General features: G+C 72.4%; 49 protein-coding genes, 1 tRNA gene and 1 pseudogene (1 of these 51 cut by a window edge). 23 read left to right on the top strand and 28 right to left on the bottom strand.

Translation table 11 applies throughout. The annotated features are described in order from the left end of the window. The 5 genes and pseudogenes from I003_RS0129765 to I003_RS33935 all read right to left on the bottom strand — a co-directional run. A protein-coding gene (locus I003_RS0129765) for a family 43 glycosylhydrolase (protein WP_027774761.1) crosses the window boundary here: on the bottom strand, positions 1-816 show its 5' portion. The gene continues 612 nt to the left of window position 1, outside the view; the window shows 816 of its 1,428 coding nt (coding positions 1-816); it begins with the start codon at positions 814-816; the stop codon falls past the left edge of the window. Positions 817-834: 18 nt separating this feature from the next. After that, a pseudogene (locus tag I003_RS33945) lies at positions 835-1,836 on the bottom strand (glycoside hydrolase family 43 protein); the annotation flags it as partial. 343 nt (positions 1,837-2,179) lie between these two features. Further along, complete coding sequence (locus I003_RS33940) at positions 2,180-4,417, bottom strand: rhamnogalacturonan lyase family protein (RefSeq protein ID WP_027774760.1); 2,238 nt, start codon at positions 4,415-4,417, stop codon at positions 2,180-2,182. Between the two features lie 336 nt (positions 4,418-4,753). After that, on the bottom strand, positions 4,754-4,945 hold the full coding sequence (locus I003_RS0129750) for a hypothetical protein (RefSeq protein WP_158689057.1): 192 nt from the start codon (positions 4,943-4,945) through the stop codon (positions 4,754-4,756). A gap of 102 nt (positions 4,946-5,047) precedes the next feature. Continuing rightward, the gene (locus I003_RS33935) at positions 5,048-5,812 is read right to left on the bottom strand and encodes a FadR/GntR family transcriptional regulator (protein ID WP_037722269.1); all 765 of its coding nucleotides are present in this window, start codon (positions 5,810-5,812) and stop codon (positions 5,048-5,050) included. Positions 5,813-6,083: 271 nt separating this feature from the next. On the opposite strand from I003_RS33935, the gene I003_RS0129740 reads away from it, so the two are divergent. From I003_RS0129740 to I003_RS0129705, 8 genes are all read left to right on the top strand, one after another. After that, positions 6,084-7,874, top strand: coding sequence for an L-lactate permease (locus I003_RS0129740; protein WP_027774758.1), 1,791 nt, complete (start codon positions 6,084-6,086; stop codon positions 7,872-7,874). A 251-nt stretch (positions 7,875-8,125) separates the two neighbouring features. Beyond that, positions 8,126-8,941, top strand: a complete 816-nt coding sequence (locus I003_RS0129735; protein ID WP_027774757.1) for a CoA-transferase — start codon at positions 8,126-8,128, stop codon at positions 8,939-8,941. Then, entirely contained in the window at positions 8,938-9,702 is a 765-nt protein-coding gene (locus tag I003_RS0129730) for a CoA-transferase subunit beta (RefSeq protein ID WP_027774756.1), read from the top strand. Before I003_RS0129735 ends, I003_RS0129730 begins: the two co-directional genes overlap by 4 nt. Next, positions 9,699-9,902: a hypothetical protein gene (locus I003_RS0129725; RefSeq protein ID WP_027774755.1), complete on the top strand. Its 204-nt coding sequence runs from the start codon at positions 9,699-9,701 to the stop codon at positions 9,900-9,902. Before I003_RS0129730 ends, I003_RS0129725 begins: the two co-directional genes overlap by 4 nt. Next, entirely contained in the window at positions 9,899-10,669 is a 771-nt protein-coding gene (gene pcaH / locus I003_RS0129720; RefSeq protein WP_027774754.1) for a protocatechuate 3,4-dioxygenase subunit beta, read from the top strand. Before I003_RS0129725 ends, pcaH begins: the two co-directional genes overlap by 4 nt. Further along, complete coding sequence (gene pcaG, locus I003_RS0129715; RefSeq protein ID WP_027774753.1) at positions 10,669-11,220, top strand: protocatechuate 3,4-dioxygenase subunit alpha; 552 nt, start codon at positions 10,669-10,671, stop codon at positions 11,218-11,220. The genes pcaH and pcaG overlap by 1 nt, the downstream gene beginning before the upstream one ends. 143 nt (positions 11,221-11,363) lie before the next feature. Next, positions 11,364-12,665 (top strand): bifunctional 3-oxoadipate enol-lactonase/4-carboxymuconolactone decarboxylase PcaDC, encoded by a 1,302-nt coding sequence (gene pcaDC, locus I003_RS0129710; protein ID WP_027774752.1) that lies wholly within the window; start codon positions 11,364-11,366, stop codon positions 12,663-12,665. Next, the gene (locus I003_RS0129705) at positions 12,665-13,840 is read left to right on the top strand and encodes a 4-hydroxybenzoate 3-monooxygenase (protein WP_027774751.1); all 1,176 of its coding nucleotides are present in this window, start codon (positions 12,665-12,667) and stop codon (positions 13,838-13,840) included. The genes pcaDC and I003_RS0129705 overlap by 1 nt, the downstream gene beginning before the upstream one ends. A 17-nt stretch (positions 13,841-13,857) precedes the next feature. On the opposite strand, the gene I003_RS0129700 is transcribed toward I003_RS0129705, so the two are convergent. Then, a complete protein-coding gene (locus I003_RS0129700) occupies positions 13,858-14,727 on the bottom strand; it encodes a PaaX family transcriptional regulator C-terminal domain-containing protein (RefSeq protein ID WP_199784369.1) in 870 nt (289 codons plus the stop codon). Between the two features lie 227 nt (positions 14,728-14,954). Between I003_RS0129700 and I003_RS0129695 the strand changes: the two genes are divergently transcribed. The 7 genes from I003_RS0129695 to I003_RS0129665 all read left to right on the top strand — a co-directional run bounded on the left by I003_RS0129695 (position 14,955) and on the right by I003_RS0129665 (position 23,093). Beyond that, positions 14,955-16,142, top strand: coding sequence for an ABC transporter substrate-binding protein (locus tag I003_RS0129695; RefSeq protein WP_027774749.1), 1,188 nt, complete (start codon positions 14,955-14,957; stop codon positions 16,140-16,142). Continuing rightward, positions 16,139-16,927, top strand: coding sequence for an ABC transporter ATP-binding protein (locus I003_RS0129690; protein WP_027774748.1), 789 nt, complete (start codon positions 16,139-16,141; stop codon positions 16,925-16,927). Before I003_RS0129695 ends, I003_RS0129690 begins: the two co-directional genes overlap by 4 nt. Next, entirely contained in the window at positions 16,924-17,691 is a 768-nt protein-coding gene (locus I003_RS0129685; protein ID WP_078564577.1) for an ABC transporter ATP-binding protein, read from the top strand. The genes I003_RS0129690 and I003_RS0129685 overlap by 4 nt, the downstream gene beginning before the upstream one ends. Then, the gene (locus I003_RS0129680; protein ID WP_027774746.1) at positions 17,688-18,551 is read left to right on the top strand and encodes a branched-chain amino acid ABC transporter permease; all 864 of its coding nucleotides are present in this window, start codon (positions 17,688-17,690) and stop codon (positions 18,549-18,551) included. Before I003_RS0129685 ends, I003_RS0129680 begins: the two co-directional genes overlap by 4 nt. Next, positions 18,548-19,711 carry a branched-chain amino acid ABC transporter permease gene (locus I003_RS33930; protein WP_078564576.1) on the top strand — a complete coding sequence of 388 codons (1,164 nt, stop codon included), beginning with the start codon at positions 18,548-18,550 and terminating at the stop codon, positions 19,709-19,711. Before I003_RS0129680 ends, I003_RS33930 begins: the two co-directional genes overlap by 4 nt. Positions 19,712-19,802: 91 nt before the next feature. Continuing rightward, positions 19,803-21,491, top strand: a complete 1,689-nt coding sequence (locus tag I003_RS0129670) for an IclR family transcriptional regulator domain-containing protein (RefSeq protein WP_027774745.1) — start codon at positions 19,803-19,805, stop codon at positions 21,489-21,491. A 141-nt stretch (positions 21,492-21,632) separates the two neighbouring features. Next, positions 21,633-23,093, top strand: a complete 1,461-nt coding sequence (locus I003_RS0129665) for an aldehyde dehydrogenase family protein (protein WP_027774744.1) — start codon at positions 21,633-21,635, stop codon at positions 23,091-23,093. Positions 23,094-23,130: 37 nt separating this feature from the next. Here I003_RS0129665 and I003_RS0129660 read toward each other — a convergent pair whose 3' ends face one another. Genes I003_RS0129660 through I003_RS0129645 form a run of 4 tightly spaced genes read right to left on the bottom strand, consistent with a single transcriptional unit; the run spans position 23,131 to position 27,035 of the window. Continuing rightward, the gene (locus I003_RS0129660; RefSeq protein ID WP_027774743.1) at positions 23,131-23,589 is read right to left on the bottom strand and encodes a MaoC family dehydratase; all 459 of its coding nucleotides are present in this window, start codon (positions 23,587-23,589) and stop codon (positions 23,131-23,133) included. A gap of 32 nt (positions 23,590-23,621) precedes the next feature. Further along, positions 23,622-25,181, bottom strand: a complete 1,560-nt coding sequence (gene menE / locus I003_RS0129655) for an o-succinylbenzoate--CoA ligase (RefSeq protein ID WP_027774742.1) — start codon at positions 25,179-25,181, stop codon at positions 23,622-23,624. Between the two features lie 28 nt (positions 25,182-25,209). Continuing rightward, positions 25,210-26,091 (bottom strand): amidohydrolase family protein, encoded by an 882-nt coding sequence (locus I003_RS0129650; RefSeq protein ID WP_199784368.1) that lies wholly within the window; start codon positions 26,089-26,091, stop codon positions 25,210-25,212. A 26-nt stretch (positions 26,092-26,117) separates the two neighbouring features. Then, complete coding sequence (locus tag I003_RS0129645; RefSeq protein WP_027774740.1) at positions 26,118-27,035, bottom strand: SDR family oxidoreductase; 918 nt, start codon at positions 27,033-27,035, stop codon at positions 26,118-26,120. Positions 27,036-27,175: 140 nt separating this feature from the next. Here I003_RS0129645 and I003_RS0129640 point away from each other — a divergent pair, with 140 nt between their 5' ends. Both I003_RS0129640 and I003_RS0129635 read left to right on the top strand, forming a co-directional pair. After that, the gene (locus I003_RS0129640; RefSeq protein WP_078564575.1) at positions 27,176-27,691 is read left to right on the top strand and encodes a MarR family winged helix-turn-helix transcriptional regulator; all 516 of its coding nucleotides are present in this window, start codon (positions 27,176-27,178) and stop codon (positions 27,689-27,691) included. Between the two features lie 12 nt (positions 27,692-27,703). Continuing rightward, positions 27,704-28,525, top strand: coding sequence for an IclR family transcriptional regulator (locus I003_RS0129635; RefSeq protein WP_051368639.1), 822 nt, complete (start codon positions 27,704-27,706; stop codon positions 28,523-28,525). Positions 28,526-28,538: 13 nt separating this feature from the next. On the opposite strand, the gene I003_RS0129630 is transcribed toward I003_RS0129635, so the two are convergent. Beyond that, on the bottom strand, positions 28,539-28,712 hold the full coding sequence (locus tag I003_RS0129630) for a hypothetical protein (protein ID WP_158689056.1): 174 nt from the start codon (positions 28,710-28,712) through the stop codon (positions 28,539-28,541). 256 nt (positions 28,713-28,968) lie between these two features. Here I003_RS0129630 and I003_RS0129625 point away from each other — a divergent pair, with 256 nt between their 5' ends. Genes I003_RS0129625 through I003_RS0129615 form a run of 3 tightly spaced genes read left to right on the top strand, consistent with a single transcriptional unit; the run spans position 28,969 to position 31,156 of the window. Further along, a complete protein-coding gene (locus tag I003_RS0129625; RefSeq protein ID WP_027774736.1) occupies positions 28,969-30,027 on the top strand; it encodes a Rieske 2Fe-2S domain-containing protein in 1,059 nt (352 codons plus the stop codon). Beyond that, complete coding sequence (locus tag I003_RS0129620) at positions 30,024-30,206, top strand: hypothetical protein (protein ID WP_027774735.1); 183 nt, start codon at positions 30,024-30,026, stop codon at positions 30,204-30,206. The genes I003_RS0129625 and I003_RS0129620 overlap by 4 nt, the downstream gene beginning before the upstream one ends. Next, complete coding sequence (locus tag I003_RS0129615; protein WP_027774734.1) at positions 30,203-31,156, top strand: PDR/VanB family oxidoreductase; 954 nt, start codon at positions 30,203-30,205, stop codon at positions 31,154-31,156. The genes I003_RS0129620 and I003_RS0129615 overlap by 4 nt, the downstream gene beginning before the upstream one ends. Before the next feature lie 344 nt (positions 31,157-31,500). On the opposite strand, the gene I003_RS33925 is transcribed toward I003_RS0129615, so the two are convergent. The 6 genes from I003_RS33925 to I003_RS33920 all read right to left on the bottom strand — a co-directional run bounded on the left by I003_RS33925 (position 31,501) and on the right by I003_RS33920 (position 40,015). Next, positions 31,501-32,790: a hypothetical protein gene (locus I003_RS33925; RefSeq protein ID WP_051368636.1), complete on the bottom strand. Its 1,290-nt coding sequence runs from the start codon at positions 32,788-32,790 to the stop codon at positions 31,501-31,503. A 42-nt stretch (positions 32,791-32,832) separates the two neighbouring features. Further along, complete coding sequence (locus tag I003_RS0129600) at positions 32,833-35,571, bottom strand: carbohydrate-binding protein (RefSeq protein ID WP_027774732.1); 2,739 nt, start codon at positions 35,569-35,571, stop codon at positions 32,833-32,835. A gap of 66 nt (positions 35,572-35,637) precedes the next feature. Continuing rightward, positions 35,638-36,471, bottom strand: coding sequence for a carbohydrate ABC transporter permease (locus I003_RS0129595; protein ID WP_027774731.1), 834 nt, complete (start codon positions 36,469-36,471; stop codon positions 35,638-35,640). Next, entirely contained in the window at positions 36,468-37,400 is a 933-nt protein-coding gene (locus I003_RS0129590; RefSeq protein ID WP_051368674.1) for a carbohydrate ABC transporter permease, read from the bottom strand. Before I003_RS0129590 ends, I003_RS0129595 begins: the two co-directional genes overlap by 4 nt. Positions 37,401-37,460: 60 nt before the next feature. After that, positions 37,461-38,783, bottom strand: a complete 1,323-nt coding sequence (locus tag I003_RS0129585) for an ABC transporter substrate-binding protein (RefSeq protein ID WP_027774729.1) — start codon at positions 38,781-38,783, stop codon at positions 37,461-37,463. A gap of 146 nt (positions 38,784-38,929) precedes the next feature. Continuing rightward, the gene (locus tag I003_RS33920; protein ID WP_037722265.1) at positions 38,930-40,015 is read right to left on the bottom strand and encodes a LacI family DNA-binding transcriptional regulator; all 1,086 of its coding nucleotides are present in this window, start codon (positions 40,013-40,015) and stop codon (positions 38,930-38,932) included. 50 nt (positions 40,016-40,065) lie between these two features. Between I003_RS33920 and I003_RS0129575 the strand changes: the two genes are divergently transcribed. The 3 genes from I003_RS0129575 (at position 40,066) to I003_RS0129565 (ending at position 44,210) form a co-directional block, all read left to right on the top strand. Next, on the top strand, positions 40,066-42,177 hold the full coding sequence (locus I003_RS0129575; RefSeq protein ID WP_051368633.1) for an alpha-galactosidase: 2,112 nt from the start codon (positions 40,066-40,068) through the stop codon (positions 42,175-42,177). Between the two features lie 98 nt (positions 42,178-42,275). Next, positions 42,276-42,506, top strand: a complete 231-nt coding sequence (locus I003_RS0129570; RefSeq protein WP_027774727.1) for a hypothetical protein — start codon at positions 42,276-42,278, stop codon at positions 42,504-42,506. Between the two features lie 417 nt (positions 42,507-42,923). After that, complete coding sequence (locus I003_RS0129565) at positions 42,924-44,210, top strand: FG-GAP repeat domain-containing protein (protein ID WP_027774726.1); 1,287 nt, start codon at positions 42,924-42,926, stop codon at positions 44,208-44,210. Between the two features lie 761 nt (positions 44,211-44,971). Here I003_RS0129565 and I003_RS0129560 read toward each other — a convergent pair. From I003_RS0129560 to I003_RS0129510, 11 genes are all read right to left on the bottom strand, one after another. After that, a tRNA-Leu gene (locus tag I003_RS0129560) sits at positions 44,972-45,055 on the bottom strand. A gap of 186 nt (positions 45,056-45,241) precedes the next feature. Continuing rightward, entirely contained in the window at positions 45,242-46,273 is a 1,032-nt protein-coding gene (locus I003_RS0129555) for a sugar phosphate isomerase/epimerase family protein (RefSeq protein ID WP_027774725.1), read from the bottom strand. Between the two features lie 27 nt (positions 46,274-46,300). Next, a complete protein-coding gene (locus I003_RS0129550) occupies positions 46,301-47,680 on the bottom strand; it encodes an alkaline phosphatase family protein (RefSeq protein ID WP_027774724.1) in 1,380 nt (459 codons plus the stop codon). Continuing rightward, positions 47,677-48,855 (bottom strand): metabolite traffic protein EboE, encoded by a 1,179-nt coding sequence (eboE, locus tag I003_RS0129545; RefSeq protein ID WP_027774723.1) that lies wholly within the window; start codon positions 48,853-48,855, stop codon positions 47,677-47,679. The genes I003_RS0129550 and eboE overlap by 4 nt, the downstream gene beginning before the upstream one ends. Before the next feature lie 3 nt (positions 48,856-48,858). Beyond that, positions 48,859-49,716, bottom strand: a complete 858-nt coding sequence (locus I003_RS0129540) for a TatD family hydrolase (RefSeq protein ID WP_027774722.1) — start codon at positions 49,714-49,716, stop codon at positions 48,859-48,861. Then, positions 49,716-50,372, bottom strand: coding sequence for an EboA domain-containing protein (locus I003_RS0129535; RefSeq protein WP_051368631.1), 657 nt, complete (start codon positions 50,370-50,372; stop codon positions 49,716-49,718). The genes I003_RS0129540 and I003_RS0129535 overlap by 1 nt, the downstream gene beginning before the upstream one ends. A gap of 106 nt (positions 50,373-50,478) precedes the next feature. Then, complete coding sequence (locus I003_RS0129530; RefSeq protein WP_027774720.1) at positions 50,479-51,351, bottom strand: sugar phosphate isomerase/epimerase family protein; 873 nt, start codon at positions 51,349-51,351, stop codon at positions 50,479-50,481. Next, the gene (locus I003_RS37210) at positions 51,348-52,943 is read right to left on the bottom strand and encodes an SCO3242 family prenyltransferase (RefSeq protein ID WP_078564569.1); all 1,596 of its coding nucleotides are present in this window, start codon (positions 52,941-52,943) and stop codon (positions 51,348-51,350) included. Before I003_RS37210 ends, I003_RS0129530 begins: the two co-directional genes overlap by 4 nt. Next, positions 52,940-54,091 (bottom strand): inositol-3-phosphate synthase, encoded by a 1,152-nt coding sequence (locus I003_RS0129520; RefSeq protein WP_051368629.1) that lies wholly within the window; start codon positions 54,089-54,091, stop codon positions 52,940-52,942. The genes I003_RS37210 and I003_RS0129520 overlap by 4 nt, the downstream gene beginning before the upstream one ends. Before the next feature lie 83 nt (positions 54,092-54,174). Then, a complete protein-coding gene (locus tag I003_RS0129515) occupies positions 54,175-55,503 on the bottom strand; it encodes a ThuA domain-containing protein (RefSeq protein WP_027774718.1) in 1,329 nt (442 codons plus the stop codon). 69 nt (positions 55,504-55,572) lie between these two features. Then, positions 55,573-57,085 (bottom strand): carbohydrate-binding protein (locus I003_RS0129510; protein WP_027774717.1); only part of this gene is annotated, 1,513 nt, incomplete at its 5' end.

Raw genomic sequence — 57,085 nt, 5'->3', positions numbered from 1 at the left:
GTCGGTACTGAACACCGGTTGCTGCTTCTTGCTCCACGACGCCGGGTTCATCAGGTCGCCTTCCGCCGGTGCGGTCAGCATCCCCAGGCAGTAGTTGCTGTCGGTGGCACTCGCCGAGTAGGTCAGAAAAACCATGCCGTTGCGGATGAGCACCGACGGGCCTTCGTTGACCTTGTACCCGATCGTCTCCCACGGCAGGGTGGGCGCGCTCAGCCGGGCCGGAGTGCCGGCGAGCGTCCACGGGTCGCTCATCGGTGCCAGGTAGAGGCTGCTGTTGTTGTCGATCGCCGGATCCTGCTGGGCCCAGGACAGGTAGCGGGTGCCGTTGTGCGCGAACGTAGTCGCGTCCAGGGAGAAGGTGTCCGCGTGGGTGATGATGCGTCCCTTCTCCACCCACGTACCGGTGAACGGGTCGGCACTGCTGTTCTCCAGCACCCACATCCTGATCCGCCAGATGTCATCGCTGCGGCCCGCGGCGAAGTAGATGTACCACTTCCCGTTGATGAAGTGGATCTCCGGGGCCCAGATGTGCGCACCCATGTCACCCTCGGCGTGCTTGCGCCAGATCACCGACTCGCTCGCGCCGGCCAGCCCTTGCAGCGTGGTCGCCCGGCGCAGGATGATCCGGTCGTACTCCGGCGCCGTCGCGGTGAGGTAGTAGAAGCCGTCGGTGTGCCGGTAGATGTGCGGGTCGGCCCGTTGTGCGATCAGCGAGTTGGTGTACGTCACCGCCGGTGACGCCCACGCCGGGGAGCCGTTCAGCAGAGTTGCCGCCGCGCCCAGGACCGGGACGGCGAGGAAAGTGCGTCTGCGCATCACTCAGCTCCAGCGCTGCAGTAGTCGGTCGTACTCGGCCTGGGTGACCGGCAGAACGGTGCCGTGGCGCGGCCGGCCGGGCATGGTGTAGCCGGAGACGGGTGTCCACTGCCGGGTGTCCAGGTCGGTGGTCGTGAAGGGGACGTACCCCCGCCCGCCGTACTCGTCGATGAACATGTACCACCGCTCGTCGGTGTTTGATGCGAAGACCAGGGGACCCTCGCCATGGCTGATCGCGTTGTCCCCGAGGCAGTCGGCGACGAACGAGTAGTCTCGGTTGAGCATGGTCACCGACTTCTCGGCGAGGATGAACTTGCCGCATGCGGCCTCCGACGGACTCCGCTCGTCCTTCGTGAAGCGGTAGTAAGTGCCGTTGTGGTTGATGACCGTCGAGTCGATCGTCGAATAGCCCTTGTCGACCCAGACCTGTGCGGCACTGAAGGTGCGGAAGTCGGACGTCGTGGCGTACATCATCCGGTTGTAGGTGGCGCCCGTGTGGTCCGGGTCGCCGGCGGAATACAGTTTCGACGCCCAGAACACGACGTACTCGCCGAGCCCTTCGTCGTAGTACGCCTCCGGAGCCCACGTGTTGCCGGCCGTGTCCGGTGAGACGCGTGCCAGCCGCGGCGCGCTCCAGTTCACCAGGTCGGACGACTCCCAGACCACGAGGGACTTGCTGCCCGTCCGCTGGGCCTGGTCCCAGTCCCCGTTGCCGTACATGCGCAGGTCGGTGGCGATCTGATAGAACTTGTCGCCCTGCGGTGAGCGGATGATGAACGGGTCGCGTACACCCTGGGTGCCCACGGTCGAGGTCAGCACGGGCTGCCCGTCGTTGAGCCGGCGCCACCGGGTCGGATCGTTGCCCTCGCTGAGCGCGAAGTGGACCTGCTCGCCCGCGGCGGTGTTCTCGCCGGTGAAGTGGGTGAACAGATAGCCGGCGTACGCCGGGACCGGTTCCGCCCCGTCCCGCGCGTGCTGCCGCCGCGGGCCCGCGGCGCCCGTGCCGGTGTACGGGGAGATCCGCCCGCCGTACGCCGTGGGCTGCTCCGAGACGTCCAGCGCCTTGCCACCGTGGCGCGACACGGTCTGGGTGTACGCCCCCGGATCGGTCGCCTTCGCGGACGGTCCCGCGAACGCCGCGAGGCAGCTCGCGAGCAGTGCGCCGACGACGACGCATGCGGTGCGGCGTCTGAACGGACGTCGCGCTGAGCTCGTTTCGTGCAATGGCTGTGTCATAGGGCCCGTCCCATGTGGTCACGAAGGGATGTCCGCCGCGCCGGGGCACCACCCGCGCGCCCCGGTTGCCGGAGCGGTGCCCCGTGGTGCGGGCCGCGTCCCTGCCGGTCCGCACCACGGGCAGGTGTCAGCGGACGTCGATGCGGGGTTGCGGCGGTGTGCTCATGCCGTTGCCGAGGAAGAAACTCGGGTGTGGCGGCTGGTTGTAGGCGGTGTTCTGCCAGGCGATGGCGACGCGGTACTGGGCGTCGTGCATGAGGGTGTACATCCGCCGGTCGGTCTGGACGGGGGTGGCGTAGATGCGCAGCGCGCCGTCGTCGTCACGCGGGAGGATGATCTCCTCCCGCCAGTCTCCGAACAGGTCTCCTGACAGCGACGGTGTTGCCTTGGTGCCGTTGATGGAGTGTGCTCCGGAAGCGGTGAGCAGGCGGGTGTCGCCGCCCGTGCCGTACTTGTCGACGTGGTTGCCGTCCAGCAGTTCCCGTACCGGATCCGCGTCCCACCAGGCGAGGAAGTTGGAGCTGCCGGGGTTGCGTCCGACGTTGTTGCCGGAGGCGTTGAGCAGGTCGCCCAGGCCGGTGCCCGATCCCCAGAACTCGGCGCCCGCGTTGCCGGCGTAGATGTCGCCTGCCACGCCGCGTGCCGGGCCCTCGCAGCCGCAGGTGTTGTTCCTCTGCATGAGGACCGAGCCGTTGTCGGCGTCGCGCAGCGTCGCCGAGGCACCGGAGTTCTGTTCGTGGATCTGCCAGATCTCCTTGCCGGTCCGGCCGGGCACGAAGTCGCCGACGTGCAGGGCGTCGCCGTGGGCGTAGAAGCCCGTGGTGTACCGGCCGGTGCCGTTGTCGTTGATGGTCATGCCGCCGTAGACGACTTCGTCGGTGCCGTTGCCGTCGACGTCCGCGATGGACAGCGAGTGCGTGCCGCGGCCCGTCCACTGGCTGCCGGCGTCGTCGGAGTCGAACTTCCAGCGCATGATGAGCCGGCCGTCGCGGAAGTCCCAGGCGGCGACCGTGCTCTTCTCGTAGTAACCGCGGCCCATGATGAGGCTGGGCCGCTGCCCGTCCAGATAGGCGGTCCCGGCGAGGAACCGGTCGCCGCGGTTTCCGTAGTCGTCGCCCCAGTCGCCGATGTTTCCGCGTGCGGGCTGGAAGTCGACCGTGTCCATGGCGGCGCCGGTGAGGCCGTCGAACATGGTGAGGTACTCGGGTCCGGTGATGATGTATCCGGAGGAGTTGCGGTGGTCGGCGTTGCCGTTGCCGATCACCTGCCCGGTGCCCGAGACGGTCCCGTCGCCGGTTTTGACCCCGAGTTCCGCCCGTCCGTCACCGTCGTAGTCGTAGACCTGGAACTGCGTGTAGTGCGCCCCGGCCCGGATGTTGCGGCCCAGGTCGATGCGCCACAGCCGCTGGCCGTCGAGCCGGTAGGCGTCGATGTAGACGTTGCTGGTGACTCCGGACTGCGAGTTGTCCTTCTGGTCGCTGGGATCCCATTTGAGGAAGATCTCGTACTGTCCGTCACCGTCGACGTCGCCGACGCTGGCGTCGCCGGCCGTGTAGTTGCTCCCCGGCCGGGAGATCGGCACGTCCAGGTAGTCGCCGCCGGCGAAGCGCAGCGAGGGCTCCGAGGCCGGTTGCTCGGCGCCGTCGACGATCGCGCGGACCGTGTACGACGCGTCTGCCGGCGCTCCGGCGTCGAGGTAGTTGGTGGAGTCGGTGATCGGCGACGCGTTCACCTTCGTCGAACCGCGGTAGACGTTGAACCCGGTCGATGAGGGCTCGGTCCCCAGCAGCCGCCACGAGACCAGGTTGTCCGAGCCGGAACGGACGCTGGTCAGGCCGCGGTTGAGGTCTTCCATCTGCTTGGCGGGAGGCCCGGTAGCACCGACCTCGAAGTCGAGGTAGTCCACGTTGGCCAGGCCCGCGGAGGTGGTGGGGGTGAGCCGGATGGTGTTGCTGCCGGCGCTGACGGACACGGTCAGGGTGCGGGTGGACCAGGCGGTCCAGGCGCCGGTGGCGCCGAAAGTGCTGCCCGGGTGCGCGACCGTGCCGTTGACGGACACGTCGGCGGGGCGGTCCGCGGTGGTGCCGTTGGCGTAACGGATGGAGAGGGTGGCCGTGCCCGCCTCGGCCGCGGTGACGGTGAACTGTGCTCCGGCACTCGCCACGTTGTCCGCGTTGCAGAATCCGCTGCCGGAGTAACCGGCGTGGTTGGACTCGATGAGGCCGTCGCAGATGGCAGGCGCCGTTTCGGCCTCGTAGCGGGTCGGTGCTGCGGACGCCGTCGGGGAGGTGACGGCACCGGCGCCGACTGACGCCAGCGTGATGCCGAGGCAGAGCAGCACGGCTCGCGATCGGGATACGCGCATGGGCGGTTCTCCCACTCGTCTGGTCGGAAGCAGGGGGTCTCGCAGGTCACAGGCGATGTCTCCGGCAGGCCGTCACGCGCCCCGAGCAGGCCGGTGCGGCACGGGCGTGCAATCCGGCGGAATGGCCCTGCGCGGGCCGTGACGCGCCCCGGGTAAGCCGGTGTGGCAAGGGCGTGCGGTCTGCGGGATGGATCCTGGCCCTGCGAGTGCGGGCCGGCGCCGGTAGCGGCGGGAAGACGGCCTGGCCGTCGATCGGACGCGTGGGAGCCGGTTCCGCATTGGTGCTGGCTTGCACTGCACTTTCCAGGCCCCTACGACGCCTAGGTTGCCGTCAGGTCACACACGTGTCAACCACGGCGCGCTGCCCGGCCACCGCGCGCGTCCTGCCCGGGCGCCGGCCGGAACAGCGGCAAAGCCCCGCATGAACACCTTCGAGAACACGACCAGCAGGATCAGCCCCGCGGCCAGCCCGCCGGCGGCGACGGACACCACCGGCTCACCGACACCCCCGGTCACGATCACGGCCACCGTCACGACCGCGAAGACCGGGAAAGCCGGCCCCCGCACCGGCTCCCGTCCCACCACACCGACGTGTGCGTGCGCCGCGACCCGAGGTGCGGTCGGCCCTCTTCAGCGCGCAGGCGGGGTGCCGGGCACGGACCGGTTGAGGGTGTGGGATCCGATGCGGTGGGAGCCGCGGATGTGCCGGTCGACTTCGTCGGCGGCCCGGTCGGCGTCACCTTGCGCGACGGCCTCGTACAGCGAGCGGTGCTGGCGGCGCAGTGCGTTCAGCACGGCGTCCGCATCGGCCAACTGCTCGAAGGCGTGGAGGAGAGTGTGCCGGATCGCCCCGCGGATCGCGGTGGTGAGGGCGGTCAGGAGCCGGTTGTCCGCCGCCTCGGCCAGCGCCATGTGAAAGTCGGTGTCCAGGTCGTTGAACCGGTCCCGCGGCAGGGTCTCGTCATCCATGCGGTCGAGGAGTTCGCGCATGCGGGCGAGATCGCTCTCCGTTGCCTGCGAAGCGGCCAGGGAGACGCTCGCCCGCTCCAGCGCGACGCGGGTCTCCGTGATCTCGTCCAGGTCGAAGTTCGACAGCGCGACGTGGACGCGGAGCAGCCTGGACAGGCCGGTCGTCGGAGTGCCGGCGATGACGCTGCCGGAGTCGCGGCCGGTGCCGACCCGGGGACGGTGCAGAACACCGTGTGCCTCCAGCACACGGAGCGCCTCGCGCACGGCCGCCCTGCTCACCCCGAGCATCGAGGCGAGGTCCCGCTCGGGCGGGAGGCGGTCGCCGATGCGCAGATCGCCGGAGAGGATCTTCTCCTCCACGCGGTCGACGACCTGCTCCCACGCGCGTGAACGGATCACTGGCTGCCAGCCGGTGGCCTCGGGCACTGCCTCCCCCTCCCTCGGAAGAGACCAAAGGCGGCTGTCACCCGCCCTATTGACACCTGATCAAGGCAATCCTACGGTCCCACCGATGCTTGGTCTGACCAAGGTCACTCACGAGCCGCGCGATCGAACCGGGAACGTGAGCGGGAACCGGTCGAACGGCTGTCGCCCCCGCAAGGGAGGTAGCCATGGAGAGCAGTCCCCCGCCCCACAGTTCCGCCCGGTGGATGACCGGCACCTGGATCGCCATCGGCGGCGCCGGAAGGCGCACCCCGTGCTGACCGACAACCTCGCCGTTCTGAGCCTCCTTGCCCTGGCCCCGATCCTGCTCGTGGGGGTACTGCTCGTCGGGCTGCGCTGGCCCGCCACCTATGCCATGCCCGCCGGCTACGCCCTCGTCGTCGTGATCGCCATGGTGGCCTGGGAGGTCGGGGCCACCGAGGTGGTCGCCTCCTCGTTGCAGGGGCTGATCATCGCCCTCACCCTGCTGTACATCGTCTTCGGTGCCCTGTTGCTTCTGGCGACGCTCGACGCCAGCGGGGCCCTGCGGACGATCCGTTCCGCGTTCACCCGGATCAGCCCCGACCGCCGGGTGCAGGCGATCATCGTGGGCTGGCTGTTCGGCAGTTTCATCGAGGGAGCTTCCGGGTTCGGCACCCCCGCGGCGGTGGTGGCCCCGTTGCTGCTTGCCCTGGGTTTCCCCGCAATGGCTGCCGTGATGGTCGGGCTCATCATCCAGAGCACGCCGGTGAGCTTCGGGGCCGTGGGCACGCCCATGCTCGTCGGTGTCAACGACGGGCTGAGCGGTTCCCCGGCCGTTGAGGCCCACCTGGAGCGTGAGGGTACCGTCCTGGCCGATTACGTGCCGGAGGTCGCCGTCCAGGTCGCGCTCCTGCACGCGATCATCGGTACTCTTGTGCCGCTGTTCGTCGTCTGCCTGATGACCCGCTACTTCGGCACCCGCCGCAGCTTCGGGGAGGGCCTGGCGATCGCGCCTTTCGCGCTGTTCGCGGCGCTCGCCATGACCGTTCCCTATGTGGCGGTCGCGGCGCTGTTCGGTCCGGAGTTCCCCTCGCTCCTCGGCGGGCTCGTCGGTCTGTTCATCGTCATGGTCGCGACCCGGCGCGGCTTCCTTCAACCCGCGCGGCCCTGGGACTTCCCCCCGCGGGAGCGCTGGCTGCCCGAGTGGACGGGCACCGTGCAGCCCGACATGCGCGAGGCCACCGCAACGGACATGCCCCTGGCCAGGGCATGGCTGCCCTACCTGGTGGTGGCCTCGCTGCTCGTGCTCACCCGGCTTCCCCAGTTGCCGCTCAAGGACTGGCTGTCGGGGATGTCGATCGAGTGGAACGGCATTCTCGGCACGGGGGTCTCCCAGGCGGTGGAGCCGCTCTTCCTACCGGGGTTCATGTTCCTGGCGACCATCGGGTTCACCTATGTGGTGTTCCGCATGAAGCGCCGGGAGATCGCTGAGTCGTGGCGCGTGGCGGGTCGCCAGATCGTCGCCGCGGGAGTGGCGCTCCTGTTCGCCGTCCCTCTCGTCCGGGTGTTCATCAACTCCGGCCCCGACTTCAACACCACGGGGCTGGACAGCATGCCCCTGACCCTCGCCACCGGAGCGGCGGACCTGGCCGACTCGGCGTGGCCGATGTTCGCGCCCTGGGTCGGCGCGCTCGGCGCATTCGTGGCGGGCAGCAACACGGTCAGCAACCTGATGTTCTCGCTCTTCCAGTTCTCGACGGCGGAGCAGATCGACGTCAGTCCGACGGTTGTTGTGGCCACGCAAGCGGTCGGCGGCGCGGCGGGGAACATGGTCACGGTCCACAACGTCGTCGCCGCGTGTGCCACCGTGGGGCTCATCGGCAAAGAGGGCCACCTCATCCGCAAGACGGTCCTTCCGATGATCTACTACTGCGTCGCCGCGGGCATGCTCTCCTATGTCTTCATCCACGGCCTGGGCCTCAACGCGGGGACTCTCGGCCTCGCCCTGCTGCTCGCCCTTCTCACCGCGCTGGCCGTCTACGCCCGGCGACACGCGACTGCCGACGGACCCGCGGACCTCTGATGCCGATCAGTGGGTGACGCACGCTCAGGAGGCGTTCGCGGAGCCTGAACCGGGAGATCTCACGACGAGCCGGCGTCGTCCAGGTCTTTCCTACCCCACCGCCCCTGGACCGACTCACCGCCTCCGTCCTGGCCGATACCACCGGATCCCGCCTGTTGACCGGGACTCGCGGGCGGGGGCAGACTGACCTTCTGATATTGAAATAAACTTCACTGGACGAACATGATGTGAGTGCGGGGAAGTGAGGGGACATGGCCGAGGTCCGGACGCTGCGGGATGCGGTCGGCGAGTTGATCCACGACGGCGACACCGTCGCGATGGAGGGCTTCACCCACCTCATCCCCTTCGCCGCCGCCCACGAGGTCATCCGGCAGGGCATCACCGACCTCACCCTCGTGCGCATGACCCCGGACGTGATCTATGACCAGCTCATCGGCGCCGGGCTGGTCCGCAAGCTCATGTTTTCCTGGGGAGGCAACCCCGGGGTCGGCTCGCTGCACCGGTTCCGGGACGCGGTCGAGAACGGCTGGCCGCGGCCGCTCGAGCTGGACGAGCACAGCCACGCCGGGATGGCGAACCGCTACGTCGCAGGAGCGTCCGGGCTGCCGTTCGCGGTACTGCGCGGCTACGCGGGGACGGGGCTGCCGGACCGCACCGGGACCGTCTCGACCGTGCGGTGCCCCTTCACCGGCGAGGAGCTGGCGGCCGTCGCCGCCGTCAACCCGGACGTGACCGTGATCCACGCCCAGCAGGCGGATCGAGCCGGCAACGTCCAGATGTGGGGGCTCATCGGGGTGCAGAAGGAGGCGGCGCTGGCCGCACGGTGCGTGCTGGTCACCGTCGAGGAGATCGTCGACAGGCTCGACCCCAGACCCGGTGCCGTGGTGCTGCCGGGCTGGACGGTGACCGCCGTCGCCGAGGTGCCGGACGGCGCCCACCCCTCGTACGCCGCGGGTTACTCGCAGCGCGACAACGACAGCTACCAGGACTGGGACCTCATCGCGCGCGACCGCGACGCCTTCACCGCCTGGCTGGACACGCACGTACGGGAGAGGGCCGTCCGATGAGCGGCTGGACGAGCGACGAGCTGATGACCGTCAACGCCGCGCGCGCCCTCGCGGACGCCAGGACCTGCTTCGTCGGCATCGGCCTGCCGAGCGCCGCGGCGAACCTCGCCCGGCGGACCGCGCGTCCGGACCTGGTGCTCGTCTACGAGTCCGGCACGATCGGATCGAGGCCGACCCGGCTGCCGCTGTCCATCGGCGACGGCGAGCTCGCCGACACCGCCGACGTCGTGGTGCCGGTGCCGGAGATGTTCAACTACTGGCTCCAGGCCGGACGGATCGACGTCGGCTTCCTCGGTGCCGCCCAGCTCGACCGGTACGCGAACATCAACACCACCGTCGTCGACCGCGGCCCGGACCGGCCGCAGCGCCGGCTGCCCGGCGCGGGCGGGGCGCCGGAGATCGCCGCGAGCTGCGGCGAGGTCCTCATCGTGCTGCGGCATTCGCCCCGCAGCTTCGTCGAGCGGCTGGACTTCGTCACCTCCGTGGGCCACGGCTCGGGGCCCGGGGACCGCCGCCGGCTCGGGCTGCGCGGCAAAGGCCCCACCGCCGTCATCACCGACCTGGGCGTGCTGCGCCCCGACCCGGCCACCGCCGAGCTGGTTCTGACCGAGCTGCACCCCGGCGTGACCGCGGAGCAAGTGCGGGCGGCCACCGGGTGGGAGCTGAAAACCGCCGACACCGTCGGCACCACGGTGCCGCCCACGGCGCAGGAGCTGAGCGCGCTGCGGGCCCTCAAGACCGCGGGGAGGACAGCGGCATGAAGACCGACGGCCTCAACGACGTCTCCGTCGCCGACGCCGTCCGCACCCCGGCCGTCACGTACGGCGGCGCCCTGTCCGGCATCCGCCGGGACGACCTCGCCGCCCGCCCGGGCGTCTGCGACGGAACCGGTGCGGGCCGGGCGGGACCTCGGCGACCCAGGGCCTCGCCCCCGTCCTGGAAGGCAGGAGACCGCACATGACGGAACCGTTGACCCAGGCCGACATCGGCGCCGAGATCGCGCAGGCGCACGACGCCTACGCCAAGGCCGTGGCCGACGGCGCCCCCGTCCGGCACCACCCCGACCGCGGCTACGCTCCGTACCGCAGCACCGCCTTGCGGCACCCCCGGCACCCGCTCGTCGGCCTGGACGATCCGGAGGCCGTCGAGCTGTCCGGGCCGGTGTTCGGCGTCACCGACGTCACCGAGCTGGACAGCGACCTGACCCGGCAGCACCAGGGCTCGCCGCTCGGCGAGCGCATCACCGTCACCGGCCGCGTCCTCGACCGGGCGGGCCGTCCCGTACGCCACCAGCTCGTGGAGCTCTGGCAGGCCAACGCCTCCGGCCGCTACGCGCACCAGCGCGACCAGCACCCTGCCCCACTGGACCCGAACTTCACCGGCGTCGGCCGCTGTCTGACCAACGACCGCGGCGAGTACGCGTTCACCACCGTCAGACCCGGCGCCTATCCGTGGCGCAACCACACCAACGCCTGGCGGCCCGCCCACATCCACTTCTCACTGTTCGGAACCGCCTTCACCCAGCGCCTGGTCACCCAGATGTACTTCCCGGGAGATCCGCTCTTCCCGCACGACCCGATCCTGCAGTCCGTCACCGACGCCGCGGCCCGCGAGCGCCTGGTCGCCGCGTACGACCACGAGCTGTCCACGCCGGAGTGGTCCCTCGGCTACCGCTGGGACATCGTCCTGGACGGCCCCGCCGCCACCTGGATCGAGGAAGGCCGCTGATGTCCCTCCCCCCGACCCCGTCGCAGACCGTCGGCCCCTTCCACGGCTACGCCCTCCCCTTCGCGGGCGGCGGCGACCTCGCCCCCGCGGGACACCCCGACGCCATCGCCGTCCACGGCTGCGTTCGCGACGGCGCCGGGGCCCCCGTGCCCGACGCCCTGGTGGAGATCTGGCAGCCCGCACCCGACGGCTCACGGCGCGGGGCGCCGGGGTCGCTGCGCCGGGACCAGGTCACCGGTGCCGTCCTCGGCCGCGACGGCGTGCGCTTCACCGGTTTCGGGCGCATACCGACGGACGCCGACGGGCACTACGCCGCCCGCACGCTGCCGCCGGGCGGAGTCCCGTACCTCTCGGTCGCCGTCTTCGCCCGTGGCCTGCTGCACCACCTCTACACCCGGATGTACCTCGACGACGCGGCCGACCGACTGCTGTCCTCGCTCCCGCCGGACCGACGCGCGACGCTGATCGCGGCCCGGGAGCCGCACCGCACGTACCGCTTCGACATCCACCTGCAGGGCGAAGGGGAGACGGTGTTCCTTGACTTCTTCTGACAACGCGGCGAGACCACCCGGCACCGGCGCGAGCCGCGCCGGCCACGCGGGTGCCACGGTCCAGCGGCGCCCGGCCAGGTCCCCCTGCGACCTGGACCACCCTCGGTAGCGCCGACCCGCGCCCCCCGTCCGGAGGTTCCCCCATGACTCCGCCGCCACCCCGGCTGCTGCACCACCGCGTCGACGGTCATGCCGCCGCTCCCCCGCTTGTCCTCGGGCCCTCCCTGGGCACCTCGCTCGCCGTCTGGGAACCGCAGCTCCCCGCGCTCGCACGCGGCCACCGCGTCGTACGGTGGGACCTGCCGGGCCACGGCATCCGGCCCGACGGCCCGCTGCCCGGGACCGGGCGGGAGGCGGCGGCCCGGGCCGGGACGGGCCCAGCCGCCGGCGCCGGACCGGGCGCAGGCGCCGCGCAGGGCGCGGGCGGCGTCGGTGAGCTCGCCGGTCTGGTGCTCGAACTCGCCGACCACCTGGGCATCGACCGCTTCCGGTACGCCGGGATCTCCCTCGGCGGCGCCGTCGGCGTGTGGCTCGCCGTGCACCACCCCACCCGGGTCGACAGCCTCGCCCTGCTCTGCTCCTCCGCCCGCTTCGGCGACCCCGGCCCGTGGCTCGAACGTGCCGAGCTCGTCCGGGAGAAGGGCACGGAGCCGGTGGCCGGGGCCGCACCCGGCCGGTGGTTCACACCCGCGTTCGCCGGGAAGCCGCCGGCCCGCGCCCTCGTCGGCGACCTGCGCCGCGCGGACCCGTACGCGTACGCCGCCCTCTGCGAGGCGCTGGCCGGCTACGACCTCCGCGCGGACCTGCCGCGGATCACCGCGCCCACCCTCGTGGTCGCCGGCCGCGACGACCCGGCCACCCCGCCCGTGCACGCCCGCGAGCTGGCCGACGGCATCCCGGGCGCGGGCCTGACCGAGGTGGCGCACGCCGCCCACCTCGCGAACGTCGAACGGCCGGGCCCCGTACTGGCCGCGCTGCTCGCCCACTTCACCGGGCAGGGAACGCCCGCAGAGAGCGACACGGAGCGGCGTGCGGCTGGCGCGACCGTCCGGCGCTCCGTCCTCGGCGACGCCCACGTCGACCGGGCCGCCGCCCGCACGAACGGCTTCACCGCCGACTTCCAGGACTTCATCACCCGCTACGCGTGGGGCGAGATCTGGACACGTCCGGGCCTGAGCCGCGCGACCCGCAGTTGCATCACGCTCACCGCGCTGGTGGCCGGCGGCCACCTCGATGAGCTGGCCATGCATGTGCGGGCCGCGCTGCGCAACGGCCTCACACCCGACGAGATCCGGGAAGTCCTGCTCCAGTCGGCGGTCTACTGCGGAGTGCCCGCCGCCAACGCCGCGTTCGCCGTCGCCGACCGCACGCTGGCGCAGCCCGGACAACCCGGCACTTCCGGAGAGACCGAGGAGCCCGATGAGCCCGAAAGGGGGGTCACCTGATGCACACCACCGTCGGCATCGTCGGCGGCGGCCCGGCCGGTCTGCTCCTGGCCCGGCTGCTGCGCAGGGCCGGCGTCGACTGCGTGGTCCTGGAGAGCCGCGACCGCGCGTACGCCGAGCAGCGCCAGCGTGCGGGCATCCTGGAGCAGAGCACCGTGGACGCGCTGCGGTCCTGCGGGGCCGGCGAGCGGCTGGACCGCGAGGGGCTCGTCCACGACGGCATCGAGCTGCGCTTCGACCGCCGCTCGCACCGGATCGACTTCCCGTCGCTGACCGGCGGGCGCCGGGTGTGGGTGTATGCGCAGACCGAGGTGGTCAAGGACCTCATCGCCCTGCAGCTCAAGGACGGGGCGCCGCTGTTCTTCGAGGCCGAGGTGCGGGCGGTCGAGGGCGCGGACACCGACCGGCCGGCGATCCGCTACCTGCACCGCGGCCGGGAGCAGGTCCTGACGTGTGACTACGTGGTCGGCTGCGACGGCTTCCACGGGGTGGCCAGGTCGGCGTTCCCCGACGGGGTGCAGCGTGTGTACGAGCGAACGTACCCGTACTCCTGGCTCGGCATACTGGCGGACGTCGCCCCGTCCTGCGATGAGCTGATCTACGCGCACTCGCCGCGCGGCTTCGCGCTGCACAGCATGCGCTCCCCCGCGGTGAGCCGCCTCTACCTGCAGGTGCCGAACGGCGCGGAGCAAGCCGACTGGCCGGACGAGCGGATCTGGGACGAGCTCGACGCGCGGTTCGCCGTCGACGGCGACTGGCGGCTCGCCCGCGGCCCGGTCACCGCGAAGTCGGTGCTTCCGATGCGCAGCCACGTCCTGGAGCCCATGCGGCACGGCCGGGTGTTCCTCGCGGGCGACGCGGCCCATATCGTGCCGCCGACCGGGGCCAAGGGCCTGAACCTGGCGGCAGCCGACGTCATCGTGCTGGCGCGGGCCTTCGCCCGCCTGCACGAGAGCGGCTCCGCCGACCTGCTCGACGCCTACTCGGACACGTGTCTGCGCCGGGTGTGGCGTGCCGAGCACTTCTCGTATTTCATGACCACGACCCTGCACGCCGACCCGGAGCAGAGCCCTTTCGACACCCGGCTGCAGCTCTCCCAGCTGGACCGCATCGCGACGTCCCCGCATGCGGCCGCCGAACTCGCCGAGAACTACGCGGGGTTGCCGCTGGGATGAGTGCTCCGCGCCGGGTGTCAGCCCAACTCGACGATCTCGCAGGTGCGGTCCGCGATCTCCCGGGCGGGCCCCTCGTAGCGGCTGCGCAGCCGGTGCACGACGTCCTGGGCACGGGCGGCGGGCCAGTCCGCCGGCAGGTGCTGCACCGGCAGCCGCGGATCCACCCGCACCAGGCGCAGCCACTCGGTGAGCAGGCGCAGGTAGCGGGCCAGGTCGTCGGGCGCGTCGGGGAACGGGTCCGGCATGTCCCAGCGCAGCAGGAAGTCGCTGTAGCCGGCGACGAGCCCGTCCAGGTCGAAGGCCTGCCGCACCATCTGCCCGACGTCGGTGGGCGGCTGGGCGGCGCCGGAGAAGACCTTGACCCGGCCCGCCAGCTCCGGGCTGCCGACGATGGGTGTGACGTCCACACCGGACGGGGCGATCCACATGCCGTTCCCGAGGGTGCCGAAGCCGGCCCAGACCAGCCGGGCGCGCAGGTCGTGCCGCTGCCGCTGCCAGGACTCGGGGAGCGAGAAGGCCAGGACGGTCCAGGTGCCGTCCCAGTCGGCGTTGACCGCGCCGCGCTGCCACACCCGCGTCTCCCCGTCGCGCAGGATCTCCGCCGAGCGCTCGGTGAGGCCGAAGTACATCCGGCGGCCCCGGCGGTGCCGGGCGAGCAGGTCGCGGCCGACCATGCGCGTGAGCGTCGAGCGGAGGGCATGCTCGCCCACGCCGAGGCGGGCGAAGACGTCGATGAAGCTGCCCGAGAAGACGGCGATATCGCGTCCGAGCACGTAGCTGCCGAGGAACGTCAGCATCACCGACTGCGGGCGCAGACCCGCGGACGTGCCTGCGCGACTGGTCAGAGGTCCCTCGTCCACACCAGGGTTCACCGATTCTGCTCCCATGCGGTCAGCGTAATGACAGCGTGCGGCGGGACGGCCCGGCGGGCCGCGAACCGCGGCTGCTGATATTGGGCACAATATTGACGGCAGTCAAGTTTGCGCCTATCTTCGCACTGCATTCCCGGCACAGCCGCCGGCGACCTCGTGGGTCCTGCCTGACCGCTCCACTCACCCCGCCGGCCCGGGACACCCGTCAGCGGCCCCGGGCGCGGCAACCTCCGGAGGTTCACATGCGCAGACTCCTGCCCCTGCTCGCCGCGGTCACCCTGCTCGCCACCGCCTGCGGCGACGACGCCGGCTCGGACGGCGAAGGGCCGATCCACATCGGCTTCATCGAATCGCTCACCGGCAACTACGCCCCGCTGGGCACCGAGGCGGCGAAGACGGTGGAGCTGGCGTTCGACCAGATCAACAAGGAGGGCGGGATCGGCGGGCGCAAGATCGAGCTGACCACCCTCGACGACAAGACCGCCCCCGACCAGGCCGTCGTGCACTTCAACAAGCTCAAGGAGGACGGGGTCGACGCCATCATCGGCTCGACCTTCTCCAACTGCGCACTGGCGGTCGAGCCGCTGGCCGAGCGGGAGCAGATCCCGTACATCTCCCTCGCACCCGCCGACGAGCAGGTCGACCCGGTCCAGCCGCACACCTTCGTCGTCCCGGCGACCTCCTCGAAGTACGCCGAGTCGATGCTGCGGTACTTCGAGGCGGAGGGGATCACCAAGATCGCCGTGGCGTACGACACCAAGTCGGCCTACTCGGTGGCCGGGTACGAGGGGATGGACAAGTTCGCGTCCGAGTACGGCGTCGAGCTGGTGCAGACCGAACGGTACGAGACCAACGCCTCCGACTTCAGCTCGGTGTTCACCCACGTCCGCACCTCGGACGCAGAGGCGCTGGCCGTGTGGGCGAGCGGCGCCCCCGGGGTGACGATCACCAAGCAGTACGCCTCCGCCGGGCTCGACATTCCGCTGGTGATGACCGCGTCCCAGGCCAGCAAGCTGTGGCTGGAGCCGGTCGGCGACGCGGCCGAGGACGTGTACGTGCAGAGCGCCGTCGGGGTGGTGGGCGACGAGCTCCCGGACGGCAGGCTCAAGGACGTCATCGACAGGATGGCCGACCCGTTCGAGAAGAAGTACGGCTACGAGCCGCCGCAGTTCGCCATGGACGGGTACGCGGGGGCGCAGCTGATCGCCGCCGCGTTCGAGAAGGCGGGCGGCACGGACAAGGCGGAGGTCCGGGACGCGCTGGAGTCGATGGACCTGGTCACGCCGACGGGCCGGTACACGTACAGCGCCGAGGACCACTCCGGTCTGGATGTCGTCAACATCTCGATGAACCAGGTGCAGGACGGCAAGCTGGTCCCCACCGAGTGGGGCCGCAAGCAACTGGCCGAGGCCGCGGAAGCCGCGGGATGACGGCCGCGGCGATGCTGCGCGTCGAGGGTCTCGGCCGCGCGTTCGGCGGAGTGTACGCCGTGCAGGACGTGAACCTGTCCGTGGCCGAGGGCGAGACCCGCGCGGTGATCGGCCCCAACGGGGCGGGCAAGTCGACCCTGTTCAACCTGGTCAGCGGCCATCTGACGGCGGACCACGGGACCGTGCACTACGGCGCCGGCGGCAGCCTGCGCCGTATCGACCGGCTGTCCGCGCACGCCCGGGCCCGTCAGGGCATCGCGATCGTCTTCCAGGGCGCGCGGCTGTTCCACGGGATGACCGCACTGGAGAACGTCATGGTGGGCGCGCATGCCCGGACCCGGCACGGCTTCGTCTCCGCCGCGCTGCGGCTGCCCCGGCACCACCGCGAGGAGGCGGCCATCAGGGCCGACGCCGAGGCGGCGCTCGACCGGGTGGGCCTGGCGGACTGGGCGGACCGCTCGGCGGACGTGCTGCCGCTGGGGCAGCAGCGCGCCCTGCAGGTGGCCCGGGCCCTGTGCGCGCGACCGCGGCTGCTCCTGCTCGACGAACCGGCCTCGGGTCTGCGCGCCGCCGAGCGCGAGGCGCTGGCCCGGCTGATCGAGAGCCTGCGCGCAGAAAGACTGACGATGATGCTCATCGAACACGACGTGGCGTTCGTGGCCCGGCTGGCGGACCGGGTCACCGTGCTCGACCTCGGCCGGGAGATCGCGGAGGGCACCCCCGGGGAGATCCGCGACGACGACGCGGTCCTCGCGGCCTACCTGGGACAGGAGACCGCCGCATGACGGCCTTCGCACGGGACGTCCTCCCGGACGGCGCCCCTGGCTCCCGCGCCGCCGGAGGGGTGGTGGTCGCAGTCGACGACGTCGTCCTCCGCTACGGCACCGCGACCGCCGTGGACCGGGTCAGCCTGTCCGTCGCCGCCGGCGAGGCGGTCGCCCTGGTCGGGCCGAACGGAGCCGGCAAGTCCTCCCTGGTCAACGCAATCATGGGCCTGATCCGGCCGGCGGCCGGAAGCGTCACGGTCCGCGGGCGGGCGGCGCTGGTGCCGGAGGGCCGCCAGATGTTCCCCGACCTCGACGTCGAGGACAACCTGCGGCTCGGCGCGTGGCCGCTGCGCTCCCGGGGCGCCAAGGCGCGCGACACCTCCCGGGTGTACGAGGTGCTGCCGGACCTGGCGGGCATCCGCCGCCGCAAGGCGGGCACGCTGTCGGGCGGCGAGCAGCAGATGGTCGCCTTCGGCCGGGCGCTGATGGCCGACCCCGAGGTGCTCGTGGTCGACGAGCTCTCCCTCGGCCTCGCGCCGAAGATCACCCGTGCGCTCGCGGACCACCTGCGGGACCTCAACGCCACAAGCGGCCTCGCCGTCCTGCTGATCGAGCAGAACGCCCGGCTGGCCCTGGACCTGTGCACCCGCGCTTACGTCCTGGAGACGGGCCGGATCCGCATCGAGGGCACGTCCGCGGAGCTGGCGGACAGCGCCGAGGTCTCCGCCGCCTACCTCGGCGGCCCGGCGGAGCAGCCGGGGGCGGAAGGAGACCAGGCGTGAGCGAGTTCGTGCAGTACCTCATCTCCGGGCTCGCCGTGGGCTGCGGCTTCGCGCTGCTCGGCAGCGGCCTGGTGACGATCCACCGGGTGACGCGGGTGGTGAACTTCGCTCAGGGCATGTTCGCCGTGATAGCCGGTCTGACCGCCGGATCGCTGCTGTCGGCGGGCCTGCCGCACGGGGTGGCCGAGGCCGTCGCCGTGCTCGCGGCGGGCGGGGCGGGCCTGCTCGTCGGCATCGCCGCCATCGGACGGCGCGGCACCAGCCCGCAGTCGGCACTGATCGTCACCCTCGGCATCGGGTTCCTGGCCTATGCCGTCGAGATCATGATCTGGGGTGAGGACCCGCGTTCGTTCCCCGGGCTCGGCGGAGCGGTGGAGATCGGCGGCGCGTATCTGCAGAAGCAGTACTTCCTGGTGATCGGGGCCGCGGCGGTCGGATTCGCCGCGCTGGGGCTGTTCTTCACCCGCACCCACCTCGGCAAGGCCCTCGGCGCCTGCGCCTCCAACCCGTACGCGGCACGCGCCGTGGGCATCGACGTCACCCGCATGGGACTCGTCGCCTTCGCCCTCGGCGGTGCGCTCGGCGGCGTGGCCGGCGTGCTGATCACGCCGCTGCAGTCCCTCTCGTACGACAGCGACGTCCTGCTGATCACCAACGGGTTCGCTGCCGCGATCCTCGGCGGCCTGATCCGGCTGGGCCCGGCCCTGGCCGGCGGACTGGCCCTCGGGGTCGCAGAGTCGATGGTCGCCGGCTACTACCAGGCCTCCTACCAGAGCGTCGTGGCCCTGGCCCTGATGCTCGCGGTCATGATCTGGCGGGCCTCGCAGCACACCGCTCTGCACGAGGAGGCAGCCCGATGAAGGAGGCGGAGGGGGCGAAGGTGACGCAGCCGGTGCAGGCGGCGAAGGCGACGCAAGCGGCGGGGGTGCGGACGAAGCCCTCGTGGATCGACGCGCCCGGCCTCGCCCGCCGACTGCGGCGGCCCCGTACCCTGGTCGTCCTCGCCGTGTGCGTGACGGCCCTGCTGCTGCCGCAGGTGCTGGCGGGCTCCGACGTCCCGGTCTACGTCACGCTGCTGCTGTCGGCCATCGTGGTCACCGGCCTGTCGATGCTCATGGGCTACGCGGGGCAGGTCTCCCTCGGGCACGCGGCCTTCTATCTCATCGGCGCCTACACGGCCGCCCTGATCGCCACGCACGACCAGCCCACCTGGCTCGGGCTGGCCGCCGCGCCCTTCGCGTCGGCCGTCGTGGCCGCGGTGATCGGTGTCCCGCTGCTGCGCCTGCGCGGCCACCAACTGGCGTTCGCCACGCTGGCGATACAGCTCATCCTGCTCAACGTGGTGGGCCAGCAGGAGTGGACGGGCGGCGACATCGGCCTGCAGGGCGTGCCCCGTCTCACCCTCGCCGGCTACGAGTTCGCGACCGCGGCCTCGTACGCCTATCTGGCACTCGCCGCGCTGGCGGTGGTCGTGGTCATCACCCGCAACGTGGTCGCCTCCCGCCCGGGCCGCGGGCTGCGGGCGCTGGCGACCAGCGAGGTGGCCGCGGAGTCCGCCGGGGTGCCGGTGGCGACCTACAAGCTGGCGGTGTTCAGCCTCTCGGCCGGCTTCGCGGGTCTCGCGGGCGGGATCTACGCCTTCTACACCGGATATGTGGCTCCCGGCTCCTTCCCCGTGCTGCTGTCCTTCGAGTTCGTGGTGATGGCCGTGATCGGTGGCCTGGGCACCATCTGGGGGGCGCTCGCCGGCGCGACCGCGATCACGCTGCTCCTGCAGGAGCTCAACGAGCTCGGCACCGCCGAGGGCATGCCCAGCTCCGCGCCCGCCGTGCTGTCCTACGCCGTGTACGGGCTGCTGCTCGTCCTGGTCGTGCTCTTCCTGCCCCGCGGCCTGGTGCCGAGCGCGACTGCCTGGTGGAAGCGGCGCCGCGCACGCCGGCACACCGGCAAAGACGCCGAGGCCGAGGCCGAGGCCGAGAGCGGGGGCAGGGGCGGGGGCGACGGGGACGGCGGGACCTGAGCGGCCCCGCGGGCGGGTGGTTCGAGGCGGGTTTGTGCGTACGCGGGCCGTGTTCATTACGGTGTCCCCGAGATCCAGCAGGGGAGAGTCCATGCCGCCGACCCGCACCGTGCCGACGCCCGGCACCGGGGTGCCACCCGAGGCCGTCACCCCGCTGATGCGTGGGATCGCCGTCGTGCGCAGGCTCACCGACGCCGGCGGGGCCCTCAGCCTCAGCGACCTCGAACGCGCCACGGGACTGGCCCGCTCCACCGTCGACCGGGTGACGGGCACGCTGGCCCGGATGGGCTACCTCCGGCTGGACGGCCGCGACGCCTCTCTGGCGCCGGGCCTGATGGCCCTGGGCAACGCCTACCTGGCCGCCCTCCGGCTCCCCGAGCTGCTCGGCCGGCACGCCGAGGCGCTGGCCGACGAGCTCGACGAGTCGGTCTCCCTCGCGGTCTCCGACGGCGACGGCATCCGCTTTATCCAGCAGGCGACCCGGCGCCGCACCATGTCCCTGAGCTTCCGCATCGGCGACCTGCTGCCCGCGGAACGCACCGCGCCGGGCGCATTGTTCGCCGCCGGCTGGAGCAGTGCGCAGTGGAAGCGGTGGGCCGCGCACCGGGCCGCCGACCCCGAGGGGCTCGGCTTTCCCGATCTGCCGCCGCGCGACCGGCCGGAGAACGAGCCCCGCGGCCGTGCCGTCGCGGGCTTCGAGGAGCGCGTGGCGCAGGCCCGGGAGCGGGGCTGGTCGGTGGACGACCAACTGATCGAACCCGGGCTGATCGCCCTCGCCGCGCCCGTGCACGACCCGGAGGGCCGGGTGGCCTGCGCGGTCAGCGTGGTGAGTCACACCAGCCGGCACAGCGCCGCGTCCCTGCCCGACGCGCTGCTGCCCCGGCTGCGTACGGCCGTGGAGGCGATGGAGCAGGTCCTGCGCCGGGACTCGCCCGCCCCGGCACCCCTGGGGCCCGCCGGGCTCGCCGTCTGGACCGGTGCCTCCAAGCAGCAACTGGGCCGGGGGTTCGTCGAGTCGCTGGCCCGCGGGCTGACCGTGCTGACGGCGTTCGGCGAGGGGCGCGGGACGCTGACGCTCACCGCCGTCGCCGAGGCCACCGGTCTTGCCCGGGCCACCGCCCGGCGGGCGCTGATCACCCTGGAGCACCTCGGGTACGTCATCTCTGACGCGGGGACCTTCCGGCTCACCCCGCAGGTGCTCGCCCTCGGTTTCCCCCCGCTCTCCCGGACGACGCTCTCCCAGATCGCCGCGCCGCATCTCGCCGCACTCGCGCAGCGGGTGCACGACTCCACGTCGCTGGCCGTACTCGCCGGTGACGACGTCCAGTACACGGCGCGCGTGGCCACGGGCCGCATCATGAGCGTCAACATCACCATCGGCACCCGCTTCCCCGCCTACGCGACCTCCATGGGCCGGGTGCTGCTGGCCGGCCTCCCGCCCGCGGAGCGCGCCGCGCGGCTGGCCCGCACGGAGCTGCGGCCGCTGACTCCGCGCACTCTCACCGGGCGCCCGGAGCTCGCGGCGCTCCTGGACCGCGTCCACCGCGAGGGGTACGCCCTCGTCGACGAGGAGCTGGAGGAGGGCCTGCGCTCGATCGCGGTCCCGGTCCGCGACCGGGGCGGAGTGGTCGTGGCGGCGCTGAACGTCGCGATGCACAGCAGCCGCCGCAGCGTCGGTGAGTGCGTCACCGGTCTCCTGCCGAAGCTGCGCGCCACGGCCGCCGGGATCGAGGCGGACCTGCACGTCGCCGGACGTTTCACCCGCATTCCCGCCGTCTGAGCCGGGCCACCCGGGCCCCTTGACATTCCCCCGGTCCGGGAGCACTCTGACCGCCCACTCATTCGTGAATATCAGTTCACCTGACGAACACACCCGAGAGTGGACTCCGGCATGCGCCCCCTCGGCAAAGGACCCCGCGTCATGGCCATCACCCGCGAACTGCTCATCGACGGCAAGGACTCTCCCGCCGCCTCGGGCCGTACCGCCGAGGACCTCAACCCCTACACCGGCGAGGTGTACGCCACCGTGGCCGCCGCAGGACCCGAGGACGTCGCCCGGGCCGTGGCCGCGGCGGACGCGGCCTTCCCCGGGTGGGCCGCGGTCAGCCCCTTCGCCCGCCGGACACTCTTCCTCAGGGCCGCCGACCTGCTCGACGCCAGGGGCGACCAGATAGCCGAGGTCATGGCACACGAGGCCGGGGGCACCCGCCCGTGGGCGTACTTCAATGTGGCCCTCGCCGCCAGCATGCTGCGCGAGGCCGCCGCCGCGGTCACCGCACCGCGCGGCGAGGTGCTCAGCGCCCAGGAAGAGGGCGCGCTGGGCATGGCGGTACGTGAACCGATGGGCGTGGTCGCCGCCTTCGCGCCCTGGAACGCCCCCGTCATCCTCGGCGTGCGCGCCGTGGCCGCGCCGCTCGCGGCCGGCAACACCGTCGTGGTGAAGCCGAGCGAGAACGCGCCCCTCGCCTGCGGGCTGCTCGTCGCCGACGTCCTGCGCGAGGCCGGGCTGCCCGACGGGGTGCTGAACGTCGTCACCAACGCGCCCGCGGACGCGGCCGGGATCGCCGCGGCACTGATCTCCGACCCCCGGGTCCGCGCCGTCAACTTCACCGGGTCCACCGGTGTGGGCCGCATCATCGGCACCCACGCCGCCACCAGCCTCAAGCCCGCGCTGCTGGAGCTGGGCGGCAAGAACTCGATCATCGTGCTCGACGACGCCGACGTGGGTCACGCGGTCGACGCCGCCTCCTTCGGCGTCTTCATGAACTCCGGCCAGATCTGTATGTCCGGGGACCGCGTCCTGGTCCACGAGAGCCTCGCCGACGAGTTCACCGAGAGGTTCACCGCCAAGGTCGCCACACTGCGGGCGGGCGACCCCCTGCTCCCGGACACGGTGGTCGGCCCTCTGATCAGCGAGGGCTCCGCCCGGCGGGTGGCCGGGCTGGTCCAGGACGCGGTGGCCAAGGGGGCCACGGTGCTCGCGGGCGGCGGGGAGCCGGTGGGCGCGGTGTACCCGCCGACGGTGCTCACCGGCGTCACCGAGGACGCCGCGTTGTATCACGCGGAGTCGTTCGGCCCGGTCTGCGCCGTCGGCACCTTCGCCGACGACGACGCGGCCGTGGCCCTGGCCAACGACACCGAGAACGGCCTGAGCTGCGGTGTCATCACCGAGAACGCCACCCACGGGCTGGCCGTGGCGCGCCGTGTCCGCACCGGCATCGTGCACGTGGGCGACCAGTCCGTCGCCGACGAACCGCAGGCGCCGTTCGGCGGGATCGGCGCCTCGGGCTACGGGCGCTTCGGCGGTCGGTGGGGCATCGAGTCCTTCTCCCACACCCGCTGGGTCACGGTCGCCACCCAGCACCCGCGCTACCCGTTCTGAGCCGGCGTCCGCGCGGCACCCCGGCGGGGCCGGCCGCTCAGGCGTAGAAGCGCAAGATGCTCTGCAGCACACACGCGGGCTTCGCCGCGCCCTCGATCTCCACGGTGCCGTCGACCGTGATCTGCACTCCGCCGCCGGGCACGTCCTCGGCGCCGGCGAGCCGGGCCGCGAGGCGGATGCGCGCGCCGACCGGGACCGGGGCGGGGAAGCGGACCTTGTTCAGGCCGTAGTTGACCTTCGTGGTGACGCCGTCCACCTCCAGCAGTCCGGTGAACAACGGGATGAACAGGGACAGCGTCAGATGGCCGTGGGCGACGGGCCGGCCGAACGGGCCGGCCGCGGCCCGCTCGGGGTCGGTGTGGATCCACTGGTGGTCGTCGGTGGCGTCGGCGAAGGTGTCGATGCGGTCCTGGGTGACCTCGATCCACGAGCTGACGCCCAGGTCGCTGCCGGCCAGCTTCTTCAGCTCGTCCAGGCCGTTGACGGTGATGCTCATCGGGAACTCCCTGCTGCAGAGGTGAGAGCGGGTCAGGGTGTGCCGTACAGGCTGCGCACGCGGGCCTTGAGGAGCTTGCCGGAGGCGGTGCGTGGCAGCTCGGCGGCCGTCACCGCCGACTTCGGGATCTTGTACTTGGCGAGCCGCCCGGAGAGCGATCCGAGCACCTCGTCAGGATCGAGCTCGGCGCCCTCGCGGGCGACGACGACCGCGCGGCCGACCTCGCCCCACGTCTCGTCCGGCACCCCGATGACGGCGCATTCCGCGACGTCGGGGTGGGCGAGCAGGGCGTCCTCGACCTCGGCGGGGTAGATGTTCTCGCCACCCGAGATGATCATGTCCTTGATGCGGTCGACGACGGTGACGTAGCCGTCGGCGTCGACGCGCGCCGCGTCCCCGGAGCGGAACCAGCCGTCGGCGTACGCCGCGGCGCTCTCCTCCGGCAGTCCCCAGTAGCCGGGCATGACGTGCGGCCCGCGCACCAGGATCTCGCCCGCCTCGCCGACGTCCACCGGTGTGAGGTCGGGACGGACGACGCGGACATCGCTGAAGAAGTGCGGCACACCGGCCGAGCCGGCCTTGGCCGTGGCGTGCTCGGCGTCGAGGAAGAGGACGCCGGGGGCCGCCTCGGTCATCCCGTAGCCCTGCAGGAAGGTCAGGCCACGGCTCTGGTAGGTGGCGATCAGCTGGGTGGGGACGGGGGATCCGCCGCAGGTCAGGATGCGCAGCGAGGACAGGTCGGCACCGGCCCACCTGCGGTGCTGGGCGATCCGGTCGAACATGGCCGGCACCCCGAACATGAAGGTGACCCGGTGCCGTTCGATCAGCTCCAGGGTGTCCCCCGGGTCGAAGTCCTCCACGACGAGGCAGGTGCCGCCCTTCAGCAGCACGGGAAGGGCCAGCATGTTGAGCCCGGCGATGTGGAACAGGGGCGCGGACGCGAGGGCGACCTCACCCGCGGTCAGGTCGTGGTCGATCAGCACGTTGACGGCGTTCCAGGTGAGGTTGCCGTGGGTGAGCACGGCGCCCTTCGGGCGGCCGGTCGTCCCCGACGTATACATGATGATCGCGGCGTCGTCGAGGGCGACCGGCTCGTCGACGGGCTCGGTGGCCGCGGCGGCGAGCAGTTCCTCGTACGCGCTGCCGCCGACGGCGACGCGCGCGGGCGCCCCCTGCGCGTCGTCCCCTCCGGCGCCCGTGGCGTCGGTCGCCAGGGCCGTGTACGAGGGGGCGTGCAGCAGCAGCCGGGCCCCCGCGTCGGCGAGCTGGTACGCGATCTCGGGCGCGGCCAGCCGGGTGTTGAGCGGGACGAAGACCGCGCCCAGCAGGCCGGCGGCGAACAGCGCCTCCAGGAAGGAGGGGTGGTTGGGGCCGAGGTAGGCGACCCGGTCGCCGCGCCGGACACCGTGCGCGCGCAGGGCGTGGGCGAGACGGGTGGTGCGTTCGTGGAGCCCGGCGTAGCTGACGGCGGCACCGTCATGGCCGGCCGCATCATCGTGGTGACGCAGACCGGTGTGGTGGAGCAGGGCGGTGCGGTGGGGGGTCTTGCGGGCCCGGCGTGCGGGCCATGATCCCAGTCCCTCGTTGCGCATCCTTGCACCCCTTTGCGGCTCGACGGGGTTACGAGCGGGTGAGCCCGAGAAGCCGGGCTGCGTTCTCCTTCAGAATCGCCGGCCTGACCTCGTCCTTGAGGGGCAGCTCGGCGAAGTCGGCGAGCCACCTGTCGGGGGTGAGGACGGGGTAGTCGGAGCCGAACAGCACCTTGTCCTTCAGCAGGCTGTTGGCGTACTTGACCAGCAGCGGCGGGAAGTACTTCGGCGACCAGCCGGAGAGGTCGATGTGGACCCCGGGCTTGTGGGTGGCGACGGCCAGGGCCTCGTCCTGCCAGGGGAATGACGGGTGCGCCAGGATGATCTTCAGATGCGGGAAGTCGGCCGCCACGTCGTCCACCCGCATCGGGTCGGAGTACTTCAGGCGGATGCCGCCACCGCCGGGGACACCCGCGCCGATGCCGGTCTGCCCGGTGTGGAACAGGGCGATGGCGCCGGTCTCCTCGATCACCTCGTACAGCCCGTAGGCGAGGCGGTCGTCGGGGTAGAACCCCTGGATGCTGGGGTGGAACTTGAAGCCGCGCACCCCGTACTCCTCGACCAGGCGACGGGCCTGCCGCACGCCCGCCCGGCCGCGGAAGGGGTCGATGCTCGCGAAGGGGATGAGCACGTCCGGGTTGGCGGCGGCGGCCTCGGCGACCTCCTCGTTGGGGACAGGCGCGGTGCCGGTGGCCGACTCGGCGTCGACGGTGAAGACGACCGCGGCCATGTTCCGCTCGCGGTAGTACGCGGCGGTCTCCTCCAGGGTGGGTTTGCGCTTGCCCCGAACCTTGAAATAGGCGCTGGAGGCCTCGTGCAGGCCCTCGTCGAGGGAGGCGTGCCCCTTCGAGGACACCTCGGCGTGGGTGTGGACGTCGATCGCCGCGAGACCGTCGACGTCGATGGCTGTCATGCCGGAGACCCCGGCCCTCTCTGTCATCACGCCTCCGGGAAGGCCGGGGCGGGGATGCCCACCGACTGCGGCTCGCGGCCGACCGAGGTGTGCCAGGCGGCGGCGATGGCCTCCGGCGTCCAGCCCCCGTCGGCGTACGCGACGGCTGTCTCCCGCGGGTGCGACCACAGGGCGAGCCGGTCGCCCCCGATGCCGATGCACTGCCCGGTGAGGTCGCGGGCGGCGTCGGAGGCGAGGAACGGCAGGAGCGCCGCGCAGTCCTCCGGGGTGCCGAAGCCCTCGCCCTTGCGCAGGAATCCGGGCAGCGGCTCGCCGCGGTGCATCGCCTCGACGTAGGGGGCGAAGGCCGGGATGCTCTCGGTCATCGCGGTGGCGGCGACCGGGACGATCGCGTTCACGGTGATGCGCGAGCGGGCCAGCTCCATGGACCAGGTGCGGGCCATGGCGGCGATGCCGGCCTTGACGGCGGCGTAGTTGGTCTGCCCGAAGTTGCCACGCTGGCCCGCCGGGGAGCCGACGAGCACCAGACTGCCGCCCTCGCCCTGCTCGCGCATGCGCACCACGGCGGCGCGGGCACAGGTGAAGGTGCCCCGCAGGTGGGTGCTGACGACGGCGTCGAAGTCGTCGTCGGTCATCTTCCACAGCACTCTGTCGCGCAGGATGCCGGCGTTGGTGACCATGACGTCGAGCCGCCCGAACTCCGTCACGGCGCGGCCGACCAGGCGCTCGGCGGCCTCCGCGGTGCCGACGGCGACGGCCTCGGCGACGGCTCTGCCCCCGGACGCCCGCAGGGCCTTCGCGGCCTCCTCGGCGACGCCGGTGTCGATGTCGTTGACGACGACGGACGCCCCGGCCCGGGCCAGCGCGGCGGCGTAGGCCAGCCCGAGACCGCGGCCGCTGCCGGTCACGACCGCGACCCTGCCGGTCAGGTCCAGGCCGGTCAGTTCCGGACCGGCGGGTTCCGGGCGGGCTGGTTCTGGAGCGGTGGCAGAGGGCTCAGTCACAAGAGCGGATCCCTTCTCGTAACAGACAGCGAAGTTAAGTCCAATAATTGTTCTCGTCAATAGTTGTCGAAACCCAGCAAATGTTCCATGCTGGGACGGTCCCGCCCGACGTCCCGGCGCACACGGACCCGAACCCGGAGCACGACATCGCTGACGAAGACGCGCCCTGGATGCGCGGCCTGCACACCGACACCGGCTACCTCCTCTACCGGCTCGGGCTGCGCTCCGGCCGCCTGTTCAACGCCACCCTGGAGGAGTCCGGGCTGCGGCTGCGGCACTACGCGCTGCTGCGCTACCTGGCCTCGGCCGAGGGCGCCCTGCAGCGGGAGCTGAGCGAGCGCCTCGGCTACGACCCGAGCGCGATCGTCACCCTCGTGGACGATCTGGAGCGGCTGGGCCTCGCCGTCCGCAGGCCGTCGCCGGACGACCGCCGCAGCCGCACCGTCGTCCTCACCGACCGCGGCCGGGACACGCTGCGCGACACCGACAAGGGCGGGCGCCGGGTCACCGACGAGCTGCTCGCCCCGCTGCACCCCGACGAGCGGGCCGCCCTGCACGCACTGCTGCTGCGTATCGCGGAACCCGGACCGGACTGACGGACCCCGCCGATGCCGGCCCCCGCAGGACAGCCGCCGCCGGGACGCGGCCCCGGCACCGCGCGCACGCCCGCCCGGTCCTCCCGGTCGGCGGCGGACCGGCTGCTCGCCGTCCTGGGCGCGTTCGACCACGCCCATCCGGCGCTGTCCCTCACGGAGATCGCACAGCGCGCCGACCTCTCGCTGGCCACCGCCCACCGGTTGGTGGGGACCCTGGCCGCGTGGGGCGCGCTGGAACGGGACGAGAGGGGCAGCTACCACATCGGGCTGCGGCTGTGGGAGCTCGCGGCGCTGGCCCCGCGCGGCCCGGTGCTGCGCGAAGCCGCGCTGCCCTACCTGGAGGACCTCTACGAGTCGACCCACGAGAACGTGCATCTCGCCGTCCGCGACGGCCTGGACGTCGTGTACCTGGAGCGGATCTCCGGGCGCGCCGCCGTCGGCGTACGCAGCCGGATCGGGGCGCGCTGGCCGCTGCACGCGACGGGCGTGGGCCTCGTCCTCCTCGCGCACAGCCCCGCGGCCGTCCAGGAGCAGGTCTGCGCGCGCCCGCTGGCGGCCTTCACGCCGTACACCCTGTCCGACCCCCACAGCCTGCGCCGCGCCCTGGCCGAGGTGCGGCGCACCGGCTGCGCCGTGAGCGACCGTCAGATCACCGACGACGCGCTGTCCGTGGCCGCCCCCGTGCGCGGCCCGCGCGGCGCCGTGGTGGCGTCGGTGTCCCTCGTCGTGCACGCCGCCGGTGCGCAGCCCCCGGCACTGATCCCCGCCGTGCGGCTGGCCGGGCGCGGCATCTCCCGGGCGCTGGGATGGCGGCCGGGCGCCGCTCCCGGCTGACCACCGGCGCGGCTCAGCGATGGCCGCCGCCCTCCTCCCGGCCGGTCTCCCGGCCGACCACCGGCGCAGCGGCGGCATGCCGCGGGGGCGCCGTGTCCGGCCGTGCGGCGACGTGCGGCTGCGCGGCGACGGGTGCGGTCACGGCGAAGACAGCCGGGGCAGCCACCACGGCCAGGGCGGCTGGCATGCGGAAGAGGCGCACGGGCACGGCGAGTTGCTCCGTTCTCCGGGAGGAGCGGGCACGGGCAGTGCGGCACCGCACCGCCCGACCCCGGGAAATGTAAGGCGAAATTCTGACTGCCGTCAATGATTCGCCCAATATTGAGCACGGGCTTCCACCGAGCGGAAGAGCCGTTGCCCGCCCCCGGCCCCCGTGACGACTCTGGTCCCATCCCACGACGCGGCGGAGCGGCTGCAGTTCCGCCCGGCAGCGAAGGAGAGCCATGCCCCCGTTCGCGAGGAACCAGTGGTACGTCACGGCCTACGGCCACGAGGTCGGCCGGGAGCTGATCGCCCGGACGGTCCTCGGCGAGCCGATCGCCCTCTACCGGACCGAGGACGAAGCAGCCGAGGTCGTCGCCCTGGCAGACCGCTGCGTGCACCGCCGCTTCCCGCTGTCACAGGGCCGCCTGGACGGCGACACGGTGGTGTGCGGCTACCACGGCTTCACGTACGACAGCACCGGCGCCTGCGTCTTCGTCCCGGGGCAGAAGCGCGTTCCGCGCACCGCCCGCGTCCGCTCCTACCCCGTCGTCGAGCAGGACTCCTTCGTCTGGATCTGGATCGGTGACCCCGCGCTCGCCGACCCGCGGACCATCCCGCGGGCCGCGCACCTGGCGGACCCGGCGTGGATCTCGGTCAGCGGCATGGAGACCATCCGCTGCGACTACGGACTGCTCGTCGACAACCTGCTGGACCTCTCCCACGAGACGTACCTGCACGGCGGCTACATCGGCACCCCCGAGGTCGCCGAGACCCCGATCGCCACGGAGGTCGACGAGGGCGCCGGCATCGTCCGCGTCAGCCGGCACATGGACGACGCCGCGTGCCCGCCGTTCTACGCGCGCTCCACCGGCCTCAAGGGCCGCATCACCCGCTGGCAGGACATCGAGTACCACGCCCCCTGCCTGTACCTGCTGCACAGCCGCGTCGCGCCCGTCGGCGTCCTGCCGGAGCCCGACGGCAGCGATCCGCACGCCTTCCACACCGAGATCACCTATGCCATCACGCCCTCGGCTCCCGGCACGGTCTACGACTTCTGGGCCGTCTCCCGGGACTTCGCACGCGACGACCCGGAGGTCACCGCCTTCCTGCGGGACTCCAACCACACGGTGGTGATGCAGGACGTCGACGCGCTCCACGTCCTCCAGGAGGCCCTGGACCGCGAACAGGACGGCTACCAGGAGCTGAGCATCAACATCGACACCGGCGGCCTCGCGGCCCGGCGCATCCTGGCCCGGCTCGCCGAGGAGGGCGAGAAACCGGTGGAGCGCGTCTCGTGAGCGGCGGCCCCACGGCCAAGGTGTACCGCGTGGACTGGCGGCCGGGCACGGACCTGCTGCACGGCGTCTGCCACTGCGGAGCCGAGCACACCACGCAGGACCCCGTGGCGATGTGGGAGTGGATGCTCGCCCACCCGGTCGGACACCCGCCCGGGTACCCGGCCGGACACCCGGAATGACGGGGGACACCCACGACATCGACCTCGTCGTCGGCGGCAGGCACGTGGCCGCCGACGGGGTGCTGGCCCTCACGCTCCGCCGCCCGGCGGGCGGGGAACTGCCCGCCTGGGAGCCGGGGGCACACGTGGACCTCCTCCTGGACGGCGGGCTCGTCCGGCAGTACTCGCTGTGCTCGGACCCCGCGGACCGCAGGACCTGGCGGATCGCGGTGCTGCGCGAGGCGGCCGGGCGGGGCGGCTCCGCCCAGGTGCACGACCGGCTGCACGAGGGCACGAAGATCAGGGCCCGCGGCCCGCGCAACACCTTCGCGCTCCACCCGGCCGCGCGCTACCGGTTCATCGCCGGCGGCGTCGGCATCACCCCGATCCTGCCGATGGTCGCCGCCACCGACGCGGCGGGCGCGGACTGGTCGCTGCTCTACGGCGGCCGCACCCGCGCCTCGATGGCCTTCACCGCCGAACTGGCCCGCTACGGCGACCGGGTCGGCATCGTCCCACAGGACGAGTCGGGCCTCCTCGACCTGGCGCCGTACCTGGCCGGGGCCGGGCCGGACACGCTCGTCTACTGCTGCGGCCCCGCCCCGCTGCTGGACGCGGTGGCACAGCGGTGCGGCGGCCGACCGCCGGGGACGCTGCACATGGAGCGCTTCCAGCCGTGCACGGCGCCGCACGAGGGCACCGACCACGCCTTCGAGGTGGTACTCGCCCACTCCGGCAGGACGCTCACCGTGCCGGCGGACGCGTCCGTCCTCGACACCGTACGGGCGGCGGGCGTCGAGGTCCTCTACTCCTGCACCGAGGGCACCTGCGGCACGTGTGAGACGGACGTCCTTGAGGGCACGCCGGACCACCGCGACTCGCTGCTGAGCGAGGAGGAGCGCGAGGCGGGAGAGTCGATGATGATCTGCGTGTCCCGCTGCCGGGGGCCCCGGCTGGTACTGGGGCTCTGAACGCCCGCCCGCCGGAGCCGGCCACCAGGTCCGGAACCGCCGGCGTACCGGCCGGGAGCTGATCGACCCGGGCGCCAAAGGTGTTCACACGACAAAGGCCCCGGTCAACGTGCGGACCAAGCAGAACGGGCACATGTCCGCCACCTGGACCGCCGAAAGGGCCGGGAGGCACGGTATCCAGACGCGGGAACGAGCGCGGACGGGCTTCACGTCAGAGCCTCTCAACGGCGTAGCGTCGCTCGACACACCGAACTACGGTCGGCAAACGGGCCAGGAGGGCGAGTGCGCGTCCGAACAGCCGGCCGGGGCCGCCGCCGGGTCGGCGGCGGCGGCCGAGAGGTCGGTCAGGCGGGGGTGAGAAGGAGGCGGTAGGCGCCGAGGTAATCCTCGCCGGCGATGGGGATGGTGACACCTCCGTCCGTCACGGCGTAGGTCTCGGTGAACACCTCGGTCGGCGCCTGGACTACCGTCGTGCGTCCCGATCCGGGCGTGTACTCCAGGCTGGCGGTCACGGAGGAGCCGAGGTCGGCCAGTCCGTCGACCCGAACGCTGTTGTCGCCCGCCTCGCCGCCGAAGACGATGCTGACCTGCCGCGTCTCCGCGTCGTAGGCGGCGACGGCGTCGTTGTACCGGGTCGGTGTGACCTGGACGATGTCGCCGCTCTGCTCGGCGTACCACTGGTACATCCAGTACGAGGCGGTCGGCTGGTTCTGGTGCAGCAGGCCGTTGAGCGTGCCCGCCTCGTACCAGAACGCACGCTCGGCGTCCCGCACGCCTTCGCGTTCGAACTGGGCGATGTAGTGGTTGACGGTGCTGGGTACGTCGATCTCGTCGCGGCTTGCGTACTCGTTGAGGGAGATGGGCAGCGGGCCGATGCCCAGCTCCTGCTCCAGCGCGCGGTAGTCGCGGATGTGGGTGTCGACGCCCTCCCAGCCGGAGAGTTCGTGCCAGGAGACCACCTCCGGCACGGTGCCCGAGGCCATGGCGGCGGTGAGGAAGTCCCGCATCATGTTGCGGTTCCAGTGGGTGATGCTGGGGCCCATGATGTCGGTGTCCGGGTCGCTGGCGCGGATGCGTTCGTGGGTACGGGCCCAGCCCTCGTTGAAGTCTCCGGCGGCCTCCGACCACGTGTAGTCCGGCTCGTTCCAGATCTCCCATGCGGTGACGTTGGTGATGTCGGGACGGGCCTGGAGGTCGGCGATCATCCGGTCCACGCGGCCCAGCCAGTCGTTCCAGTTCGTCCAGTGGTAGGGGAAGCCGTCGAAGTGGTCGGCCATGTCCATGGTCATGTCCGCGCCGGCCGCCACGGCGTTGGGCCCGATGTCCAGGGGGTCGCCGACGTGCCGGGTCTCGCCGTTGGGGAAGTGCTCGTGGTTGGGCGGCGGCTGGCGAAGGGTGTTGAGCTTCAGCGGCAGGAGCAGGTCCAGTGGCGGGCGGTCCGGAAGCGCCAGACCGTAGAGCATCCCGCTGCCGACCCGACTGACGGGGCGCAGGGGCGTGCTCACGTCGATCTGGAGCGTGCTCTGCGCCTTCGGCCCGTCCGCGACCGCGGCGGCGGCCCGTGACCCGAAGAACGCCGCGCCTGTTCCGGCCGCGGCGGCGGCGGTGAGGAAGGTGCGCCTTGACTGAGCCATGAGAAGACTCCTTGGAGATGTCGGGGGGGTATGGGCGTGTGCTCAGGACCCTTGTGGGGTCGTGCGGAAGTCACCCGTGGTGAGCGGTGCGATGGTGACCGAGTCGATGTCCGGCGCCCAGGCGCCCGGCTTGTCGTTGCCCAGGGCGAGCGGGCCGTCGGTGGTCGTCAGGGTGACGCTGATCGAGCGCTCCCAGAAGCTGTGCCAGTGGTGGTTGTAGCGGAACGTGCCGGTGGCCGGCTGGCCGTCCGCGCCGGTTTCGGAGATCTGCAGGCCGCGGTCGACGACCTGCGGGTTGTAGGGGTGGTCGCCCTGGAGTTCGGCGTTCGCGTAGCGGACGACGGCGGTGTACGCGCCCGGCTTGTCGAAGCCCGGCAGGCGTTCGATCTCCAGCGTGTTGGCGGTGTCGTTGCCGAGTTGGCCGACGTACGCGCCGCCGGAGGCGTTGGTGCCGGACTCCTCCGGCAGGTTCGTGACGGTGGCCGCCCCGTGGAGGACCGCGTCCTCGGCTTCGACGGTGACGGCGGCGGCGTCCGCCTGCTCGTTCCGGGTGGCGGTGACCGTGGCGAGGTCGATGCCACCGCCGGAGCTGATCTCCAGTTCGTTGACACCCTCGGCGAGGTGCACCTGCACCGTCGACCTCCAGGTGCCGGCATCCGTGGCCGCGAAGGAGCCGGCCTCGACACCGTTGACGTGCAGGGCACCGGACGTGGGCCGGGAGCTGGAGAAGTCGACGGCGACGTCGTGGTAGCCGGACTCCCATGCGGTCACGTACGTCTCGGCGCACTGTCCGTCGCCGGCGATATGCGCGCTCCCGGCCGTGGCCGGATCGTCGTATGTCATGAGGGCACCGCCCTGGAGGCGCATCGTGCTCGCCGGGTAGGCGGTCGGCTCGCCGTCGGTGACGTCGGTGAGGACGTACTTGTCCAGGGTGACGTCGCTGTTGGGCAGCGCCGTGGTGCCGTCCCGGCTGGCGCGCAGCGACAGCGTGTGCTGGCCGGCGGGCAGTTCGACCTCCGCCTCGGCGCTCCCGCGGTAGTTCCACTTGTCCCGCTCGGACAGGTCGGCGGCGTACTGCACCGTCGTGCTGAACCGGTCGTCGACGAAGAGGGCGTGGCGGCCGGGTGCCGGTGCGGAACCGATCACCTGGAGGCGGTACGTCCCGTCTCTCGGCACGTCGGCCGTGAAGTCGGAGCGCGACACGGTCCGGTTGAAAGAGGCCACGTCCGTGTCGCCGGACGCCTGGAACGCCTGGCCGGCCGCGTCCCGTACAGAGGCGTCGGCCAGCAGGGTGTCCTCCGCCTCGACTTCGGTGGTCCACGGCTGGGCCGCCGTGGACTGCTCGACGTCCCGCTGCTGGCCGGGGGTGATGACGACCTGGTAGGCGGCGTCCTCGTCGCGGGTCGGGACGGTGAGGTCCGGCAGGGTGCCGTCCTCGGCGAGCGGCACCCCGTCGTCCGCCCGCACCACGCGCGGGTTGCCGTGGATGCCCTCGGCGCCGGTGAGCGCGATCTCGCGGACCTCGACGTCCACGCTGGAGCCGAAGACGGCCGGGCTCAGCCCACCGGCGTCGATCGTCACGTCGGCGTCCGTGCCGCCGTAGAGCAGGGTGGCCTTCTTGTTCTCCTCGTCGACGGCGCCGATGCCGCGCAGGAACGTGGGCCGGTCCGGGTTCGGCGGCGTCACCTGTACGGTGTCCGAGCCGGCGAGGTCTCCGTAGAGCTTGAACATCCACCAGCCGCCGTTGGCGCCGTTGGCGCGGGCCATGTTGTCGGAGAAGTTCCCGGCGTAGTTCCAGTAGGCGGTCTGCGCGTCGGCCTTCTCCTCCTCGAACGCCGCGAACCAGCGGACGATGCTGCCGGGCACGCTCATGTCCTGCAGTACGCCCCATTCGCTGATGGTGACGGGGAGTTCGGAGCCGGTGCCGTAGTGCTCGTCCTCCAGCGTGCGGAACTCGCGCATGTGCTGGCGGAAGAGGTCGGGGTCGGAGCCGCCCAGCTCGTGCCAGACGTAGACGTCCGGGCGGACGTCGTGGGCCGCGGTGTGCGCGAGGATGTCCCGTTCGCGCCGGTTGTGGTCCGGCTCGGTGGAGCCGTGCCAGCGGGAGTGGCCGGGGCCGCCGATGCGCGGATCGACCTCGCCGCCGAGTTCCTGGTCGTAGATCTCGTGGATGAGTTCGTAGACCGTGGTCCAGTCCGCCGTGAACCGGTCCTTCATGGCGGACCAGTCCTGGTACCAGATGTAGTCCGGCTCGTTGAAGGGGATGAGGAGGTACCTCTCGGGGTGATCGGTCTCGGTGGCGATCCGGGTCACGACGTGGCGCACCACCTCCACGTAGTCCCAGGTGCCGTTGCCGCCCTCGGTCCAGGAGCCGTCCGACTGGTCATAGGTGCGGGTGTCCTCGGGGCGCTCGGCCGCGTGGTACGGCCAGTCGGGGTAGAAGTCCTGGAGGTAGACCGCCAGCTCCCGGCCGTGCTTGTCGAAGAACCCGTCCTCGATGTGCAGTGCGTCTCCCGACGGATGCTGCAGGCCCCCGGGCGGCTTCTGGGACGAGTTGGTGATGTGCGCGCCGTTGATGACGGCCTGCGTGGGGGAACCGTCGTCCCCGAAGCCGTAGAGCGTGCCGCTCGCACCGCCGCGGAACTCCCCCGTCGTCCGGGCGAAGTCGACGGCCAGCACCTCGGTTCTGGCCGCCCCGGCGGCGCCCGGCGCCACCAGCGTCGCCGCGGTGGCCACGGCCGCCGTGACGGCCGCGGCCCGTCTGTGCAACGGTCTTCTCATGGGGGTCTCCTGTTGTCCGACAGCGATGCGTCCGGTGCGGTGCGGTGCGGTCGAGCGTTTCCCCGCCTACTTGACGGCTCCGCCGGTGATGCCGGAGACGATGCTCCGCTGCGCGACGACGAAGACGGCGATCATCGGCAGGCTCATCAGGGCGATGTAGGCGAAGACCAGGTGCCAGTTGTTGAGGTAGAGCTGCGCGCTGGCGACCTGGTAGAGGTTGATCGGCAGGGTGGCGTCGTCGCCGCCGCCGAGGATGAAGAAGGCGTAGAAGATGTCGCTCCAGGCGTAGAGCATCACCATGATCGTTGCGGTGGCGATGACGGGGCGGAGCAGGGGCAGGACGATGCGCAGGAAGATCTTCAGCGGCCGGGCGCCGTCCATGCGGGCGGCTTCCTCCAGCTCGTACGGGATGGTGCGGATGAACCCGGTCATGAAGAAGATCGACGTGGACAGGTACATCGCCGTGTAGACGGCGATCATCCCGGGCCGGGTGCCGGCCAGGCCGAGCCGGCGCAGCTCCAGGACGATCGTGATGATCGCCGGCGGCAGCAGCAGGCCGCTGATGCACACGGCGTACGCCGCGGCGACGAGCTTGCCCCGGCGGCGGGCGAAGACCCAGGCCGCCGCGGCGCCGAGGACGAGCACCAGGACGACGGCCGGGACGATGACGAGCAGGCTGTTGAGGAACCCGCGCAGCATCTCGCCCTCGTGATACGCGTCCGCGTAGTTGGCGGCCGGCTGCCAGTCGCCGGGCGGGTCAAGGTTGGGCCGGAGGGCTTCGCGCTGCGGCTTGGCCGAGGTCGCCAGCACCAGCCAGAGCGGCGTCCCGATGGCGACGAGGGCCAGCAGGATCACCAATGTCGGGCGCAGCCGGCGCCACAGTGGGCCGTACGCGGTCACAGCATGGCCTCCCGCCGTCGCAGCCCCGTGATGAGGGGGACAGCCATGGCGATGACGATGAGGAACAGCACCAGGCTCATCGCCGACGCCTGGGCGTACAGGCCCTGGCCGAAGACGCGGAACATGTAGATGTTCATCACTTCGGTGCTGGATGCGGGGCCGCCGGCCGTGGTGGCCTGGACGATGTCGAAGGTGTTCATCGAGCCCAGCAGCGAGGTGGTGACGTTGAAGGTGACGGCGGGCGCGAGCATCGGGAAGCGCACCGACCGGAACATCCGCCACGGTCCGGCGCCGTCGGCGCGTGCGGCCTCGGTGATCTCCGCGGGAATGCCCTTGAGCCCGGCGAGGTAGATGAGCATGGCCAGGCCCATCCACTTCCAGCCGTGGATGGCGGAGACGAGAACGATGGTCCAGGTCGTGTCGCCGAGCCAGGGGACGGACGTGCCCAGCGCCTCGTTGACGGCGCCGTCGGTGTTCAGCAGCGCCTGGAAGATATAGCCGACGCCGAGCGCGGAGATGAGCACGGGCAGGAAGAACAGGGCGCGGAAGAGGCGGTTGAAGCGGGTGTCCCGCTCCAGCAGCAGCGCCAGCACCAGCCCGAAGAGATTCTGGAAGAACGCGGCGAGGACCGCGTACACGAGCGTGATGCGGATGGCCCGCCACAGGGTGCCGTCGTCGATCACGCGGCGGAAGTTGTCCAGGCCGAGGAACCGGATCTCGCTGTGGTGGGCGGACCAGTCGGTGAAGGGATACCAGAAGTTGAGCAGGTTCGGCAGCAGGAAGAACCCGCCGAAGACGATGACGGCCGGGAGGGCGTACCACCAGGGGTGGTGGACGGCGGCGGCGGAGACCCTCCCGGAGCGTCGGCTCCCGCCGCGGGTGGCCCGCCCGGGAGCCGATCGCGGCCCGGGCCCGGCCTTCCGCGCGATAGCGGCCCGGCCGGTGGCGGTGTGCGCCACGGTGAAGTCCTCTCTACGCGTCCGGGTGGGTCAGAAGCCCTCGGCGCCCTGGGACTGGGCGATCTCGGAGAACTGGTCCTGCACGAACTCGGCGACCTCCTGCGGCGTACGCTCCCCGAAGATCATTTCGGCGAGGGCGACGTGCAGCTCGGGGGCGACAATGGCGCGGGCCTGGAACACGCCGTAGGCGTCGGGCAGCGCTTCGACCTGGTCGGCGGCCGTCTGCGGCAGCCCGTCGGGTTGGGGCACGTCAGACCGGACGGAGGGGATCTGCCGGGCCGCGATGTAGTCCTCGTAGCCCGGCCCCAGCCAGAAGGCGAGGAACTGCCGGGCCGCGTCCTGCCGCTTCTCGTCCCCCGTCTTCAGGGCGACGACACCGTTGGTCTGGTCCGGTGAGTACAGGCCACGGGCATCGGAGTTGGCGACGGGGAACCAGCCGATGTTCGCGTCGATCTCCTTCGTGCTGTGCTGGGCCTGCAGTTGGGACTGGTAGGAGGTGACGTTCAGGGCCATGGCGGAGGAGCCGTCCCAGACGGCCTCGCCCTGGCCGGTGAAGGTGCCGGTCTTGTAGTCCTCCTGGGCCAGGCCCGAGTCGAGCACGTCCTCCTTGTAGCGCTTGACGGCGTCGACGACGGCCGGGTCGGTCCAGGACTCCTTGTTGCGGTTCAGGCCCTCCCACCAGCCGTCCGGCTGGTCGGTGAGCTGGACCTGAACCTGCCACTGCAGCGGCCACTTGTCGCCGCCGACTTCGTAGAACGCGTCCGCGTCGGTGCGCTCCTCGATGGTGCGGGCGATCTGAAGCAACTCGTCGTAGCCGGTGGGGTGGTCCTCTTCGGTGAGCCCGGCCTCGGCGAAAACGGCCTTGTTGTAGTAGACGCCGAGCATCGCGGGGCTGGTGACGATCGCTGCGTAGCGGGTGCCGTCGACGACGCCCAGGGACTTCTCGATCGGGCCCAGCCGCTGCTCCCACGGCTCACCGTCCAGCGGCAGCAGGTTCCGCTCCGGGTGGACGAACGGCAGGGTGCTGATACTGGGCTGCCAGAACATCAGGTCGGGCCTGTCGCCGCTGGCCAGCCGCGTGGGCACGTTCTGCTCGTACAGGTCGGGGATGGCCTCGGTGTGCACCTCGGCGCCCGTCTTCTTCTCGAACGCCTCGATCACCTCGTCGGCGGCGGTCGCGGTGTTCTGCGCGGTCCAGAAGGTGAGTTCGACGCCGTCCAGGCGGGCGGTCGGGTCGACCCGGGACCGCTCACCCGCACTTTCGGGCGAGGTGCCCGCGGTGCTGTCACTGCACGCGGTCAGAGCGAGCACGGTGGCGCAGAGGAGGGCTGTCCAGCAGGTGGTCCTTGGCATCGAGGACTCCGGAAGGCTGCGGGTGGGTACGGAACGTCCGAGCGGCGGTGCGACGCGGGCGGATCGCCGCGGGTGCGGTTGGCCGGGGCCCGCGTATGGCGCTGTACCGGAGAGTGGGGGGTCGGGTCGGCTGAGCCGGGCTTGATTCAGTTCTCGGGGCGGCGGGTCGCCGGGCCGGTGCTCTCCCGGACGATCAGCCGTGGTGTGTCCAGGGGGCGCGGTGCGACCGGGTCGCCCTGCTCGACCAGGCCGTGCAGGAGGGAGAAGCAGGCGCGCCCGACGCCGGTGAAGTCGAGCCGTACGGTGGTCAGCGACGGCGCGAGGAACGCGGCGTGCGGCGCGTCGTCGAAGCCGGCGACGCTCACCTCGCCCGGGACGTCGCGCCCCGCCTCGCGCAGGGCGCGGAGCATGCCGAGTGCGAGGTCGTCATTCCCGCACAGCACCGCCGTCACGTTCGGATCCTCGGCCAGCGTTCGGCCCGCCGCATAGCCGTCGGCCGGGGTCCAGCCGCATCCGACGGCGTCCGGGGCGGGCGCTCCCGCGGCGGTGAGTGCCTCCCGCCACCCGGCCGCGCGCTGTGAATCGCCCTCGCTGTGCGTGCTGGAGGGGATCGCCAGGTAGTGCACGGTGCGGTGGCCGAGTCCCAGCAGGTGTTCCGTGGCCTCGCGGGCCGCCGCGCGGTCGTCGGTCCACACCCACGGGCTGCCTTCGGCGGGCGGCTCGGCGGGCGTCTCCACGGCGGCCACCAGGGGCACGCCGTCGGGCGCCAGCCCCAGGGCCCGGACGCCCGCCCGGTCGTACGCGATCACGATCAGCCCGCCGCCGGCGTCGGTGACCCGGATCAGGGCTTCACGTACCACGTGCGGGTCCTCGGACTCCAGCACGCTGATGCCGACGGAGAACGACGCGGCCCGCGCGGCTTCTTCGACGCCCTGCAGGACGGCCGCGTACCCGTAGTGCGTGGTGTTCGCGGTGAGCACCGTGACCGAGCGGGACCGGCCGCTGGCCAGCGCGTGCGCGGTGGCGCTGCGCCGGAAACCGAGTTCCGCGATGACCGCCTCGACCCGCTCCCGGGTGCTCGCCCGCACGCTCGGGTGGTTGTTGATGACCCGGGAGACGGTCTGGTACGACACCCCGGCCGTCACGGCGACGTCGCGGATACTCACTGACCGCGGGCCGCCCTGGCTCCTTGTGTGACCGGTCACACTCACGGCAGAATTGTGACCGGTCACACGAGGGTCGTCAAGAGAACCGAAACGGCGAGTTCATCAGGAGGCAAGCGTTGTCCGGTATCGCTGCGACGGATGCCGACGAGCGCATCCGCTGGGGCCACTCCGCCCTGACCGTCGAGTTCGCCCCGGCAGCCGACGGTTCCCTGCGGACCGTACGCTTCGGTCCCCCGGACAGCCCGTGCCTCCCCCTGCCGCAGGCGACCCCGGTCATCGAGGTGCTGGCGCTCGGGCACGGCAGCACCTGGTCCGGGCGGCGCTCCATCGACACCGCCATCGGTGCCCGGCTACGGCTGGGCGGCTACGAGACCGAGCGCGACGACGACCTGCACCGCCTGCGCATCCGCCTCGCCGACGACGACAGCGGCCTCGCCGCCGAACTGCTCCTCGACTCCTTCGCAGGGCTGCCCGTCGTACGCGCGCAGGTCCACGTCACCAACGAGGGGACGGAGCCGGTCACGCTGCTGGCCGTGTCCTCGCTCACCCTCGGCGGGCTTCCCGCGCCCGACGACCTCGACCTGCGCTGGGCGGACAACGACTGGCTGGCCGAGTGCCGCTGGCACCGCCGCCCGCTGCGCGAGCACCTCCCCGACCTGCATCGCGCCGCCCACGAGCACGACAGCCGCGGACGCGTCGGCTTCAGCAGCCGCGGGAGCTGGACCACGGACGGCCACCTCCCGATGGGTGCCCTGACGCGGCGCACAGGCGGGCGCTGCTGGATGTGGCAGATCGAGACGGCCGCGGGCTGGAGCTGGGAGTGCGGCGAGCGCGAGGAGGGCACGTACCTGGCGCTGCACGGCCCGACCGACACCGAGCACCAGTGGCGTCGGCGCCTGTCGCCCGGCGCGCGCTTCCGCACCGAGCCCGCGGCGCTGGCCGTCACCGACGACGGTTTCGACGGCACCCTCGCCGCGCTGACCGCGTACCGCCGTCGCATACGCCGCCCGCACCGCGACCACCGCGCTCTTCCCGTCGTCTTCAACGACTACATGAACACCCTGTCCGGTGACCCGACGACCGCCAAGCTGCTGCCCCTCGTCGACGCGGCCGCCCGTGCCGGCGCGGAGTACTTCGTCGTCGACTCCGGCTGGTACGACGACGCGAAAGCCGGCTGGTGGGACAGCGTCGGCGCCTGGGAGCCCGCCACCAGCCGCTTCCCCGGCCCGCGCGGCATCCACGAGGTGTTCGACCGCATCCGCCACCACGGCATGGTGCCGGGCCTGTGGCTGGAGCCCGAGGTCGTCGGCGTACGCAGCCCGCTCGCCGGCACGCTTCCCGAGGAGGCGTTCTTCCGCCGCGACGGCGTACGCGTCCGCGAACACGGCCGCCACCAGCTCGACCTGCGCCACCCCGCGGCCGCCGGGCACCTGAACGAGACCGTCGACCGGATCGTCGGCGAATGGGGCATCGGCTACCTGAAGCTCGACTACAACATCAGCGTCCCGCACGGCACCGACGGCAACGGCGCCGACAGCCCGGGCGACGGCCTGCTCGAACACGCCCGCGCCTACCTGGACTGGCTCGGCTCCGTCCTCGACCGGTACCCCGACCTCGTCGTCGAGAACTGCGCCTCCGGCGGCATGCGCATGGACGGCGCGATGCTGCGCGTCGCGCAGGTGCAGTCCACCAGCGACCAGCAGGACTACCACCGCTACCCCGCGATCACCGCCGCCGCCCCGACGGCGGTGCCGCCCGAGCAGGCGGCGGTCTGGGCGTACGCGCAGCCCGAGTTCACCACCGACCAGAACGCCTTCCTCCTGACCGGCGCCCTGCTGGGCCGGATCCACCTCTCCGGACACCTCGACCGCATGACCGACGCCCAACTCGGCCTCGTCCGCGACGCGATGGAGGTCTACCAGCGGATCCGCCACGACCTGCCGCAGGCTGTTCCCTTCTGGCCGCTGGGCCTCCCCGGCTGGACCGACCCCTGGCTCGCCCTCGGCATGCGGGCCGGCCAGACCACGTACCTCACGGTGTGGCACCGGCAAGGCGAGCCCGCCCGGACAACCCTGCCCCTGCCTCATCTCCGGGGCCTCGCCGCCCGCGTGGACATCCTGTACCCGACGACACCGCCCGGCACCGCGACCTGGTCCACCGCCCCGGGCGAGCTGACGATCACCCTCCCCCGGACCCCCACGGCCCTGCTGCTGCGTCTGACCACCTGATGGACTGGCACTTCCCGCGACCAGCGGGTGAAGGGCCGGCCGTTGCGCGCGGCCGGTGTGGAGGCGCCTTCGGCACGCACAGGCATGACCCCCTGAGCATGAGCAGCACACCGGAGGCGGGGACGCGGGTACGGATCCGGATGGTCGGACTGTGCTACGGGGAGCGCGTCCGCCTCAACGTCGAGCACGTCGAGGGCGACCCGCTGGAATACACGTACGCGGGCACGAACGTCACGCTGCTCGACGCGAGCAGGCAGCAGGCTCAAACCGTGCTGTCCGCCGTCCCGTTCGACATCGCAGGCGCCTGCCTCTCGGACAAGTCGGCATGATCGAGCGTCTGGACGCGGGGGAGGTGGGCCCGGTGCGAAACCCTCCTGGTCTCCGAAGCGAGCGATCCCGTCGAGGTCAACTGGTACCGGGGCCCGGGAAACTCCTGGTACGAGACCGAGGACAACATCGCCTGGACCCTCCCGGCCGCATCGTGACACGGCGCCGGACGGCCGTTCCTGCGGTCGTCCCCGTCGCAGAGACGTGTGCACACGTCGTGCCGACTCGGGACCAGGGCGACTGCTTATCATCGGCCGATGCGTTCACGGATACCTGGGACCCGCAGGGTCGGCGCGGCCGTCGCGCTCACGTTGTTACTCGCCTCCTGCAGCGGCGGGGGCGACCGTTCCGGTGCCGCGGAGTCTTCGTCGAAGGCTGCGACCAGGGAAGCAGCCGGAGAGGCCACCGGGAAACTCGTCATGGCCGGGCAGGGGGCACGGCCTCCTGCCGGTGAGCCGGCACGGCAGCCGCGTCCCGGCGACCTCAACGGCGACGGCTACGACGACGCCGCGGTCGCCGTCGGCGCGGACCGGATCGCCGTGGTGTACGGCTCCGCACGCGGGCTCGACCCGCGTACCCGGAACACTCTGCGGGCCGAGTCGGCCGGGCCGGAGGTCACCGGCGTGCCGTGGGCGCAGTTCGCGCGCGGCGACCTCGACGGGGACGGCTTCACCGACCTGCTGGTCACGTTGGAGACCGGGCAGCAGTACGCGCTGTGGGGTGGCCCGCACGGTGTGACCGGACCGGTACGGCTCGCCACCGGCACCGCCGTCGTGCTGGGCAGGGAGAGGTCCGGCTGGGAAGAGGGCCGCGTCGGTGACTTCGACGGCGACGGCTCCGCGGACGTGTACCGCCTCGCCGAGTACGACCGCAGCGGTACGCGGTCCGGAGGCACCGTCTCGTACGGGCCGTTCAACCGCGACGGGAAGCCCGCACGCACGCAGCAACTGAACGAGAGGCGTTCGGCGGACTCCGCTCCGTACAAGGCGGTGGCGGGTGACTACGACGGCGACGGGCGTGACGAGCTGACGGTGTGGTTCCGGTGGACCGACCCCGAAGGAGAGGGCGACGGCCTGACGACCCTCGTGGCCGTACACCACTTCCGCGGCGGGCCGCGAGGGCTCTCCCTGGCGCGGAACACGAAGAGTGACGAGGGGTACGAGGGGGTGCCGGGCGACGCCGACGGGGACGGCGACGACGAACTCGTCAGCGTCGCCATGGACGGGGCCGAGCGGACGCTGACCCTGTCCGTGAACCGGGACCCCGGCCACCGGACACCGCCGGCCGAGGTCATCACGGGCGTCGAGGGCGGTGACGCGGAAGGGCGCGCGGTCGGCGACGTCACCGGCGACGGCAGGCCCGACCTCGTCCTCTCCTCCCCCTACGCCGACGTGCAGCAGGGCCTGGTCCACCTCGTCCCCGACGTCGACCACGCCACGTCTGCGACCCGCCCCCGGTCCGTCGGCCTGGACACCCCCGGCGTCCACGGCGCTTCTCCCCGGCTCTACTCCCGCGTCCGCTTCGAGTCCCGCCCTCCGCTGCTCGACGTGGACGGCGACGGCCGCCTGGACGTGGTCGCCCAGACACAGCGCGGGCGCGAGCTGCGCGGCCTGTGGCTGCTGCCCGGATCCCCCACCGGGCTGGACCCCGCGGGCTCACGCTTCATCTCCGCGCGGGAACTGGGCCTGCCGGCGGCGGACCGCTGAACCGGCGGGCTGTGCCGGACGGCGAGTCGTCCGCGTCCGGCGGCTTGTGGAGGACGATGAGCCGGCCCTCGAACAGGCCCTGGTGGACAGCCCGGTCCAGCACCGGCAGAGCGCAGCCCCGATGCGGCGCCCCGCGCCCGCCCCGCGCGTCGTCGGCTCGTCACCGGGCGGTGTAGTCGTACAGGAACGCCCCACCCCCGCGGTCACCATCGACCCGGTGCGGTCACGCCGCCCTGCCTCGCCGCTCCCGCCTCGCCCACGCCCCACCGGCGTGTCCTCTCCTGAGAGTCTGACTGCGCGAACGGCCCCTGCCCAGCCGAACATTCGGCCGTCACCCCCGCGTGCGAACATGCCCGAATGCCAGAGCGTCGAACTCGCGCACGTCCTCAGCTTGTCGCCGCCGACCTGCGTCCCCGACCGGGACGGGGCAGCCTGGACGCACTGAGGCACGAAGTGCCGACCAGCGCGTCTGGATCGGGCGCCAGAGCACTGCTGTCCCTCCTGGTGCAGGCGCACGAGCACTCCAGGAAAGCGCCCCGGCCCCTCCCGCTCCCGCTCCCGCTCCACAGGGGAAATCGACTGCTCACCACATGGACAGTCGGAGCAAGCGTGGGACTTGCACCCCCACGCTTGGCCGTTCGATAAAGCCGCTGGCCAGAGCACCACCCGGCAGCATCCTGACCTACCGCCGCCATCGGTCGGCGAAGGTGTCCACACGACAAACGGCCTGGTCCGCGGGCGGACCGAGGCCGATTCTGAAGTGTCCGAGGGGGGACTTGAACCCCCACGCCCTGAGAGGGCACTAGCACCTCAAGCTAGCGCGTCTGCCATTCCGCCACCCGGACCGGGTTGCCTGCCGCGGCAGAGGGCCGCGGGGCACGGCCAACGATACCAAGGATTCGGGGGTCGTTCGCACCGGTATGTGATTACGGAAAGTGTTCACGGATCGCGTAGGGTGACGTGAAGGCCCCGGCCCGCCGGTGGGGCGACGGGCCGGGGGGTTTCCGGGCGGGCCGGGCACAGGGGGTGGGTCAGGCGCGGAGGCGGTGGAGGTGGGCGGCGGAGCGGCGGGCTGTGCTGAAGGAGCCGGCCGGGTTGGTGGCGGGGTCCACCGCGTCGTCGCGTTCGACGAGCCAGTTGTGGTGCTTGCGGTGGCGGCCACGGCTGACCGTGCCGATGAAGCGCTGGTAGTCGATGTCGCCGTCGCCCACGTCGGTCATGTGGTAGCCGTCCTGGGACGCCTCGTCGTGCTCGCCGTCCTTGACGTGGAACAGCGGGAAGCGCCGGGGGTCGGCCGTGACGTAGTCCAGGGGGTCGAACGGCGCCGGGGTGCCGTCCGGGCGGACGCTGAAGCGGTGGACGCCGGTGTAGGCCCAGTAGATGTCCATCTCCATGAACACCAGGTCCGGGTCGGTCTCGGCCAGCATCAGGTCGTAGATGCGCACCGTCGGGTCGTCGGTGCAGAAGCCGAACTCGTTGCCGTGGTTGTGCTGGTAGAACCGCATGCCGCGGCGGCGGGCCGCCGCGCCGTAGGCGTTGAACTCCGCCGACGCCCGCTTGACCCCGTCGACCGTGTTGCCGTAGCGGAACGGGCCGTCCCAGGTGCCGACGTACGGCAGGTCCAGGGCCTCGGCGTCGTCGAGGACCTGCTCCAGGCTGGTGGCGAAGGAGTAGCCCGCCGGGTCGCTGTCGTGGTACGCGACGTGGCTGCCGATGGCGCGCAGGCCGTGGTTGCGGGTCAGGCGGCGGAGCTGCGGCAGGGTGATGGGGCCGTTGCCCTGGGTGTAGCCGGCGAATTCGACCTGGTCGTAGCCGTAGCGCTCCAGCGCGTCGAAGACCTTGCCGAAGCCGACCGTGCCGACCTGGTCGCGGAGAGTGTAGAGCTGGATGCCCAGGTTGCCCCGCGGGACCGCGGGCCTTCCGTGGCCGTGGCCGTGGCCGCCGCCGTGCGCCTGTGCGCTCGCGGTGCCGGCTATCGCCGCCGCCGTGGTGCCGGCGGCCACTCCGAGGAATCTGCGTCTGTTGACGGCGTGGTCGAGTTCGTCGTGGTTCTTGGTGGACATGGCAGTGCTCCTTGACGGGCGGATCGGTCAGTCGAGGCCGGCGAGCGAGAGCAGCAGGGACTTCACGTCGGTCGCCGGTACGGGGCCCGAGGTCGCCCCCGGCCGGGTGGTGATCAGCACGGGGCCGTCGCGCTCGTCGTCCGGGAGGCGGCCGTGGGTGCCGCGCACCGGGGCGGGGTCGAGCGGGACGACGGCCAGGCGGTAGCGCATCCCGGCCTTCTTGCGGGCGATCGCGGAGACGGCCCGCAGACGTACGTACGGGTCGGTGGGGTCCATGAACAGTTCGGCGGGGTCATAACCGGGTTTGCGGTGGATCTCGACGAGCTGGGCGAAGTCCGGGGCACGGTCGTCGTCGAGCCAGTAGTAGTACGTGAACCAGGCGTCCTGCTCCGCCACCGCGACCAGCTCGCCGGCGCGCGGGTGGTCCAGCCCGTGGGCCTTCTTGCCGGAGTCGGAGAGCACGTCGGCGACGCCGGACAGCTTGGTGAGGATCTCCCGGGTGGCCTCGATGTCGGCCGGGTCCCGGACGTAGACGTGGGCGATCTGGTGGTCCGAGACCGCGAAGGCGCGCGACGCCCAGGGGTCCAGGTACTCCATCCCGTCCTGCGTGTAGACCTCCAGCAGCCCCGCCTTGCGCAGCGCGCGGTTGACGTCCACGGGCCGGGCGGCCTGCGTGATGCCGTACTCCGAGAGCACCACGGTCTCGGCGTCCGCCGCCCGCGCGTCGGCCAGCAGCGGCGCCAGGGCGTCGTCCAGCTCCCGCGCGGCGGCGTGCGAGCGCGGGTCGTCGGGGCCGTAGCGCTGCAGGTCGTAGTCGAGGTGCGGGATGTAGACGAGGGTGAGGTCGGGGCTGTACGCGTCGAGGATGTGCCGCGAGGCGTCGATGATCCACTGCGAGGAGACGATGCTCGCCGTCGGGCCCCAGTAGTTGAAGAGGGGGAACGTGCCGAAGGCGGCGGTCAGTTCGTCGCGCAGCTCCGGCGGCCGGGTGTAGCAGTCGGGCTCCTTGCGGCCGTCGGCGTAGTAGACGGGGCGCGGGGTGACGACGTAGTCGGTGTCCATGCCCATCGCGTACCACCAGCAGACGTTGGCCACGGTGTAGCCGGGGTACGCGCGCCGGGCGGCCTCCCAGAGCTTGTCGCCGCCGACGAGCGCGTTGTGCTGGCGCCACAGGAAGATCTCGCCCAGCTCGCGGAAGTACCAGCCGTTGGCGACGATCCCGTGCTCCGCGGGCGGCGCACCGGTGAGGATCGTGGACTGCACGGTGCAGGTGACGGCGGGCAGTGGCGGCGTCAGCGCGCTGTTCGAGCCGGCGTCGGCCAGCGCACGCAGATGCGGCATGTGGTCGAGGAGACGCGGCGTGAGGCCGACGACGTCGACGACGACCAGCCGCTTCGGGGGCGTCATGGCAGCTCCTTCAGGCCGAGCGAGGTGAGCAGGTCGCGGGCGACGGACAGTTCGGCGGCGATGCCGTCGGCGAGCTGGGCGCGGCTGCGCGGGCGCAGGTGTGCGGGCAGCGCCTGCCAGGTGTACGTCTCCACTTCCAGGTGCCTCGTCAGCGGTGCGGGACCGCCGACGAGGCGCGCCAGCGTCTCTTCGAGCACCGGTGTCGTCGCCGTCAGCGGCGGCTCCAGCGGTGCGTGCAGCGGTACGTGGAAGTGGGCGCGCCACGGGCCGTCGTCGGGGAGCCCGCCGGCCAGGGCCTCGTCGAGGTCGTCGGTGGCCCGGACGGAGCCGTCGGCGGCGCGGATCCGGGTCTGGTGCAGGAAGCGCGGCTCCGCGAAGGCGGCCAGCGCGGTCCGCACCCCCGGCTCCGCCGGCCGGTCGGCCACCAGGGCCGCCGAGAGCTGGGACTTGACGATGGGCAGGCCGGCGCCGGTGATACCGGCGATGGCGGTGGCCGGGTCCTCGAAGGAGGTGGCCAGGTGGCAGGTGTCGACGCAGACGCCGATGCGCTCGGCGGGCGGGGCGCCCTCCGCGGTGAGCGCCGCGACCGCGTCCGCGGTGGTCTCCACCGTGCAGCCGGGCTCCGGCTCCAGGCCGACGCGGATGGAACGGCCGGTCAGCTCCTCGATGGCGTCCAGGCGCGCGGCCAGCGTACCCAGCGCAGTCAGCGACGCCTTGCGGGCGGCGTCGTCGAAGTCGGTGCGCCAGGCGAGCGGGAGGGTGGAGATGGTGCCCTCGGTGACGTCGTCGGGCAGCAGTACGGCGAGCAGCCGGGCCAGCTCGACGGTGTGCTCCAGGCGCGCGGGTTCGGTCCAGTCGGGGCGGTAGACCCGGTATTTGACGACCTCGTCGCCGAACCCCTGGTAGGGGAAGCCGTTGAGGGTGACGGCCTCCAGGCCGCGTGCGTCGAGCGCCTTCTTGAGCCGGCGCAGCGAGGCGGGGTCGGAGCCGAGGGTGCGTACGGCGTCGCGCGCGAGCCACAGGCCGATGCCCAGCCGGTCGCGGCCGAGCCGGCGGCGCACCGGCTCGGCGTGGTCGCGCAGTTGCGCCATCACCCCGTCGAGATCCTCGGCGGGATGCACATTGGTGCAGTACGCGAGGTGGACGAGGGAGCCGTCGGGGTGTCGGAAGCGCATGGCTCAGCTTCCCCCTCGCAGGATGGAGTTCCCTTCGTACGTGGCCCCGCCGGCCTCCGGCTTCTCCGGCTCCAGCTCCAGCCGCCCGCTCTGGCCGTAGAACTCGACGGGGTTCTGCCACAGCACCTTGTCGACGTCGGCGTCGGTGAAGCCGGCGGCGAGCATGGCGTCGGCGGTCTTGCGGGTCTTGAGCGGGTCGCTCTTGCCCCAGTCGGCGGCGGAGTTGACGAGCATCCGCTCGGTGCCGTACTCGCGCAGGATGCGGACCATGCGGTCCTCGTCCATCTTGGTGTCGGGGTAGATGGAGAAGGCCGCCCAGCAGCCGCTGTCCCGGGCGGCGGCCACCGTCGTCTCGTTGAGGTGGTCGAGGATGACGCGCTCGGGCGCCAGTCTGGATTCGCGTACGACGTCGAGCGTGCGGGCCAGGCCCGCGGCCTTGTCGCGGTGCGGCGTGTGCACCATGGCGGGCAGCCCGTGGTCGGCGGCCAGCTCCAGCTGGGCGGCCAGCGCGTGGTCCTCCTCGGGGGTCATGGAGTCGTAGCCGATCTCGCCGACGGCGACGACGTGATCCTTCAGCAGGTAGCGCGGCAGCTCTTCCAGCACCGGCAGGAGGCGCGGGTCGTTGGCCTCCTTGGGGTTGAGGGCGAGCGTGCAGTGGTGCGCGATGCCGTACTGGGCGGCGCGGAAGGGCTCCCAGCCGAGCAGCGAGTCGAAGTAGTCGTAGAAGCTCTGCGGGGAGGTGCGGGGCTGCCCGAGCCAGAAGGAGGGCTCGACGAGGGCGCGCACGCCCGCGTCGTACATGGCGGCGTAGTCATCGGTCGTGCGGGACGTCATGTGGATGTGCGGGTCGAAGATGCGCATCACACCTCCTTGCGGGTCAGGGCGAGGATCCGGTCGAGGTCCGCCGGGACGGCGCGGCCGGCGGCCGTCCGCTCACGGGCGTAGTCGGTGAGCATGCGGGCGAGTTCGCCGTCGCCGGCGGCGCGCTCGGCCAGGCCCGCGATCTCGTCGGCGGGCACGCCGGTGAACAGGCACTTGAGGACGGCCTGCCGCCAGGCGTGGGCGCCCAGGTGTTCGGCGGCGTACGCGCCGAGGGCGGCGGCGACCAGGCGGGTGTCGTTGGTGCGCAGCGCGTCCTCGACCAGGGGTACGGCGCCGGGGCCGAGGTCGAGGTGCGGCAGCGCGCGCAGCACGGCGCGGCGTTCCGCGGCGTCGCCGCGGTCGTAGACGCGGGTGGCGGTCTTCTCGTCGGCGCGGGCCGCGTGCAGGATCAGCACGCGGACGGCGTCGGCGGATGCCGAGCCGCAGCGGCGCCGCGCGGCGGCGAAATGGGCCTCCCAGGCGCGCAGTCCGGCGCTGGGGCCCGGGGTGCCGGCGGCGGCGTCGGCGAGCGCGGCGGTGAGCCACTCGCGGGCCTCGGGGGCGAGAGCGGCGTCGACGGATGCACGCAGGGCGGCCACCGCCGGGACGGAGGCGGCGGCTGGGTCGGCGGATGCGGCGGGGTCCGGGGTCACCACGGCGCGGCTCCTCTCACTCGGGTCACGGTTGTGGCGCGCGGTGCGCGGGGCGGCCCGGCAGCCCGCGCGGCGGCGGTGACTGCGCGGGCGGGCCCGTACGAGCGGCTCAGCACGGCACGGATCCCCTCGCCCGCGCCTCTTCCTCCGCCGCGCGCAGGAAGCGGATGGAGCTGCCCGCCAGCTCGGGCCCGGCGTGCGAGTGCCGGGGCAGCTCGACGCTGATCAGACCCTGGTAACCGGTGGCCTGCAGCGCTTCGAGCACCGAGGGGAAGCCGATCTCGCCCTCGCCGAACGGCAGGTGCTCGTGCACGCCGCGGCACATGTCCTCGATCTGCACGTGCGCGAGCCAGGGCGCGGCGGCCCGTACGCAGTCGGCGGGCAGCGCCTCCTCCAGGCACTGGCAGTGCCCGATGTCCAGGGTCAGCGCCAGCGACGGCGCGTCGCCCAGCTCCTCGCGCAGCCGGTGGAACCCGGCGAGGTCGTAGAGCAGATGGCCGGGCTCCGGCTCGATGGCCAGCGGCACACCGGCGGCGTCCGCGGCCGCCAGCACCGGCGTCAGCTCCGCGCCCAGCCGCTTCCAGGCTTCCGGCTCCGCCACCCCGTACGGGCGGGTGCCGCTGAAGCAGTGCACGGCGTTGGCGCCCAGCTCGGCCGCGACGTTCACGGCGGTGCGCAGCAGCCGGGAGCGTACGGCGCGCGCCTCGGGGTCGGGGTCGAGCAGGGTGGGGTGGTGCTTGCGGCGCGGGTCGAGGACGTAGCGGGCGCCGGTCTCGATCGTCACCGCGAGCCCGTGCCGGGCCAGCAGCCGCCCCACGGTGGCGGTGCGGGCGGGCAGGTCGGGCGCGAGGGGGTCGAGGTGCATGTGGTCGAGGGTGAGCGCGATGCCGTCGTAGCCGAGGTCGGCGAGGAGCGCGACGGCGTCGGCCAGCCGCAGGTCGGTGAGGCCGTTGGTGCCGTATGCCAGGCGCAGCCGCATCATGTCGGGCTCACCTTCCGCGCGAGCCGGCGGGCGACGGGCACGAGGGCCAGCAGCACGGCGGCGCTGCCGGGCGCACCGGACCGGGCCGCGAGGGCGGACTGCAGCGGGATCATGGCGCGGATGCCGCCGCCGACGGCGCGCTGGGTGAGCTGCGGGCTGGGGTTGAGGGCGGCGTGCAGGTACGGGCGGACGGCGGTGGCGGCGTACGCGCCGGCGAGCAGGTCGCCGGGGGTGAGCGCCAGCCGGGGCCCGCCGGGGGGCGGTGCGGCGGTGCCGGTGCGGGGCTGCGGATCGGGTCGCGCGGAGGGGTCGTTGCCGCGGCGCAGGGTGGCGGCGACGGCGGTGGTGACGGCGAGGCCGACGAGCGGGACGGCCGTCGAACCGCCGGCCACCTCGCGGCGTGAGACCACGGTGACGGCGTAGGTGTGGACGCCGAGGAGGACGGCGGCGGCGAGCGGCCCGTCGGCGACGGCCGCCCACCCGGGGCGGTCGTCACCGTGCCGGCGCAGTGGACCGGACGGCCCACCGGCGGCGGGTACGGACACCTCGCGCGCCGCCCGGGTGCAGGCGTAGCCGCTCGCGCAGCCGGACGGCGGCGCGGCTTTCCGCGCCGCGCGGGCCTGTGTGGCGGCGGCGCCGAGGAGCAGGTCCAGGGTGCGGGCGGCGGCCATCGCGGCGGGTCCGGCGGGGGTGTTCTTCAGCTTCAGGTCGTACGCCCACACCGCCCCCGCGAGCGCGGTGGCGAGGGCGAGCGGCCTGCGGCCCGCGGCGGCGGCCAGACCGAGGCTCGCCGCGGTCAGGGCGGCGGCAGCGGTCAGCGCGGCCCGGGGGGTGATCCGGCCGGAGGGCAGCGGGCGGTGCGGGCGCTCGACGGCGTCGACGTCGCGGTCGGCGTAGTCGTTGAGCGCCATGCCCGCCTCGTAGAGGCAGAGGGAGGAGCCGATGGCCAGCGCGGTGCCGCGGTTGGGGCGCACTCCGGCGGCGGCGGCGCCGGCGAGCGCGTCGCCGGGGATGGTGAACAGCGCGGAGACGCGGAGGAGTTCGACCCAGGCGCGGGCCTGGGCGGCCGTGGACGCGGCCTGCCTGCGCCCCTGGGCGCTGCGCGCCTCCGGCTCGGTGGGTCCGGTGGTACGCGGCCGGCGCAGCACCGCGCCGGGCACGGCGGCGGCGAGCAGCCCCACTCCCCCGGCCACGGCGGCGGACCGGCGGCCCGCCGGTGCCGGACCACGGCCCCGGCGTACCCGCGCGGCCACCCCCGCGGCGCCCGCGCCCAGCACGACGCCGGAGACGACGGCGGCGGCCGGCCCGCGGCCGGTGCCCCGCCGGCGGCGCGCCACGGCGCCGACGCCCGCCGCGAGCAGCCCGGCGCCGGCGACGAGCGGGGCGACGGGCGACGGCCCGCCCGCTCCCGCCGTACGCGCGGACCGTGCCGGCGTACGGATGCGCGCGGCCCCCGCACCCAGCGCGAGCAGCCCGATGCCGCCCAGCACCGTCACGGTCGCCGGGCGGCGGTTTCCGGTGTGTCCCCTTCGGTGCGGTCCGCCGGACGGCCGGGCGGGCCGGCCGCCCGCGTCCGCGGCTTCCGCGCTCATCGCGACACCCGCAGGCGCTCCGCGACCGCCAGCAGCTCACGCCACTGGTCGGCGAGTCCGGGCGGGCCGTCGTCCGGGTCCTTGAAGAAGAATCCGAGGCCCGGTACCGGCCCCGACATCCCGGCCTCGTGGGCGCGGGCGACGATCCGGACGAGGTCGAGGACCAGCGGTGCGGCGAGCGCGGAGTCGCAGCCCTGCCAGATGGTCTGCAGCACCATGCGGGTGCCGAGGAAGCCGTCGAAGACGACGTGGTCCCAGGCGGTCTTCCAGTCGCCGAGGGCGGGGACGTCGTCGATGTGCACCTCGCCGTCGACGCCGGCGCCGAGGGCGTCGACGAGCACCCGCTCCTTGCCGACGTTCTTGGCCGCCGCGGCGGCCGGGTCGCCGGCGAGGTTGGCGCCGTCGCCGCCGCCGAGGAGGTTGGTGCCGGACCAGGCGCGTACCTCCAGCGCCCGCTGCAGGAACATCGGCGCCAGCACCGAACGCAGCAGTGTCTGGCCGGTCTTGCCGTCGCGGCCCGCGTACGGCAGACCGGAGGCGGCGGCGGCCTCGCGCAGCCGCGGGTGGTGCAGTCCGGTGGAGGGGGTGAAGTTGACGTACGAGCAGCCGGATCTGAGGGCGGCGGCGGCGTAGCAGGACGAGGCGGGCAGCGCGTCGCCGGAGGCGACCGGCTCGGTGGAGGCGACGTTGACGACGACGGCGCGGGCGAGGTTGCGGCGGCGTACGAAGTCGGTGATGTCGGCGGCGTAGGAGCCGATCAGCGCTTCCTCGTCGTACGGCTCGCCGGGCTCCGGGCCGCCGTTGCGTATCTCCTCGTCGGCGGCGGCCAGTTCGGCGCCGACGGCGGCGGGCAGCCCGTGGGGGAGCACGCCGCCGGCGGCGAGTTCCTCGGCGCGCTTGGGCAGGGGGGTGCAGGCCACGTCGTGGCCGCCGAAGACCAGCCGGCCGGGTGCCGGAAGCCCGCAGTCGGCGAACGGCCCGGTCTCGGTGACCATGCCGGCCGCGGGGTGGAGTCCGGCGGCCAGGGCGGCGCAACCGGTGATCACGGTCGTGGCGACGGAGCCCCGGGCGCCGATGAGCCAGACGCCGGTATCGGCCGTCGCCGGGATCGCCGGTTGCGGTGCTGTGTCTTGTGGATGGACCGTCACGGCTGCTGCCTCCCACGTGTGTTCAGTTCAGGTGCACGGTGCGCCCGTGGGCGGGAGGTGTTGCGACCTCCCGCCCACGGCGTTCACGGGAGATCCTTGACCCGGATGTTGCGGAACGACACCTGGTCGTCGGCACCGTGGTTTTGGATCCCGATGTGTCCGTCCGCAAGGCTGCGGGCGGGGTCGGTGTTGGTGAAGTCGTTGATCTTCACGTCGTTGAGCCAGATCTGCAGGTGTTCACCCTCGACGCGCAGTTCGAAGGTGTTCCACTCGCCCGGCGGGTTGAGCGCCTCGTCGCGCGCGGCGATGTCGGCGGACTGGAAGCCGTAGACGGCGCCCGTGGTCCGGTCCTCGGAGTCGGTGGCGTCGATCTGGATCTCGTAGCCGTTGTCCACGGCCGACCAGGGGTCGTCGGAGGGCGGGAACCCGATGAAGACGCCGGAGTTGTCGTCACCCTCCATGCGCCAGTCGAGCTTGAGGGAGTACGAGGAGAACTCCCTGGCCTCGTACCACAGCATGCCCATGCCCCCCTCCGAGGTCAGGGTGCCGTCCTCCAGGCGGAACGAGCCCGGACCGGCCTGCTTCCAGCCCTCCGTGGAGGTGCCGTCGAAGATCGGAGTGTAGTCGCTCTCGGCAGAACTGCAGTCCGATTCGACGGCCCCGATGGCGTACTGGATGCCGCCGAGCAGATGGGTGCGGAACTCCGGCTCCGTGTACGACTCCTTCGTGTGCCCGCCGCCGGTGTAGAAGGACCGGCCGTTCTCGTACGTCTGGCACCAGGCGATGGGGTGGTCACCGTTCATGTTCCCGCCGCTGTACGAGCTCTCGTCGAGGCTGGCCAGCACCCGGACGTTGCCGCGGGGGTTGGTGCGGTAGTTGTACCACTCGTCGTAGCGCACCCACTCCTCGCCCAGGTGGGCGGTGGCCGGGTGGTCGTGGTCCTCGACCCTGACCGTGGCGTTCTGGTTCTGCGGGTGCGAGTCGAAGTACGCGCCGACGAGGCCGCCGTAGAACGGCCAGTCGTACTCGGTGTCGGCGGCGGCGTGCACGCCGACGTAGCCGCCGCCGTCGCGCACGTAGTCCTCGAAGGCCCGCTGCTGCTTGCCGTCGAGTACGTCGCCCGTGGTGGAGAGGAAGACGACGGCGTCGTACTGCTGGAGGTTGCCGGGCGTGAACGCGCCGGCGTCCTCGGTGGCGTCGACGGTGAAGCCGTTGTCGGCACCGAGCTGCTGGATGGCCGTGATGCCTTCGGGGATGGAGTCGTGGCGGAAGCCGGCGGTCTTGGAGAAGACGAGCACGTGCTCGCCCTCCGACTTCTTCGCGGGCTTCTCGGCGACGGCGGAGGTGTTCATGCCCATAGTGATGAGCACAACGGCCGCCGCCGCAAGAGCGAGACGTCCGGGAGCTTTCATGGTGCGCTCCTTGAGGGTCGTGTCGGGTTGACGCCCCGCCGGCCGGAGCCGGCGGGGCGGTGGGGGGAGCTATCCGGTGGTGAGGGTGAAGTCGTCGACGTCGTACAGGGCACCTGTGCCGCTGCCGGCGAAGACGAGGTAGAGCTTCGTGGTGCCGTCCGGGGCGCCCGACAGTGATGCCGTGACGTCCTCGAACGTGTCCCATCCGCCGGTGACCGGTACCTCGGTGGAGCCGAGGAGAGTCCCGTCGGGGGCGCCCGCGCGTACTTCGAGGGTGCCGCCGGCGCCGGCGGAGGAGATCCGGGCGGTGAGCTGGGTGACATCGGACAGAACCCAGGGCTCGAAGGCGATCCAGTCGCCGGCGTGGATGTCGCCGACCGTCTTGCCGCCGTTGGCCGCGGGCTTGTTCTGCGGTGCGACGCCCTGGGAGCTGTCGTAGTGCTCCGCCTGGCGGTGCTTGGGCTGCAGCTTGGCCTGGTCGGTCCCGGTCAGGGCGCCCTGGCCGCCGCCTCCGCCGTCGGTGTACGTGGCGGTGAGGCCGCCGTAGAGGTTGGCGTTGGGGTCGTGCTCGCCGTCCGCGGCGGTCTTCAGCGTCCCGCTGCAGCCGTTGGCGCTGGTCATCTCGTGGCCGTGGGAGTCGTGGCCGAGGATGTAGGCGACGCGGACCGAGGCGCAGTCGACGCTCTCGTCCTCCGGGTCGGTGACGGTGACCTCGAAGGGCACCTCGTCACCGAAGGTGAAGGACTGGCCGTCCTGCGGCAGGTCCAGCGTCACGGTGGGCGCGGTGTTGCCGACGGTGATCTGCACGTTGGCGCTGCCGGTGAGTCCGTCGGGGTCGGTGGCCGTGAGGGTGACGTTGTACGTGCCGTTCTCGGTGTAGGTGTGGGCGGGGTCGGTCTGGTCGGAGCCGGCGCCGTCGCCGAAGTCCCAGGCGTACGTCAGCTCGGTGCTGTCGGGGTCGGTGGTGCCGGCCGAGGAGAACTGCACGGCCAGGGGCGCCTGACCCGAGGTGGTGTCGGCGCTCGCCTCGGCGACCGGGGAGGCGCCGCCGGTCATGTTCTCGATGCGGTAGAGGGCGGAGTTCTCGTCGCCGCCGAAGTAGCCGGTGCCGTAGTCGAGGACGTAGAGGGCGCCGTCAGGGCCGAAGTCCATGTCCATGACCTGGGTGCCGGTCCAGGGGAAGTCGTTGATGGACTGCACGGAGCCGTCGCCGCCCTGCTCGATACGCTTGATCCACTTGCGGCCGAACTCGCCGGCGAAGAAGTCGCCCTCGTATTCGGCCGGGAAGGCGACGGCGGAGCCGGCGTCGACCTCGTCCTGGCGGTAGACGGGGCCGCCCATCGGGGACTCGGAGCCGTTGCCGAACTCGGGGACGGAGCCGCCGTCGTAGGGGATCCAGGCGGGCTGGGCGGGCGGCAGCTCGGTCAGCCCGCTGTTGTGCGGCGAGTTGTTCACGGGCGCGTCGCAGTCGAACGCGTCGCCCGAGGCGCCGGAGCCGAAGTCGTAGTCGCGGTAGGCGTCGTTGGCGCCGGTGCAGTACGGCCAGCCGAAGTTGCCGGGCTCGGTGACACGGGCGAACTCG

It is taken from the genome of Streptomyces sp. CNQ329 (assembly GCF_000482585.1).
This window is presented reverse-complemented; position numbering and strand designations above follow the sequence as displayed.

Bases quoted from the DNA above. Each gene is read 5' to 3' on its own strand.
- I003_RS33940 (WP_027774760.1), bottom strand. From the start codon at position 4,417: ATGCGCGTATCCCGATCGCGAGCCGTGCTGCTCTGCCTCGGCATCACG.
- I003_RS0129735 (WP_027774757.1), top strand. From the start codon at position 8,126: ATGGCCGAGGTCCGGACGCTGCGGGATGCGGTCGGCGAGTTGATCCAC.
- I003_RS0129730 (WP_027774756.1), top strand. From the start codon at position 8,938: ATGAGCGGCTGGACGAGCGACGAGCTGATGACCGTCAACGCCGCGCGC.
- I003_RS0129725 (WP_027774755.1), top strand. From the start codon at position 9,699: ATGAAGACCGACGGCCTCAACGACGTCTCCGTCGCCGACGCCGTCCGC.
- pcaH (WP_027774754.1), top strand. From the start codon at position 9,899: ATGACGGAACCGTTGACCCAGGCCGACATCGGCGCCGAGATCGCGCAG.
- pcaG (WP_027774753.1), top strand. From the start codon at position 10,669: ATGTCCCTCCCCCCGACCCCGTCGCAGACCGTCGGCCCCTTCCACGGC.
- pcaDC (WP_027774752.1), top strand. From the start codon at position 11,364: ATGACTCCGCCGCCACCCCGGCTGCTGCACCACCGCGTCGACGGTCAT.
- I003_RS0129705 (WP_027774751.1), top strand. From the start codon at position 12,665: ATGCACACCACCGTCGGCATCGTCGGCGGCGGCCCGGCCGGTCTGCTC.
- I003_RS0129700 (WP_199784369.1), bottom strand. From the start codon at position 14,727: ATGGGAGCAGAATCGGTGAACCCTGGTGTGGACGAGGGACCTCTGACC.
- I003_RS0129695 (WP_027774749.1), top strand. From the start codon at position 14,955: ATGCGCAGACTCCTGCCCCTGCTCGCCGCGGTCACCCTGCTCGCCACC.
- I003_RS0129690 (WP_027774748.1), top strand. From the start codon at position 16,139: ATGACGGCCGCGGCGATGCTGCGCGTCGAGGGTCTCGGCCGCGCGTTC.
- I003_RS0129685 (WP_078564577.1), top strand. From the start codon at position 16,924: ATGACGGCCTTCGCACGGGACGTCCTCCCGGACGGCGCCCCTGGCTCC.
- I003_RS33930 (WP_078564576.1), top strand. From the start codon at position 18,548: ATGAAGGAGGCGGAGGGGGCGAAGGTGACGCAGCCGGTGCAGGCGGCG.
- I003_RS0129670 (WP_027774745.1), top strand. From the start codon at position 19,803: ATGCCGCCGACCCGCACCGTGCCGACGCCCGGCACCGGGGTGCCACCC.
- I003_RS0129665 (WP_027774744.1), top strand. From the start codon at position 21,633: ATGGCCATCACCCGCGAACTGCTCATCGACGGCAAGGACTCTCCCGCC.
- I003_RS0129660 (WP_027774743.1), bottom strand. From the start codon at position 23,589: ATGAGCATCACCGTCAACGGCCTGGACGAGCTGAAGAAGCTGGCCGGC.
- menE (WP_027774742.1), bottom strand. From the start codon at position 25,181: ATGCGCAACGAGGGACTGGGATCATGGCCCGCACGCCGGGCCCGCAAG.
- I003_RS0129650 (WP_199784368.1), bottom strand. From the start codon at position 26,091: ATGACAGCCATCGACGTCGACGGTCTCGCGGCGATCGACGTCCACACC.
- I003_RS0129640 (WP_078564575.1), top strand. From the start codon at position 27,176: ATGTTCCATGCTGGGACGGTCCCGCCCGACGTCCCGGCGCACACGGAC.
- I003_RS0129635 (WP_051368639.1), top strand. From the start codon at position 27,704: ATGCCGGCCCCCGCAGGACAGCCGCCGCCGGGACGCGGCCCCGGCACC.
- I003_RS0129630 (WP_158689056.1), bottom strand. From the start codon at position 28,712: ATGCCAGCCGCCCTGGCCGTGGTGGCTGCCCCGGCTGTCTTCGCCGTG.
- I003_RS0129625 (WP_027774736.1), top strand. From the start codon at position 28,969: ATGCCCCCGTTCGCGAGGAACCAGTGGTACGTCACGGCCTACGGCCAC.
- I003_RS0129615 (WP_027774734.1), top strand. From the start codon at position 30,203: ATGACGGGGGACACCCACGACATCGACCTCGTCGTCGGCGGCAGGCAC.
- I003_RS33925 (WP_051368636.1), bottom strand. From the start codon at position 32,790: ATGGCTCAGTCAAGGCGCACCTTCCTCACCGCCGCCGCCGCGGCCGGA.
- I003_RS0129600 (WP_027774732.1), bottom strand. From the start codon at position 35,571: ATGAGAAGACCGTTGCACAGACGGGCCGCGGCCGTCACGGCGGCCGTG.
- I003_RS0129585 (WP_027774729.1), bottom strand. From the start codon at position 38,783: ATGCCAAGGACCACCTGCTGGACAGCCCTCCTCTGCGCCACCGTGCTC.
- I003_RS0129570 (WP_027774727.1), top strand. From the start codon at position 42,276: ATGAGCAGCACACCGGAGGCGGGGACGCGGGTACGGATCCGGATGGTC.
- I003_RS0129565 (WP_027774726.1), top strand. From the start codon at position 42,924: ATGGCCGGGCAGGGGGCACGGCCTCCTGCCGGTGAGCCGGCACGGCAG.
- I003_RS0129555 (WP_027774725.1), bottom strand. From the start codon at position 46,273: ATGTCCACCAAGAACCACGACGAACTCGACCACGCCGTCAACAGACGC.
- I003_RS0129550 (WP_027774724.1), bottom strand. From the start codon at position 47,680: ATGACGCCCCCGAAGCGGCTGGTCGTCGTCGACGTCGTCGGCCTCACG.
- eboE (WP_027774723.1), bottom strand. From the start codon at position 48,855: ATGCGCTTCCGACACCCCGACGGCTCCCTCGTCCACCTCGCGTACTGC.
- I003_RS0129540 (WP_027774722.1), bottom strand. From the start codon at position 49,716: ATGCGCATCTTCGACCCGCACATCCACATGACGTCCCGCACGACCGAT.
- I003_RS0129530 (WP_027774720.1), bottom strand. From the start codon at position 51,351: ATGATGCGGCTGCGCCTGGCATACGGCACCAACGGCCTCACCGACCTG.
- I003_RS37210 (WP_078564569.1), bottom strand. From the start codon at position 52,943: ATGAGCGCGGAAGCCGCGGACGCGGGCGGCCGGCCCGCCCGGCCGTCC.
- I003_RS0129515 (WP_027774718.1), bottom strand. From the start codon at position 55,503: ATGAAAGCTCCCGGACGTCTCGCTCTTGCGGCGGCGGCCGTTGTGCTC.